Origin of the sequence: Rhodococcus pyridinivorans (assembly GCF_900105195.1) — a bacterium.
GTDB classification, from domain to species: domain Bacteria; phylum Actinomycetota; class Actinomycetes; order Mycobacteriales; family Mycobacteriaceae; genus Rhodococcus; species Rhodococcus pyridinivorans.
This window is the reverse complement of record NZ_FNRX01000002.1, coordinates 4,303,607-4,361,277: the sequence shown is the minus strand read 5'-3', so window position 1 is coordinate 4,361,277 and position 57,671 is coordinate 4,303,607. Positions and strand designations below refer to the sequence as shown.

General features: G+C 68.7%; 54 protein-coding genes, 2 tRNA genes and 1 pseudogene (1 of these 57 cut by a window edge). 33 read left to right on the top strand and 24 right to left on the bottom strand.

Annotation, left to right across the window (positions count from 1 at the left end; translation table 11 throughout):
- Positions 1–33 precede the first annotated feature (33 nt).
- Positions 34–300 carry a hypothetical protein gene (locus BLV31_RS20625; protein WP_006553821.1) on the bottom strand — a complete coding sequence of 89 codons (267 nt, stop codon included), beginning with the start codon at positions 298–300 and terminating at the stop codon, positions 34–36.
- 89 nt (positions 301–389) lie between these two features.
- Here BLV31_RS20625 and BLV31_RS20620 point away from each other — a divergent pair, with 89 nt between their 5' ends.
- From BLV31_RS20620 to BLV31_RS20610, 3 genes are all read left to right on the top strand, one after another.
- The gene (locus tag BLV31_RS20620; protein WP_037216304.1) at positions 390–1,325 is read left to right on the top strand and encodes a 4-(cytidine 5'-diphospho)-2-C-methyl-D-erythritol kinase; all 936 of its coding nucleotides are present in this window, start codon (positions 390–392) and stop codon (positions 1,323–1,325) included.
- A 43-nt stretch (positions 1,326–1,368) separates the two neighbouring features.
- Complete coding sequence (locus BLV31_RS20615) at positions 1,369–3,162, top strand: ABC-F family ATP-binding cassette domain-containing protein (protein ID WP_019288771.1); 1,794 nt, start codon at positions 1,369–1,371, stop codon at positions 3,160–3,162.
- 73 nt (positions 3,163–3,235) lie between these two features.
- A complete protein-coding gene (locus tag BLV31_RS20610; RefSeq protein ID WP_064060579.1) occupies positions 3,236–3,673 on the top strand; it encodes a DUF6069 family protein in 438 nt (145 codons plus the stop codon).
- Between the two features lie 124 nt (positions 3,674–3,797).
- Here BLV31_RS20610 and BLV31_RS20605 read toward each other — a convergent pair whose 3' ends face one another.
- Genes BLV31_RS20605 through BLV31_RS20595 form a run of 3 tightly spaced genes read right to left on the bottom strand, consistent with a single transcriptional unit; the run spans position 3,798 to position 6,441 of the window.
- Positions 3,798–4,133: an acyl-CoA dehydrogenase family protein gene (locus tag BLV31_RS20605; protein WP_064060580.1), complete on the bottom strand. Its 336-nt coding sequence runs from the start codon at positions 4,131–4,133 to the stop codon at positions 3,798–3,800.
- Positions 4,134–4,135: 2 nt separating this feature from the next.
- Positions 4,136–4,930 (bottom strand): enoyl-CoA hydratase/isomerase family protein, encoded by a 795-nt coding sequence (locus BLV31_RS20600; protein ID WP_064060581.1) that lies wholly within the window; start codon positions 4,928–4,930, stop codon positions 4,136–4,138.
- A complete protein-coding gene (locus BLV31_RS20595) occupies positions 4,927–6,441 on the bottom strand; it encodes a hypothetical protein (protein WP_064060582.1) in 1,515 nt (504 codons plus the stop codon). The genes BLV31_RS20600 and BLV31_RS20595 overlap by 4 nt, the downstream gene beginning before the upstream one ends.
- A gap of 101 nt (positions 6,442–6,542) precedes the next feature.
- On the opposite strand from BLV31_RS20595, the gene BLV31_RS20590 reads away from it, so the two are divergent.
- From BLV31_RS20590 to BLV31_RS20570, 5 genes are all read left to right on the top strand, one after another.
- On the top strand, positions 6,543–7,151 hold the full coding sequence (locus BLV31_RS20590) for a TetR/AcrR family transcriptional regulator (RefSeq protein WP_024103219.1): 609 nt from the start codon (positions 6,543–6,545) through the stop codon (positions 7,149–7,151).
- A 134-nt stretch (positions 7,152–7,285) separates the two neighbouring features.
- Positions 7,286–7,768 carry a nuclear transport factor 2 family protein gene (locus BLV31_RS20585; RefSeq protein ID WP_024103220.1) on the top strand — a complete coding sequence of 161 codons (483 nt, stop codon included), beginning with the start codon at positions 7,286–7,288 and terminating at the stop codon, positions 7,766–7,768.
- Between the two features lie 14 nt (positions 7,769–7,782).
- Positions 7,783–8,217, top strand: coding sequence for a VOC family protein (locus tag BLV31_RS20580; protein WP_024103221.1), 435 nt, complete (start codon positions 7,783–7,785; stop codon positions 8,215–8,217).
- A 25-nt stretch (positions 8,218–8,242) separates the two neighbouring features.
- Positions 8,243–8,914, top strand: a complete 672-nt coding sequence (locus BLV31_RS20575; RefSeq protein WP_064060583.1) for a pyridoxine/pyridoxamine 5'-phosphate oxidase — start codon at positions 8,243–8,245, stop codon at positions 8,912–8,914.
- 49 nt (positions 8,915–8,963) lie between these two features.
- Complete coding sequence (locus BLV31_RS20570) at positions 8,964–10,004, top strand: enoyl-CoA hydratase/isomerase family protein (protein WP_019288763.1); 1,041 nt, start codon at positions 8,964–8,966, stop codon at positions 10,002–10,004.
- A gap of 34 nt (positions 10,005–10,038) precedes the next feature.
- Here BLV31_RS20570 and BLV31_RS20565 read toward each other — a convergent pair whose 3' ends face one another.
- A complete protein-coding gene (locus BLV31_RS20565; protein ID WP_064060584.1) occupies positions 10,039–10,716 on the bottom strand; it encodes a hypothetical protein in 678 nt (225 codons plus the stop codon).
- A gap of 95 nt (positions 10,717–10,811) precedes the next feature.
- Entirely contained in the window at positions 10,812–12,521 is a 1,710-nt protein-coding gene (locus BLV31_RS20560) for a peptide chain release factor 3 (RefSeq protein ID WP_064060585.1), read from the bottom strand.
- Between the two features lie 205 nt (positions 12,522–12,726).
- Between BLV31_RS20560 and BLV31_RS20555 the strand changes: the two genes are divergently transcribed.
- On the top strand, positions 12,727–14,364 hold the full coding sequence (locus BLV31_RS20555) for a fatty acyl-AMP ligase (RefSeq protein WP_064060586.1): 1,638 nt from the start codon (positions 12,727–12,729) through the stop codon (positions 14,362–14,364).
- A gap of 55 nt (positions 14,365–14,419) precedes the next feature.
- Here BLV31_RS20555 and pth read toward each other — a convergent pair whose 3' ends face one another.
- From pth to BLV31_RS20540, 3 genes are all read right to left on the bottom strand, one after another.
- Positions 14,420–14,992, bottom strand: a complete 573-nt coding sequence (gene pth, locus BLV31_RS20550) for an aminoacyl-tRNA hydrolase (protein ID WP_006553836.1) — start codon at positions 14,990–14,992, stop codon at positions 14,420–14,422.
- Between the two features lie 95 nt (positions 14,993–15,087).
- Entirely contained in the window at positions 15,088–15,696 is a 609-nt protein-coding gene (locus tag BLV31_RS20545; protein WP_006553837.1) for a 50S ribosomal protein L25/general stress protein Ctc, read from the bottom strand.
- A 218-nt stretch (positions 15,697–15,914) separates the two neighbouring features.
- Entirely contained in the window at positions 15,915–17,093 is a 1,179-nt protein-coding gene (locus tag BLV31_RS20540; RefSeq protein WP_006553838.1) for an aminotransferase class V-fold PLP-dependent enzyme, read from the bottom strand.
- Between the two features lie 154 nt (positions 17,094–17,247).
- On the opposite strand from BLV31_RS20540, the gene egtA reads away from it, so the two are divergent.
- From egtA to BLV31_RS20515, 5 genes are all read left to right on the top strand, one after another.
- Positions 17,248–18,477, top strand: a complete 1,230-nt coding sequence (egtA, locus tag BLV31_RS20535) for an ergothioneine biosynthesis glutamate--cysteine ligase EgtA (protein ID WP_037216302.1) — start codon at positions 17,248–17,250, stop codon at positions 18,475–18,477.
- Positions 18,474–19,766 (top strand): ergothioneine biosynthesis protein EgtB, encoded by a 1,293-nt coding sequence (egtB, locus tag BLV31_RS20530; protein WP_039584572.1) that lies wholly within the window; start codon positions 18,474–18,476, stop codon positions 19,764–19,766. The genes egtA and egtB overlap by 4 nt, the downstream gene beginning before the upstream one ends.
- Entirely contained in the window at positions 19,759–20,508 is a 750-nt protein-coding gene (egtC, locus tag BLV31_RS20525; RefSeq protein WP_064060587.1) for an ergothioneine biosynthesis protein EgtC, read from the top strand. Before egtB ends, egtC begins: the two co-directional genes overlap by 8 nt.
- Positions 20,505–21,461 carry an L-histidine N(alpha)-methyltransferase gene (gene egtD, locus BLV31_RS20520; protein WP_006553842.1) on the top strand — a complete coding sequence of 319 codons (957 nt, stop codon included), beginning with the start codon at positions 20,505–20,507 and terminating at the stop codon, positions 21,459–21,461. The genes egtC and egtD overlap by 4 nt, the downstream gene beginning before the upstream one ends.
- Positions 21,462–21,525: 64 nt before the next feature.
- On the top strand, positions 21,526–22,752 hold the full coding sequence (locus BLV31_RS20515; protein ID WP_019288756.1) for an MFS transporter: 1,227 nt from the start codon (positions 21,526–21,528) through the stop codon (positions 22,750–22,752).
- Here the strand turns inward: BLV31_RS20515 and BLV31_RS20510 are convergent.
- The 6 genes from BLV31_RS20510 to BLV31_RS20485 form a co-directional block, all read right to left on the bottom strand.
- A complete protein-coding gene (locus BLV31_RS20510; protein WP_064060600.1) occupies positions 22,721–25,306 on the bottom strand; it encodes a helix-turn-helix transcriptional regulator in 2,586 nt (861 codons plus the stop codon). The genes BLV31_RS20515 and BLV31_RS20510 overlap by 32 nt on opposite strands.
- Before the next feature lie 220 nt (positions 25,307–25,526).
- Complete coding sequence (locus BLV31_RS20505) at positions 25,527–26,204, bottom strand: hypothetical protein (protein WP_006553845.1); 678 nt, start codon at positions 26,202–26,204, stop codon at positions 25,527–25,529.
- Positions 26,205–26,361: 157 nt separating this feature from the next.
- A complete protein-coding gene (locus BLV31_RS20500) occupies positions 26,362–26,991 on the bottom strand; it encodes a DUF2461 domain-containing protein (RefSeq protein WP_064060589.1) in 630 nt (209 codons plus the stop codon).
- Positions 26,992–27,024: 33 nt separating this feature from the next.
- Positions 27,025–28,002, bottom strand: coding sequence for a ribose-phosphate diphosphokinase (locus BLV31_RS20495; RefSeq protein WP_006553847.1), 978 nt, complete (start codon positions 28,000–28,002; stop codon positions 27,025–27,027).
- Entirely contained in the window at positions 27,999–29,474 is a 1,476-nt protein-coding gene (gene glmU, locus BLV31_RS20490) for a bifunctional UDP-N-acetylglucosamine diphosphorylase/glucosamine-1-phosphate N-acetyltransferase GlmU (RefSeq protein WP_006553848.1), read from the bottom strand. The genes BLV31_RS20495 and glmU overlap by 4 nt, the downstream gene beginning before the upstream one ends.
- Before the next feature lie 79 nt (positions 29,475–29,553).
- Positions 29,554–29,625: transfer RNA gene (locus tag BLV31_RS20485), tRNA-Gln, on the bottom strand.
- A gap of 192 nt (positions 29,626–29,817) precedes the next feature.
- Here BLV31_RS20485 and BLV31_RS20480 point away from each other — a divergent pair.
- The 6 genes from BLV31_RS20480 to BLV31_RS20455 all read left to right on the top strand — a co-directional run bounded on the left by BLV31_RS20480 (position 29,818) and on the right by BLV31_RS20455 (position 36,604).
- Positions 29,818–30,423: a TetR/AcrR family transcriptional regulator gene (locus BLV31_RS20480; protein WP_024103232.1), complete on the top strand. Its 606-nt coding sequence runs from the start codon at positions 29,818–29,820 to the stop codon at positions 30,421–30,423.
- Positions 30,424–30,506: 83 nt separating this feature from the next.
- On the top strand, positions 30,507–31,148 hold the full coding sequence (locus BLV31_RS20475; RefSeq protein WP_033098277.1) for a ScbR family autoregulator-binding transcription factor: 642 nt from the start codon (positions 30,507–30,509) through the stop codon (positions 31,146–31,148).
- Complete coding sequence (locus BLV31_RS20470) at positions 31,145–31,474, top strand: helix-turn-helix domain-containing protein (protein ID WP_024103234.1); 330 nt, start codon at positions 31,145–31,147, stop codon at positions 31,472–31,474. The genes BLV31_RS20475 and BLV31_RS20470 overlap by 4 nt, the downstream gene beginning before the upstream one ends.
- Positions 31,475–31,540: 66 nt before the next feature.
- A complete protein-coding gene (locus BLV31_RS20465; protein ID WP_039958469.1) occupies positions 31,541–32,119 on the top strand; it encodes a PIN domain-containing protein in 579 nt (192 codons plus the stop codon).
- 112 nt (positions 32,120–32,231) lie between these two features.
- Positions 32,232–35,885 carry a transcription-repair coupling factor gene (mfd, locus tag BLV31_RS20460; protein ID WP_064060591.1) on the top strand — a complete coding sequence of 1,218 codons (3,654 nt, stop codon included), beginning with the start codon at positions 32,232–32,234 and terminating at the stop codon, positions 35,883–35,885.
- Positions 35,882–36,604: a nucleoside triphosphate pyrophosphohydrolase gene (locus tag BLV31_RS20455; RefSeq protein WP_064060592.1), complete on the top strand. Its 723-nt coding sequence runs from the start codon at positions 35,882–35,884 to the stop codon at positions 36,602–36,604. Before mfd ends, BLV31_RS20455 begins: the two co-directional genes overlap by 4 nt.
- A gap of 7 nt (positions 36,605–36,611) precedes the next feature.
- Here the strand turns inward: BLV31_RS20455 and BLV31_RS20450 are convergent, their stop codons facing one another.
- Genes BLV31_RS20450 through BLV31_RS20435 form a run of 4 tightly spaced genes read right to left on the bottom strand, consistent with a single transcriptional unit; the run spans position 36,612 to position 40,839 of the window.
- The gene (locus BLV31_RS20450; RefSeq protein WP_064060593.1) at positions 36,612–37,724 is read right to left on the bottom strand and encodes a class I SAM-dependent methyltransferase; all 1,113 of its coding nucleotides are present in this window, start codon (positions 37,722–37,724) and stop codon (positions 36,612–36,614) included.
- Positions 37,721–38,761: an NAD-dependent epimerase/dehydratase family protein gene (locus tag BLV31_RS20445; protein WP_064060594.1), complete on the bottom strand. Its 1,041-nt coding sequence runs from the start codon at positions 38,759–38,761 to the stop codon at positions 37,721–37,723. Before BLV31_RS20445 ends, BLV31_RS20450 begins: the two co-directional genes overlap by 4 nt.
- 36 nt (positions 38,762–38,797) lie before the next feature.
- Positions 38,798–39,586, bottom strand: coding sequence for a glycosyltransferase family protein (locus tag BLV31_RS20440; RefSeq protein ID WP_033098266.1), 789 nt, complete (start codon positions 39,584–39,586; stop codon positions 38,798–38,800).
- Positions 39,583–40,839 (bottom strand): class I SAM-dependent methyltransferase, encoded by a 1,257-nt coding sequence (locus tag BLV31_RS20435; protein ID WP_064060595.1) that lies wholly within the window; start codon positions 40,837–40,839, stop codon positions 39,583–39,585. The genes BLV31_RS20440 and BLV31_RS20435 overlap by 4 nt, the downstream gene beginning before the upstream one ends.
- A gap of 233 nt (positions 40,840–41,072) precedes the next feature.
- On the opposite strand from BLV31_RS20435, the gene BLV31_RS20430 reads away from it, so the two are divergent.
- From BLV31_RS20430 to BLV31_RS20375, 12 genes and pseudogenes are all read left to right on the top strand, one after another.
- Positions 41,073–41,537, top strand: a complete 465-nt coding sequence (locus BLV31_RS20430) for a GyrI-like domain-containing protein (RefSeq protein WP_064060596.1) — start codon at positions 41,073–41,075, stop codon at positions 41,535–41,537.
- The gene (locus BLV31_RS20425) at positions 41,534–41,959 is read left to right on the top strand and encodes a hypothetical protein (RefSeq protein WP_064060597.1); all 426 of its coding nucleotides are present in this window, start codon (positions 41,534–41,536) and stop codon (positions 41,957–41,959) included. Before BLV31_RS20430 ends, BLV31_RS20425 begins: the two co-directional genes overlap by 4 nt.
- A 71-nt stretch (positions 41,960–42,030) precedes the next feature.
- Positions 42,031–42,783 carry a hypothetical protein gene (locus tag BLV31_RS20420; RefSeq protein WP_174556321.1) on the top strand — a complete coding sequence of 251 codons (753 nt, stop codon included), beginning with the start codon at positions 42,031–42,033 and terminating at the stop codon, positions 42,781–42,783.
- Complete coding sequence (locus tag BLV31_RS20415) at positions 42,783–44,990, top strand: Rv1355c family protein (RefSeq protein WP_064060602.1); 2,208 nt, start codon at positions 42,783–42,785, stop codon at positions 44,988–44,990. Before BLV31_RS20420 ends, BLV31_RS20415 begins: the two co-directional genes overlap by 1 nt.
- Before the next feature lie 13 nt (positions 44,991–45,003).
- Complete coding sequence (locus BLV31_RS20410; protein ID WP_064060598.1) at positions 45,004–46,911, top strand: putative bifunctional diguanylate cyclase/phosphodiesterase; 1,908 nt, start codon at positions 45,004–45,006, stop codon at positions 46,909–46,911.
- A 92-nt stretch (positions 46,912–47,003) separates the two neighbouring features.
- Complete coding sequence (locus BLV31_RS20405) at positions 47,004–48,578, top strand: sugar transferase (RefSeq protein ID WP_064060599.1); 1,575 nt, start codon at positions 47,004–47,006, stop codon at positions 48,576–48,578.
- A gap of 177 nt (positions 48,579–48,755) precedes the next feature.
- Complete coding sequence (locus tag BLV31_RS20400; protein WP_037216300.1) at positions 48,756–49,478, top strand: lytic transglycosylase domain-containing protein; 723 nt, start codon at positions 48,756–48,758, stop codon at positions 49,476–49,478.
- A gap of 116 nt (positions 49,479–49,594) precedes the next feature.
- Positions 49,595–50,881 carry a phosphopyruvate hydratase gene (eno, locus tag BLV31_RS20395; RefSeq protein ID WP_024103250.1) on the top strand — a complete coding sequence of 429 codons (1,287 nt, stop codon included), beginning with the start codon at positions 49,595–49,597 and terminating at the stop codon, positions 50,879–50,881.
- Between the two features lie 8 nt (positions 50,882–50,889).
- Positions 50,890–51,597 (top strand): FtsB family cell division protein, encoded by a 708-nt coding sequence (locus tag BLV31_RS20390; RefSeq protein WP_072740582.1) that lies wholly within the window; start codon positions 50,890–50,892, stop codon positions 51,595–51,597.
- The gene (locus BLV31_RS20385) at positions 51,594–52,121 is read left to right on the top strand and encodes a DUF501 domain-containing protein (RefSeq protein ID WP_064062139.1); all 528 of its coding nucleotides are present in this window, start codon (positions 51,594–51,596) and stop codon (positions 52,119–52,121) included. The genes BLV31_RS20390 and BLV31_RS20385 overlap by 4 nt, the downstream gene beginning before the upstream one ends.
- The gene (locus BLV31_RS20380; protein ID WP_064062138.1) at positions 52,118–53,062 is read left to right on the top strand and encodes a Ppx/GppA phosphatase family protein; all 945 of its coding nucleotides are present in this window, start codon (positions 52,118–52,120) and stop codon (positions 53,060–53,062) included. The genes BLV31_RS20385 and BLV31_RS20380 overlap by 4 nt, the downstream gene beginning before the upstream one ends.
- Before the next feature lie 12 nt (positions 53,063–53,074).
- Positions 53,075–53,191, top strand: a pseudogene (locus tag BLV31_RS20375) (cold shock domain-containing protein); the annotation flags it as partial.
- 121 nt (positions 53,192–53,312) lie between these two features.
- Here the strand turns inward: BLV31_RS20375 and BLV31_RS20370 are convergent.
- Both BLV31_RS20370 and BLV31_RS20365 read right to left on the bottom strand, forming a co-directional pair.
- Entirely contained in the window at positions 53,313–53,777 is a 465-nt protein-coding gene (locus tag BLV31_RS20370) for a hypothetical protein (protein WP_139192986.1), read from the bottom strand.
- A gap of 14 nt (positions 53,778–53,791) precedes the next feature.
- The gene (locus BLV31_RS20365) at positions 53,792–55,045 is read right to left on the bottom strand and encodes a lipase family protein (RefSeq protein ID WP_039584581.1); all 1,254 of its coding nucleotides are present in this window, start codon (positions 55,043–55,045) and stop codon (positions 53,792–53,794) included.
- A 347-nt stretch (positions 55,046–55,392) separates the two neighbouring features.
- On the opposite strand from BLV31_RS20365, the gene BLV31_RS20360 reads away from it, so the two are divergent.
- Positions 55,393–55,466 (top strand) — tRNA-Leu (locus tag BLV31_RS20360).
- 24 nt (positions 55,467–55,490) lie between these two features.
- On the opposite strand, the gene BLV31_RS20355 is transcribed toward BLV31_RS20360, so the two are convergent.
- The 3 genes in view from BLV31_RS20355 to BLV31_RS24815 are tightly spaced (at most 58 nt apart) and all read right to left on the bottom strand, a layout consistent with a single transcriptional unit that may run on beyond the window.
- Positions 55,491–56,699: a site-specific integrase gene (locus BLV31_RS20355; RefSeq protein ID WP_064061933.1), complete on the bottom strand. Its 1,209-nt coding sequence runs from the start codon at positions 56,697–56,699 to the stop codon at positions 55,491–55,493.
- A 7-nt stretch (positions 56,700–56,706) separates the two neighbouring features.
- Entirely contained in the window at positions 56,707–57,159 is a 453-nt protein-coding gene (locus tag BLV31_RS20350) for a hypothetical protein (RefSeq protein WP_064061934.1), read from the bottom strand.
- A gap of 58 nt (positions 57,160–57,217) precedes the next feature.
- Positions 57,218–57,671, bottom strand: the 3' portion of a protein-coding gene (locus BLV31_RS24815) for a hypothetical protein (RefSeq protein WP_064061935.1). 212 nt of this gene lie beyond the right edge of the window; only the last 454 of its 666 coding nucleotides appear in the window; its start codon lies beyond the right edge, outside the window; the stop codon is at positions 57,218–57,220.

Genomic DNA, 57,671 nt, shown 5'->3' with positions numbered 1-57,671 from the left:
CCTCAGGGTGCCGGCCCGGATTCGTTCGTCCGGTCAGCCGATCATTGCCCCGTAACCGGTGATGCCCAAGTTCGACGAACCGGTCGACGAGCCCGCCGAGTCGGCGGAGCCGGTCGCCATTCCGGCGGAGCCCGTGGGAGGGGTCACGCAGTCCACGAGATTCAGCGAGCGCAGGACCAGGTCGCCGAGCGAGCAGACGCGCGGCGGAGCCGGTTCGGCCGAGGCGACGCCGGCGGTTCCCATGGTGGCCGCCACGGCGACGGCGCAGACGGCGACCGCATTACGTACGGAACGAGTCACATTTCCTCCAGAGTGTTCAGAGTCGATCGATCGTAGAGCGTGGCCGCGGCGGTCGGGAAGCATCCGTATCCCGAGTAAGCTCTGTACTCGTGCTTTCCGTCGTGCCGACCCCCGTGACAGTGAGGGTCCCGTCCAAGGTCAACCTGCATCTCGCGGTGGGTGACCTCCGTCCTGACGGCTACCACGACCTGCACACCGTCTTCCAGGCTCTGTCCCTGTACGACGAGGTGTCGGTGGTCCCGGCCGACACCCTGAGCGTGACGGTGCGCGGCGCGGGCGCCGAGTCGGTGCCTACCGATTCGACGAACCTGGCGTGGCGCGCCGCCGAGATGATGGCGGAACGGGCCGCACGTACACCCGACGTGGCGATCACGATCGACAAGGGCATCCCCGTGGCCGGCGGAATGGCCGGTGGCAGCGCCGACGCTGCCGCGACGCTGGTCGCGCTCGACACACTGTGGGGCATCGGGGCGCCCCGGGAGGACCTCGCGGATCTCGCCGTCCGCCTCGGCAGCGACGTGCCCTTCTGCCTCCACGGCGGAACGGCGATCGGAACAGGGCGGGGCGAGCGCCTCGTCCCCGTCCTCACCCGCGGCACCTTCCACTGGGTACTGGCCCTCGCGAAGGGGGGCCTGTCCACACCGGTCGTCTTCCGTGAACTCGACCGGCTGCGTGCCGAGGGAGAACCTCAGCGCATCGGCAGCGCGGATGCCGTGCTCTCCGCGCTCGGCTCCGGCGACGCCCACCAGCTCGCGCCGCTGCTCGGCAACGACCTGCAGGCCGCGGCCCTGTCCCTCGACCCGATGCTGCGACGCACGCTCCGGGCGGGTGTCGAGGCCGGGGCCCTGGCGGGCATCGTCTCCGGTTCCGGCCCCACCTGCGCGTTCCTCGTCGAGGACCAGCACGCCGCCGTCACCGTGAGTGCCGAACTCGCCGGTGCCGGTGTGTGCCGTACGGTGCGGGTCGCCTCCGGTCCGGTGCCCGGAGCCCGTGTCGTCGGCGACGCCGATCCCGCACACTCCTGATCCTGTAGTACATCCCCGCAATTCTCGGAAGGCGTTCCTCCACGTGGCGAATCTGATCAACCTCGAACAGGTCTCGAAGTCGTTCGGCATCAAGCCGTTACTCGACTCGGTGTCCCTCGGCGTGAACGAGGGGGAGCGGATCGGTGTCGTCGGCCTCAACGGCGGCGGCAAGACGACGATGCTCGAGGTGCTCGCCGGCATCGAGGAGCCCGATTCGGGCCGGGTGAGCCGCGTGAACGGTCTGCGCATGGCCGTCGTGACGCAGCGCGGCGGTCTGCCGGAGGGCTCGACCGTCGGCGAGGTGGTCCTCGGGCCGCTCGATGTGGCCGAGCACGAGTGGGCCGGTGATGCGCGCATCCGCTCGGTGCTCACCGGTATCGGCATCGACAATCTCGGTCTCGACGCGGTCGTCGACGGTCTGTCCGGTGGTGAGCGTCGCCGGGTCGCCCTCGCCGCAGCCCTCGTGCAGGATCTCGACCTGCTCGTCCTCGACGAGCCCACGAACCATCTCGACGTCGAAGGCGTGCAGTGGCTCGCCGAGCACCTGCTGTCGCGGCGCAGCGCGCTCGTCGTCGTCACCCACGACCGCTGGTTCCTCGATACCGTCGCGACGCGCACCTGGGAGGTCGTGAACGGCCGGGTCGAGAGCTACGAGGGCGGCTACAACGACTGGATCTTCGCGCGCGCCGAGCGTGCCCGCCAGGCCGACGCGATGGAAGAACGCCGCCGCAATCTCGCGCGCAAGGAACTCGCGTGGCTGCGTCGCGGAGCTCCGGCCCGCACGTCCAAGCCGAAGTACCGCATCGAGGCCGCCGAAGCGCTGATCGCGAACGTGCCGCCGCCGCGCGACTCGGTGGCGCTGGCATCGTTCGCGAAGCGCCGCCTGGGCCGCGTCGTCATCGAACTCGAGGACGCCACCCTCACCACCCCGGACGGGCGCGAACTGGTCCGCGACCTCACCTGGCGTCTCGGTCCGGGCGAGCGGATCGGTCTCGTCGGCGTCAACGGTTCGGGCAAGACGACCCTGCTGCGCACGCTCGCGGGCGAACTCGAACCGGCGCAGGGACGTCGCGTCCAGGGGCAGACCGTCGAGATCGGCTGGCTGCGGCAGGAACTCGACGACCTGCCCACCGACATGCGGGTGCTCGACGCCGTCAAGGACGTCGCCGAGCGGATCACACTGGGCGACAAGGAGATCTCCGCCGGTCAGCTCGCCGAACGTCTGGGCTTCACACCGGCGCGGCAGCGCACCCCCGTCGGCGACCTGTCCGGTGGTGAGCGTCGCCGGTTGCAGCTCACGCGCGTGCTCATGGCCGAACCGAACGTGCTGCTCCTCGACGAGCCCACCAACGACCTCGACATCGACACCCTCCAGCAGCTCGAGGACCTGCTCGACGGCTGGGCCGGAACCCTCGTGGTCATCAGCCACGACCGGTATCTCGTCGAACGCATCTGTGATTCGACGTGGGCCCTGTTCGGCGACGGCCGCCTGACGAACCTTCCCGGTGGCATCGAGGAGTACCTGCGCCGGCGCGCGGCCATGGGCGACGGCGACGTGCCGTCGGTGGCGTCGACCGTCTCGAAGACCGGTGACGCCGCCGAGCAGCCGAAGAAGCGCGACGGTGCCGCCGAACGCACCGCGCGCAAGGAACTGTCGCGCCTGGAGCGTCTCGTCGCGAAGCTGACCGAGAAGGAGGAGAAGCTGCACCACGACCTCGCGGAGGCGGCGACCGATCCTGACCGGCTGCAGAAACTCGACGCGCAGTTGCGTGAGGTGGTCGCGGAGAAGGAAGCGGCCGAGGAGCAATGGATGGAGCTCGCCGAAGATCTCGACTGAATCCTCTTGACCTCGAGTCGGCTCGAGGTCGCAGGATGGGCGTCGTCAGAAGGAACGCCCATCAGGAGGATCCATGTCCGTCACCGAAACATCCGGTACCTCTACGCATCTCCAGCAGTCCCGGCTCGCGCGTTCCGCCGTGGTGGTCGCCGCGTCCGTCGTGACCGCACTGGTGATCGACCTCGCGCTGTGGGCCGTCGGGCTCATCGCGGGTGGCTCGTTCGAACACACCGACGCCGGTGAGGTGGTGAGCGCGGCGCCCGGTGGCGTGGTGCTCATGTCCGTCGTCCCGCTCACCGTCGGTCTCGCCGTCGCGGCCCTGCTCACCCTGTGGTGGAACGGTTTCGCGCGGATCGCCCAGGTCGTCGGGGCGTTGCTGCCGCTGGCGACGATCCAGGGCACGATCTCCGCGGACTTCGACACGCCGAGCACCGTCGCCCTGACGCTGATGCACGTCGTGATCGCCGTGGTGGTCGTCGTCGCCCTGGAGATGCTCCGTGCGCGTGACTGACACGAGTAGGGGGAGGAAATATGCGCTTCCGCAAGGAAAGTCGCACATTTCCTCCCCCTGATTCGGGCAGAGGCCTACGGTCAGGTCGAAGCAGCGCTGAGCGCGGGACGCGCGAACCGCTCGATCAGGTCGTGTTGCCCGACGAGACGATGTGCGGGGTGGCGATGCCGTGGCTGAACAGCGCCGAGATCAGGCCCGACGAACCACCGGCGAGGATGATCTCTTCGAGGATCGCGAGCATGTCGAGGGCGGTGCCGCCCGACCCGCCGTGCTCCTCTGCGACGGAGGCGCCGATCAGGCCCGCGTCGGCGGTCTTGCGATGCAGTTCGCGCGGGATCTCGCCGGCGCGCTCCCATTCGTCGAGGTGGGGGACGATCTCCTTGCGGGTGAAGTCGGCGGCGAGTTGACGAAGTGCCTTCTGCTCGTCGGTGTCCCAGCGGATCACTTCGGTGGTGGTCATGCCTATTCGCCCTTCCAGACGGGTTCGCGCTTCTGTATGAAGGCCATGACGCCTTCGAGGGTGTCGGCGCTGGTGGTGAGACGTGCGAGGGCTTTGTCGGTGAGTTCCCAGGGCAGGTCCTCGGCGGGGACGTTGCCGTCGATGATGCCGCGGGCGACGGTCTTGCTGGCCTGCACGGCGAGCGGGGCGCCCTTCGCGATGTCGGCGGCGAGAGCGAGAGCGGTGTCGAGGACCTCGTCCTGTGGGACGACCCGGTTGACGAGGCCCCAGCGCAGCGCGTCGGCGGACGACATCGGCTTGCCCGTCAGGACGAGTTCCATCGCGACGGCGCGGGGGATGGCCTGGCCGATGCGGAACACGCCGCCGGCACCGGCGATCAGGCCGCGGTGCACCTCGGGCAGACCGAATTCGGCGGTTTCGGATGCGACGACGAGATCGCTCGCGAGGGCGAGTTCGGTGCCACCACCGAGCGCGGTGCCGTTGACCGCGGCGATGACGGGCTTGGAGATGTGGTGCTTGACGACACCGGCGAAGCCCCAGTGGGCGGTTTCGGGCGGGGTGACGCCGTCCGGTCCTTTGGTGCCGAGGGCCTCGAGGTCGGCGCCGCCGCAGAAGACGGCGCCGCCTGCGCCGGTGAGCACCACGACGCGCACGTCGCGGTCCTCTTCGGCGCGGTCCCAGGCCTCACCGAGTGCCTGGTGCACGTCGGCGTTGATGCTGTTGGCCGCCTTGGGGCGGTTGATGGTGACGAGCAGGACGTGCTCGCGCTTCTCGACGTGAACGACGGGTTCGCTCACGACCGGTACTCCTCGGGGCACAGGTGTTCGATGCGGGTGACGGTGAGAATGCCGCCGTCGTCGGTGACGTGGACGGTCTCGCCGACGATGTCGGCTCCGGCGGCGAGGACTGCGGCGCCGGTGGCGTCGGTCTGGCCGGAGACACGCCGGCCGTCGGGGGTGAGGCCGACGAGGAAACCGATCGACGGGTTGCCGTCGCGACCGAATTCGGCCGTGGCGGTGACAATCTGGACCTCGCCGCTGTAATCGGTGGCTGTCTCCGGCGCGGACGGCTCGAGCAGCACGTGCTCGGGGTCGCCGACGTAACCGTCGGTGTGCGGCGCGCAGCCGAGGACCACGACGTGCTGGTAGGTCAGGTAGCCACCGTTGCCGTGCACGAGGGCGAGCTCGCCGTCCTGGCGCAGCCGCTTGGCCACCGACACCACCGAGTGCAGCGTGTAGCTGTTGAGCGGGCCGCCGAAGAAGGGGTGGCCGCCGGTCACCGACGGGACGGTGTCGCGGGGGAGGCCGAGCTGCTCGATGAGCAGCTTCGGGACCACGGGGAAGCAGCTGTAGGCGTCGATGATGTCGAAGTCGCCGGGACGCAGGTCGCTCGCCGACAGCGTGCGCCGCAGCGCATCGTCGAGTGCGGCGGAGCGTCCGAAGTCGCCGCGGGCGAGCACGTCCGAGGGCTCGGTCGCGCCGGCGCCGCCCCACACGTAGAGCAGGTGGTCGTCGGGGACACCGAATTCGCGGGCCACGGCGAGCGAGGTGACGACCACGGCAGCGGCCTGGTCGACGAACGGCATCGCGTTGACCATCAGCGGGTACGGGTCGGTGACGAGGCGGTTCTTGCCGGCGATGGTGCGGATGTCGTCGGCGGTGCGGCGCTCGGGGTTCCAGGACGCCGGGTTCTCGGCGGCGAACTCGGAGAAGGCGGCGTACAGCGTCGCCGACCAGTCGAGCGACTTCTCGCGCGAGTGCCCGAGATCGTGGCTGAGCCGGTTCTCGAACAGCGGGTAGACCCGCGTGGGGACGATCATCCCGGCGCGCTGCATCGCGGGGCTGCCGAGGTCCTTGTTGCTGATAGGCGCGGGGCCGCCCGGGGCGGTGGTCCATCCCAGCGTGACCGGATCCGTTCCGGCCTTGTACGAGTTGGTCGCCGAGGCCTGCGCCTCGCCGCCGACGAGCAGCGCGACGGTGCTGGTGCCCGCGGCGATGTCGTGGCCGATGCGATCGAGCAGGGCCGCCGGCCAGTGGCCGCCGATCGGCGTGGTCGACGTGTGCTCGGGCGTCGCGCCGAGACGTTCGGCGAGCAGGCCCGGCAGGTCGTCGTAGTTCCAGCTCGCGGTCTTGATCGCGTGGATGGTGTCGATCCGCGTGGCGAGATCGGCGCCGGAGTCGGCGATCGCGGCGAGGGTGGCCTCGTGGATGAGGTCGAGCGGTTCACGCGGGTCGGCGGGCGCACCGGCACGGCCGGAGCGCAGGTCGCCGACGCCGATCACGACGGGAACCCGAGTGGGGTCGGTCATGGCGTTCCTTCGGTCTGCTCTTGGGGGAGGAGGACGCCGCCAGCTTAATGCGGACGATTTCAGTCTGTAAATCGAGGAGTGGTCTGGCACACTTTCCCGACGTGACCGAAGCACCCGCACCGCGCCGCCGCGGACGCCCCCGCGACGCCGACCTGGAGGACCGCGTGTTCGACGCCGTGCTCGAGGTGTACTCCGAGACGAGCTGGCGTGGTTTCACGCTCGACGCGGTCGGACGACGCGCGCGGGTGGGGCGCGCCGCCCTCTACCGCCGGTGGTCGAGCAAGGACGACCTGCTGGTCCAGGCCCTCGAAGCGCGCAGCCCGCTGCCCGTGCCCATCGACACCGGCGCGCTCCGATCCGATCTCGTCGAACTCGCCCGGCAGCTGTTGCGCGGTTACCGGACCACCCCCGGCCTGGTGAGCCTGCGCGTCGCGCTCGACGCCCGTGCCAACCCCGAACTGCTCGCCCGGCTGATCCACACCCTCAACCGCAGCCGCGTGCTCGCGGCGCGCACGATCGTGCACCGCGCCGTCGAGCGCGGCGAACTTCCCGCCGACACCTCGGCGACGCTGCTGCTCGAAATGGTCACCGGCACCGTGCTCAGTCATGCCCTGTTCGCGTTGGCCACCCCGGACCAGAACGTCGACGACGACTACGCCGAACTCGTCGTCGACGCGACCATCCGCGCGCTGCGTCGTCCCGAGTCGTGACCGGCACGCCCTCCCGTGACCGAATCGCGATCGAATGCTGCCTGGTAACAGTGTGATTCCGGCCGTCTGCGCCGGTCGTCCGGGCTAGCCTGGAATGCGAATACTCGCAGGGGGGCGCCAATGGGAGGCCGACGATGGATGTGCAGGCGGTAGCGGAGATCACGCGGCTCAAATACCGTTATGCGCGAGCGCTCGACACGAAGGACTGGGACGAGTTGGCGAACACCCTCACCCCCGACGCACACGCCGTCTACGGGGAGCATCTCGTTTTCGACTCACGCGACGCCTTCATAGGTTTCCTCGAGAACACGCTGGGAACGCGCTTGATCACGGAGCACACCTGTTCCCATCCCGAGATCGACATCGCCGACGACGGCCGCAGCGCCACCGGGGTGTGGTTGCTGTCCGACACCGTGATCATCCCGGAGGACGGGATGATGTTGCGCGGCTCGGCCTACTATCACGATCGGTACAGCCTCGGCGACGACGGATGCTGGCGGATCAGCCGCACCGGATATCAACGCAACTGGGAGACGGTCACATGCATGGGCGACTCGCCTTCGGTCCGGTTGACGACCAATCGATGGGCGCTGCTGCAGCAACCGAAAGCGTCCTGAGCGGGAACGACGAGATGGTCTCGGAGGGTTCCGGCGATTTTCCCCGTCCGGGGGCGCTGCCCTATCTGACGGTGCCGCGGGCCCACGAGGCGATCGAGTGGTACACCCGGGTCTTCGGAGCCTCGCTGACCGCCGAACCGGTCGTCATGGACGACGGTCGCGTCGGGCACGCCGAACTGCGGTTCCCCAGCGGAATGATCTATCTCGCAGACGAATTCCCCGAACTCGGACTCACGGCGCCGCAGGAAGGGGCGGTCTCGGTGAGCCTGATGCTCGAGGTGGCCGACACCGACACCGTGCTCACCCGCGCCCGTCTGGCCGGCGGTTCGGTCGAGAGGTGGATCAACGAGGCCCACGGTCATCGCAACGCCACCCTGCTCGACCCCTTCGGGCATCGCTGGATGCTCGTCGGCCCGCTGACCGGCAAGCTGCCGCCACCTCGGGAGTGAGCTCCCGAATCGGTACCATGCGGCGATGAGTGAGATCGCGCGTCGCAGTGAGTTTCCCGATACCCGCGGCTGGATCCGGGCGCTGCCCACCGTCACGGCGTCCGCGCCGCCGTTCGCACCGGCCGAGACGCCGCAGGAGACCTTCCTCCGCTGGCTCACCGAGGCGACCGAGGCCGGCGTCGCCGAGCCGCACGCAGCGACCCTGTCGACCGTCGACCCGTCCGGGACGCCCGACGCGCGCATGCTGCTGATCAAGGACGTCACCGACGACGGCTGGTGGTTCTCCGGCGACGACCGTTCCCCGAAGGGCCGCCAGCTCGACGCGACACCGGCCGCCGCGCTCACCGTGTACTGGCGCGAACTCGGCCGGCAGGTACGCGTGCGCGGACCCGTCCTGGCCGGCCCACCCGAGGTGTGTGCCCGCGACTTCCGGGAACGGTCGGTCTTCGCTCGTGCCGTCGCATCCACGGGACACCAGAGCGAGGTCCTCACCGATTCCGCCGAGTACGACGACCTCGTACGGGAACGCCTGACCGCGCTCGAACACGATCCGGACCTCGTCTCGCCGCACTGGACGGCGTGGTGCGTCGCCGCTGAGGCCGTGGAGTTCTGGCAGGCGGATCCCGGCCGGCGGCACCTGCGGTATCGCTACCGGCGTGCGGGGGACCGGTGGGTCACCGAGGAACTTCATCCGTGACGTGTCGCGTGGCCGGGACGAGTCGCCCGCGACCGGTAGGCTCCCGCCCGTGAACGAGTCCTTCATCCGCACACGCGTCGCCAACGGAGTCGGCGAAGTGCAACTCGACCGTCCCGGTGCGCTCAACGCGCTCGACCGGTCGATGATCCGCGACATCCGCTCGTCGCTTCTCGCCTGGCGCGACGACCCGGCCGTCACGGCCGTGCTCGTCACCAGCACGTCCGACCGCGCGTTCTGCGCCGGTGGCGACGTCAAGCCGGTGCGCGAGCTGGCCCTCGAGGGGCGCTTCGACACCGTCCGCGAGTACTTCGCCGACGAGTACCGCCTCGATGAGCTGGTCGCCACCTACCCGAAGCCGTATCTCGCGGTCCTCGACGGCGTCACGATGGGCGGCGGGCTCGGTATCTCGGTGCACGGCGCGGTGCGCGTCACCACCGAGAAGACCACGATGGCCATGCCCGAGACGGCCATCGGGTTCGTTCCCGACATCGGGTCGAGCCACTTCCTCCCGCGCCTGCGCGGCACCACCGCGCGGTGCGATGCGGTGGGGATGTATCTCGGACTCACCGGCGCCCGCATCGATGCCGGCGACGCGCTGGCCGTCGGCCTGGCCACGCATTACGTGCCCAGTGCCCGCATCGACGACTTCGCCGACCGCATCCGAGCCGGGCAGTGGCGCGACGCCCTCGACGAGTTCGTCGAACCGACCCCCGAATCCTCCCTGGCGCAGCGTTTCCCCGACATCGAGACGGTGTTCGGCGACGGTACGGTGCTCGACATGGTGACCCGCCTCGACAGCCTCGCCGACATCGACGCCGAGTGGGCCGAGCAGACTCGCACGGCCCTGCGGTCGTTGTCGCCGACGAGCGTGTGGGCCACGGCCGAACTGATGCGACGCGGTGCCGAGAGCACGCTCGAGGAATGCTTCGCCCGCGAACTCGACGTCGCCGTGCGCGTCGCCGCGACGCCGGACTTCATCGAAGGTGTGCGCGCCGTGCTCGTCGACAAGACCCGCGACCCGCAGTGGTCGCCTGCGACGCTCGAGGACGTCGATCCGGCGGCGATCGCCGCACTGTTCGGCGACGGATAACCCGCGACCTGCCCGTCTCTACCGGGCGTGACCTCTACCGGGCGTGACGCTGCGGTACCTGCAGGTCGACGACGATCGGCTGCCCACCGAGGGTCGCGTGGATCTCGGGCTTCTCGAGTCCACCGGCCAGCAGGTACTCGCCGAGCAGCGTGAGCAGTTCATCGTTGTCCGCTATCGGGTCGCCGTGCGATCCGGTGCTACGCGGGTCGCCGTGCGATCCGGTGCTACGCGGGTCGCCGTGCGCTCCGGTGCTGCGGGAGTCGCGGGAGGTCAGTTCGTTCTGTGCGAGTCGCGCGGCGATACGCACCGACGCCACGCCCATCGAATTGCGCCGTGACGGGACCGGACCCGGTGCGGTGATCGTGCCCAGGCTCTCGGTGGCCGTCGGGGTCGTCGTGGTGGTGGCGGGCCCACTCGCGGAGCCGTTCGTGCCGGTGCTGCTCACCAGGGTCGTTCCTTCCTCGGAATTGCCGGCGCCCACCCCGCCGGCCGGGTCACCTTCGAGCGACGATGCATCCCCCACGCTCATGCGGTGTGTTCCGGGATCCGGCGTGCTCGTCAGCGGGGTACTGCTCGGAAGAGGAGTGCTCGGCAGCGGGTAGACGAAGGTGCCCGAGCGCTTCGCGCGTCCGGATCGCCTGCTCGTATCCGCCGTCCCACCGGACGACAGGTCCTCACCGGCTGCGGCCGGTACGTCGTCGTTCATCGACACAACTCCTGATTCCACCCGAATACGTCGGATCGACGAAAGGGAAAGTATCAGTAAAATCCGCTGGACGCACTACCCGTCCGGCGTCGCCGGGACGCTCAGTCGGTCGCCGCGACCAACGGTTCGAGAGTCAGCTCCGGCAACTCCTTGAGGATGTACTGCAGCCGCCACTTGTCGCTGACGAGAGCGAGGAGCACGCCGTCCGACCGGGTGAACACCTCCACGCCGCGCTGGCGGTTCAGTTCGTCGGCCGAAGCCGCATCGGTGCGACGCGCGAGCGAGTAGCCGAGATGCTCGATCTTCGGGTCGACGTTGTACTCGGCCTTCATCCGCGCCGCGACCACCTCGAACTGCATCGGACCCACGGCCGCCATCACCGGCGACGCGTCGCCGCGGACGTCGTTGCGGAGGATCTGCACGACGCCCTCGGAATCGAGCTGGTCCACGGCCTTGCGGAACTGCTTGTACTTCGAGGCGCTCTCGGCCCGCAGGATCGCGAAGTGCTCGGGCGCGAACGACGGAATGGGCGGGAACTCCACCTTCTTGTCGACGTAGAGGGTATGGCCCGGCGCCAGCGCGGTGGCGTTGACCAGGCCGACGACGTCGCCGGGATAGGCGTTCTCCACCGTGGAACGTTCGCGGCCGAAGACCGTCAGCGCGTACTTGGTGGCGAAGGGCTTACCGGTCTGCGCGTGCGTGACGACCATGCCGCGCTCGAACACACCCGAGACGACACGCATGAACGCGAGCCGGTCGCGGTGGGCGGTGTCCATGCCGGCCTGCACCTTGAACACGACGGCGCTGAACGGATCGTCGACCTCGCGAGCGGTCTCGTCGATGGCGAGACGGGCACGCGGTGGCGGTGCGAGCGTGACCAAGGTGTCGAGGATCTGCCGCACACCGAAGTTGAGCATCGCCGACGCGAAGATCACCGGCGAGGTCTGCCCGGCGAGGAACAATTCCTGATCGTGATCCTGGCCGTTGGACGACAGCAGTTCGGACTCCTCGGCGGCCTCGACCCAGGTGTCGCCCTCGAGGGCGAGCGCCTCGGCGGGGGACAGATGCTCCTCGGGCGCGATCTTGGCGCCACCGGCCGTGCGGGTGAACTTGATGTACTCGGCCGCGTCTCCGTCCTCGCCGCGACGCAGCAGACCGCGGAAGTCGCCGGCGATGCCCACGGGCCAGAACAGGGGAGTCGGCATCAGGCCGATGCGCTCGTCGATCTCGTCGAGCAGTTCCAGCGGCGTCCGGCCCGGTCGGTCCCACTTGTTGATGACGGTGACCACGGGGATGCCTCGGTGGCGGCACACCTGGAACAGCTTCAGGGTCTGCGGCTCGAGACCCTTCGCCGCGTCGATGAGCATGACGGCGGCGTCGACGGCGGTGAGGACGCGGTAGGTGTCCTCCGAGAAGTCGGAGTGACCGGGGGTGTCGACGAGATTGACGACGTTGACGACCTCGTCGTCGGTGCCCGCGACGTCCGAGCGGGTGTAGTTGAACTGCAGGGCCGTGGAGCTGACGGAGATGCCACGGGCCTTCTCCATCTCCATCCAGTCGGAGACCGTCGACTTGCGGCCGGCCTTGCCGTGGACCGCGCCGGCCTCGGAGATGACCTTCGCGTGCAGGGCGAGCGCCTCGGTGAGCGTCGACTTACCGGCGTCGGGGTGGGAGATGACGGCGAAGGTGCGTCTGCGCTCGGCTTCGGCTCTGACCTCCTTCGCGGCCCCGGGCTTCGCTGTGCCGGAGGACTGCGCAGGCTCCGTCGTGCCGGTGGATTGACTGTCGGCCGAAGCGTGCGGGGTGCTCAACGGGAAAAACCTCTCGAAGGGGGCAGGGAGTAGGGGCGCTATCGCCGCCAACTCGTCCATGTTACTCGGCGATTCGGTGTCGATTTCCGCCAGATTCGATCACGTTTCCCCGAGGCCGCCCCATACCGACCACTCGACGGCGCACGCTGATGTGCAACTACCGGATCTTGATCGAGGTCGTGCACCACCGGACGAGGAGCGGGTCGTGAGCAGGTTCACCGAGGAGATGTACGCGACGGCGGAGTCGGACACCGGGGCTCTGGTCACCGGCGAACCGGATACGCCGTTGCGGCAGAACTGGGGAGAGATCCACCGGCAGGCCCGCCGCATGGCCGGCGCACTGGCCGCGGCGGGTATCGGACCCGGCGACGCGGTGGGTGTCCTCGCAGGACAACCGGTGGACATCGCACCGGTCTGCCAGGCCGTGTGGATGCGCGGCGGAAGCGTGACGATGCTGCACCAGCCCACGCCGCGCACCGACCTGCAGATGTGGTCGCGCGACACCGAGGTGGTCCTGCGGATGATCGACGCCCGCGCCGTCGTGCTCGGCGCACCCTTCGAGATCGCGGAGCCGCTGCTGCGCGAGCGGGGCATCTCCGTCGTCACCGTGGAGCGGATGCGGGAGGGGAGGCCCGTCGATCCCGTCGACACGGCGGAGTCCGACATCGTGCTCCAGCAGCTGACGTCCGGGTCCACCGGCTCGCCGAAGGCGGTGCGGATCACGCACGGCAACTTCTACGCCAACGCGACGGCGATGATGGACCGCGTCAAGTTCTCGCTCGACGACGACGTCATGATCAGCTGGCTGCCGCTGTTCCACGACATGGGCATGGTGGCCTTCCTCAGCGTCCCCATGCAGGTGGGCGCCGAGGTCGTGTCGGTCACGCCGCTGGACTTCCTGCGCTCTCCGATCCTGTGGGCGGAACTGATCAGCAAGTATCACGGAACGCTCACCGCAGCACCGAATTTCGCGTACTCGTTGCTGGCCCGGAAGTTGTCGCAGGCGCCGGACGGTGCGCTCGACCTGTCGTCGATGCGCTGGATGTGGAACGGCGCCGAGCCGGTCGATCCCGACACGATGGAGGCCCTCGCGGAGGCCGGGGAGCGCTTCGGTCTCGACCCGTCCGCCCTCGCGCCCTCCTACGGGATGGCCGAGACCACGCTCGCGGTGTCGGTCCCCGATCCGGGACGCGGGGTGGTGCTCGACGTGGTGGACCCCGACCTGCTCGAGGCCGGCGGGATGGCCGTGCCGACCAACCGCACCCACACGCGCCGCATGCCCACCCTCGGCCGTCTCGTGGCCGGTCTCGAGGGCCGGGTCGTCGGCCGTGACGGACAGGTGCTGCCACCCCGCGGCGTGGGCATCATCCAGTTGCGCGGCGAGGCCGTCACGCACGGCTATCTCACCGTGGACGGACCCGTACCCGCGCAGGACGCCGACGGCTGGCTCGACACCGGCGACGTGGGTTACTTCACCGAGGAAGGTCTCGTCGTGGTGTGCGGCCGGGTGAAGGACGTCATCATCATGGGCGGCCGCAACATTTATCCCACCGACATCGAGCGAGCGGCGGGGACCGTCCACGGGGTGCGTCCCGGCAACGCCGTCGCCATCCGGCTCGACGCGGGGGACAAGCGCGAATCGTTCGCGGTGGCCGTGGAGACCAAACTCTTCGACCACCCCGACGAGGTGCGCCGCATCGAACACGACGTCGTGCACGCGGTGGTCGCCGAGGTGGGCGTGCGGCCCCGCACGGTCGCGGTACTCGGTCCCGGCAGCATCCCGAAGACCTCCTCGGGCAAGCTGCGTCGCGGCACCTCGCTGGCACTGCTGACGCGGGCCTGAGCACCGCGCCACGCGACGCCGCTGCGACCGCGCCGGCCTCGGCGGAGGCGGGCGGTCAGTGGATGCGGTTCTGGGCGCCCTCGAGGCCGAGCCTCAGCAGCAGTTCGACGGCGTCGGCGCCTTCCTCGCACCACACGTCGAGCTCCTTGCGTTCGGTCGCCGAGAACGGCTTGAGCACGAAGTCGGCGGGATCCTGGCGGCCGGGAGGGCGGCCGATGCCCATCCGGACCCGCAGGTAGTCCTTGGTGCCGAGCGCCGACGAGGTCGACCGCAGGCCGTTGTGCCCGTTCTCGCCACCGCCGAGCTTGAGCCGAATCGTGCCGAAGTCCAGGTCGAGTTCGTCGTGTAGGACGATTACGTTCGAGGGATCGACCGAGAAGAACTTGGCCAGGGAGGCGACCGGACCGCCGGACAGGTTCATGTAGGTGCGCGGCTTCGCGATGATCACCTGCCGCCCGTCGAGCCGGGCCTGCACGATGTCGGCGTTGCTGCGCTTGTGCGCGGAGAACTTGCCGCCGACGCGTCCGGCCAGCACGTCGGCCACCATGAATCCGATGTTGTGCCGGGTGTTCTCGTACTTCGGGCCGGGGTTGCCGAGACCGACCACGAGCGCGGCGTCGTCGCCCACGAACTGATCCTTCCGTGCATTCGAACGACGTGCGGCGCGCCACCCCGAAGGGATGACGCGCCGCACGAGTGACTTCACAGGGAGCCGGTGAAGGCTCAGGCCTCCTCGGAGGCCTCTTCTGCGGTCTCTTCGCCCTCGGCGCCTTCCAGGGCGTCGGCGGAGGGAGCCTCGACGATGTTCACGAGCAGCAGCTCGGGATCGTCCTGCAGGGTCGCGCCGGCGGGCAGCTCGACGCCACCGGCCAGGATCTGGGTGCCGGCCTCGGCGCCCTCGATCGAGACGGTGATCTCCTCGGGGATGTTCAGGGCGTCGGCCTCGAGCTTGATCGTGTTGACCTCGTTGACCACCAGCGTGCCGGAGCCGGCCTCACCGGAGAGGACGACGGGCACCTCGACGGTGACCTTCTCGCCCTTCTTCACGACGAGCAGGTCGGCGTGCTCGATGTAGCGACGGATGGGGTGGACGACGACCGACTTGGTCAGCGCGAGCTGATCCTCGCCGTCGACGTCGAGGGTGAGGATGGCGTTGGTGCCGTGGTTACGCAGCACGGCTGCGAACTCGAGGTCGGGGAGGGCGAGGTGCCGGGGCTCGGTGCCGTGGCCGTAGAGGACGGCGGGGACCTGGCCGGCGCGACGGGCGCGGCGTGCGGCACCCTTGCCGAACTCGGTGCGGACGCTGGCTACGAGACGATTCTCGTCGGACATGATGTGACGGCTCCTACGCTGGTGGCACTTGGTGGTCGGGTGTTCTCGAACGAACGGATCCGACACGTGCGACCGGGGAGCACATTGCTTCCGTCGCAGCCGCGTCGATCACGGTGATCCAGCGATATTGCGGTTCACCCTCGCCGAGACAACTCGAACCACTTTACCGGACGACGTCGATCAGGGACAAACAGCCCTGTCGTCGACGCGCGTGAGCTTCACGACCGGGCGATGTCGTGCACCGAGGCGAGGAACCTGTCGACGTCGGCGGGGGAGACGAAGTAGTGCGGCGACGCCCGCACCACCGACTGCAGGTCGCGCGAGGTCATGTCCAGCAGCGTCGAACTGCGGCTGCTGACCGTGACCGTCACGGACCGCTCGGCCAGGGCGTCGCGGACCTCCCGCGGGTCGCGGCCGTCCACGGTGAACGAGACGATGCCGCTGCGCTGCTCGCCGAGGTCGGTGACGGTGACGCCGTCGATGCCCGCGAGCCCCTCGCGCACGTGCCCGGCCCGGTAGGCCACCGCCTCGGCCACGGCGTCGACACCCAGATCGAGGAGATAGTCCACGGCCGCGCCGAGCCCGAGCCGGGCCGCCACTCCGGCCTCCCACATCTCGAAGCGGGTGGCGTCCGGAGCGAGTTCGTAGCTGTCGGCCGAGGTCCACGAGGCGCTGTGCAGGTCGAGAACGGCCGGTTCGAGTTCGCTCACCAGGCGCGGCCGCACGTAGAGGAAACCGGTGCCGCGCGGCCCGCGGAGCCACTTGCGCCCGGTGCCCGACAGTGCGTCGACGTCGAGTTCGGGCACGCTCACCGGCAGCTGCCCCACCGACTGGCACGCGTCGAGCAGCACGAGCGCCCCGACCGCGTGCGCGGCGTCGGCGATCTCCCGCACCGGGTTGACGAGCCCGCCGTTGGTGGGGGCGTGCACGACGGACACCAGCCGCACCCGTTCGTCGAGCATCCCCTCGAGCGCCTCGACGTCGACGCGGCCGGACGGATCGGACGGAACGACCTCGACGGTGGCGCCGGTCGCCCGCGCGCGCTGCAGCGCGGCGATCGCGTTTGCGGCGTATTCGGCCTGCGAGATCAGGATGCGGTCGCCGGGTCGCAGCGGCACCGCGTAGAAGAAGGACGTCCACGCCCGCGAGGCGCCGTCGGACAGCGCGAGGGAGGTCTCCGGCACGTCGAACAGGCGGCCGAGCGAGGTCTTCACGGCGGTCAGGTCGTCGAGCCGTTCGTCGGCCGCCACGTACCCGCCGATCTCGGCCTCGCGGCGCAGGTGCGCGAGCATCGTCTCGAGCACCGGTGCCGGGGGCAGCGACGAGCCGGCGCTGTCGAGGAAGACCCGGTCGAAGCATCCCGGTGTGTCGCGTCGGGCCGCCTGGAGGTCCAGCACGGGCCGCTCACCTCCTCCGTCGTCCGTATCGTCGGGGTCGAGCCTGCCCGGTGGAGTGCGCTCGCGCACGCACCGGTGCGTTATCCGCGCGTCGTGTCCCCCGGCGGGTTAGTCTCGACCGCAGACCTGGCGCACCGGCCGAGGGGGTGGACGAATGGCAATGGCAGTCGATGCCGCAGCCTCCCGTGCCCGCAAGGACCTCGGCTCCCGAGCAGCAGCGGAGGACCACGTCCGCAGCAGGGCATTCCGGCTGGGAATCCCCAGGCTGATCGGGGTCGAGCTCGAATGGCTCACCGCGCGGGCCGACGGCACCGAATCGCGTCCCGAACTCACGAGGCTCGTCGAGGCCCTCGGGCCCCACGCGCCGCGCACGGTAGCGCCGTCGTCGTCGGCCCGTCCCCTGCCGTCGGGCAGCGCGGTCAGCGTCGAGCCGGGTGGTCAGATCGAGCTGTCGAGCGTGCCGTGCACTTCGGCACGGCAGGTGTGCGATCGGCTCACGGCCGACCTCCGCATGCTCCGGGCGTTGCTGGCCCGCCGGTCGGTGACCATGCTCGACCGCGCCGCCGACGAGGTGCGGCCTCCCCACCGTCTGCTGCGCACCCCGCGCTACGGAGCGATGGAACTCCGCTACGACCGGATCGGCCCGATGGGCCGGTTGATGATGAACAGCACTGCGTCCATACAGGTTTCCGTCGACGCGGGACGCGACGAGGCAGAGGTGGTGCAGCGCTGGGAGTTGCTCCACGCCATCGGCCCGGCGATGATCGCGGCCTTCGCGTGCTCGCCCCGGCTGCGAGGTGCTCCGGAGGGCGACTGGGCGTCGCAGCGGATGCGCACGTGGCTCGAACTCGATCCCGCCCTCGGTCACGTCGACCATCCCGCCGACTACCCCGCATGGGTGCTCGACGCACCGCTGACCTGCGTGCGTTCGGAAATGCCCGAATGGTACGCACCGCCCGGCGCCACCTTCGCGGCGTGGCTCGCGGGCGAGCTCGACGCCGACATCCACCGTCGACCCACCATCGACGACCTCGACTACCACATGACGACGCTGTTCCCGCCTGTTCGTCCGTGCGGGCATCTCGAGGTGCGTTATCTCGACGCCCAGCCGGCCGAGTCGTGGCAGGTGCCCGTCGCGGCTCTCGAGGCGTTGCTGTCGGCGCCCGAGGTCTCCGCGGAGGCGTGCGCGATCGCCGCGCCGGTGCGCGACCAGTGGTCCGAGGCGGCCCGCGTCGGTCTCGCCTCGCTCGAATTGCGTGCTGCCGCGGCGGGTTTGCTCTCGCTCGCGGCGGAGTCCTCCCGCGACATGCGGTTCACCGCGGCGCTCGACGCGGCCGCGGCACGGTGCCTGCGCGGTCTGGCGCCGGGTGAGGAGGTGCGGTGACACCTGCTCGTGTTGCGCTCAGGCGGCACCTCGAGCGGGCGCGTGCCCGCACCGAGGTACTCGCCTCCGTGCCGGAACAGGATCTCACCGCACAACATTCGCCGTTGATGAGCCCGCTGGTGTGGGATCTCGCGCACATCGCCAACCAGGAGGAGCGCTGGCTCGTGCGGGTCGCGGGCAGGCGCCCTGCGGTTCGCGGCGACATCGACGATCTCTACGACGCGTTCCGGCATCCCCGCGCGACCCGCACGGGGCTGCCGCTGCTCGACCCCGACGCCGCCCGCCGTTACGCGCGTGCCGTCCGCGAGCTCACCTGGGATGTGCTCGAAGACAGTGCATTCGACGACGATCTGACCCGCGAGGGTTTCGTCTTCGCGATGGTCGCGCAGCACGAACAGCAGCACGGCGAGACGATGCTCGCGACGCACCAGTTACGGCAGGGTCCACCCTTGCTCGACGCGCCGGAAGCGCCGCGCACCGGAACCGTCCGCGACACCGAACGTGTCCGGATCCCCGCCGGCGCATTCGAGATGGGCACGTCCACCGATCCGTGGGCCCTCGACAACGAGCGCCCGGCACACGTCGTCGAGGTGCCGGAGTTCGAACTCGACGCGGTGCCCGTCACCAACCGCCGTTACCTCGGGTTCGTCGAGGACGGCGGGTACGAGCGGCCCGAACTGTGGAGCGAGGCAGGTTGGCAGCACCGCCTCGACGCCCGTCTCGAGGCCCCGCAGTTCTGGAGTCGCGACGAAACCGGATGGAGCAGAACGGCCTTCGGCCGCACGATGCCTCTGCACCCGGACGAGCCGGTCGTGCACGTGTGCTTCCACGAGGCGGAGGCGTTCGCCCGCTGGGCCGGTGGACGTCTTCCGACCGAGGCCGAATGGGAGAAGGCGGCACGCTGGGATCCGGCCACCGGGCTCAGCCGCCGATTCCCGTGGGGCGACGAGGATCCCGGTCCCGACCACGCGAATCTCGGTCAGCGTCATCTCGGTCCCGCCGTCGTCGGCGCGTATCCGCAGGGAGCGTCACCGCTCGGGGTGCACCAGCTGATCGGCGACGTCTGGGAGTGGACGTCCACACCGTTCACCGGTTATCCGGGCTTCCGCGCGTTCCCGTACCGCGAGTACTCGGAGGTCTTCTTCGGCGACGGACACCGGGTTCTGCGCGGAGGCTCGTTCGGAACCGACGAGGTCGCGTGCCGCGGAACCTTCCGCAACTGGGATCTGCCGATCCGCCGTCAGATCTTCTCCGGGCTCCGCGTCGCGTACGGGACGGGCGATGTGTAGACATCTGGCGTACATCGGGCCGGAGACGAACGTCGCGGCACTGCTGTCCACCGGAACCAACTCGCTGCTCCGCCAGTCGTGGGCGCCCACCGACATGCGTGGGGGAGGCACGATCAACGCCGACGGATTCGGTGTCGGATGGTGGAGTGCCGAGGGCACCTTCGGGCGCTACCGGTCGGCGTTGCCGATCTGGTCCGATCCCTTCGTCGGTGAAGGCTTGACATCGATACGGTCGCGCACCGTCGTCGCCGCGACCCGCTCGGCCACCGAGGGGATGCCCGTCGAACGGTCGGCGGCCGCGCCCTTCTCCGGCGACCGGTGGGCGTTCAGTCTCAACGGTGTCGTCCGGGGCTGGCCGGGATCGCTCGTCACCCTCGCCGGCGCGCTTCCCGTCGCAGAACTGCTGCAGCTCGAATCACCGACCGATGCTGCCACGCTGTGGCTCCTGCTCCAGTCGCGTCTGCGCTCGGCCGATCCCGAGCCGGCGCTGATCTCACTCGTCCACGACGTGCTGGAACTCGCACCGGAATCACGGTTGAACATGTTGCTGTGCAACGAATCCGGGATCTGGGCCACCGCCTGGTACCACTCGCTGTGGACGTTCGTCGACGAGCAGGTCGCGATCGTGGCGTCCGAACCGTTCGACGACGACAGCCGCTGGAAACCCGTACCCGACCGGCATCTCGTCGCCGCGATGCCGGGCAAACTCATCGTCTCACCACTGGAGGTCGGTTCACCGTGATCGTCGACGTGCATCTGCGCCCCGAGGACCTCGACGCCAAACTGCGCGAGGACGCACGGCGCGGACTCACGTCCGATCCCAAGTACCTGTCGCCGACCTGGCTGTACGACGCGCGGGGCAGCGAACTGTTCGACGAGATCACGCGACTGCCCGAGTACTATCCGACACGCACCGAATTCGCACTGCTGCGACAGCACGCCGCCGACTTCGCCGATGCCGCCCGCCCCGAGATGCTCGTCGAACTCGGCTCCGGGTCGTCCGAGAAGACGCACGTGCTGCTCGACGCCCTCGAACCGTATCTCCACACCTACGTGCCGCAGGACGTCTCCGAACCGGCGTTGCGGTCGGCCGTCACCCGGCTGGCGGCGGAGTATCCGAACCTGACGGTGCACGGGGTTGTCGGCGACTTCACCGATTCGCTCACGCATCTGCCGGCCGGCGGGAAACGCGCGATCGCGTTCCTCGGCGGCACGATCGGCAATCTCGTCCCGAGCGAACGCGCACAGTTCCTCGCCGGGACGGCCGCGATCCTCCATCCCGGCGAGTGGCTGCTCCTCGGCGCCGGTCTCGTCATCGACCGCGACACCCTGATCGCCGCCTACGACGACGCGGCCGGCGTGACGGCGGAGTTCGACCGGAACGTCCTGCGGGTGCTCAACGACCGGCTCGGCGCCGACTTCGATCCCGCCCGGTTCGTGCACCGCGCCGTCTGGGACCCGGAGAACGAGTGGATCGAGATGCGCCTCGAGGCGACCGAGGCGATGGACGTGACGATCCCGGGCCTCGACCTGCAGATCTCCTTCGCCGAGGGTGAGCAGATCCGGACCGAGATCTCCGCGAAGTTCCGCCTCGTCGGAATCTCGCAGGAACTCGCCGACGCGGGATTCGTGGTCCGGCACGAATGGGTGGATCCGGACGGACGGTTCGTCCTGCTCGCCGCATCCCGGGAGTAGTCCTCGAAAGGCGGCCGACGAGCCGATTCGACTTCCGCCGCGCCCACACGGGACGCTGGAGGACATGGCGTCCTCCCGTCCCGTCCTGACGACCCCGGTGCTGTTGCTCATGGCCGTGGCGACGGGTCTGTGCGTGGGTGGCAACTACTTCAACCAACCGCTGCTCGACTCGATCGCCGAAGCACTGGACACCTCCCGATCGGCCGCCGCCTCCACCGTGACGGTCGCGCAGGTCGCCTATGCTCTCGGCCTGCTGTTCCTCGTGCCGCTCGGCGACATGTTCCCGCAGCGGCGGCTGGCGGTGATGCTCATGCTGGCCGCGGCGGCGGGGCAGGGGCTGAGCGGATTCGCGCCGAACATCGGGGTGCTCGTGGTGGGCACCGCTGTCGCCGGTCTGTTCTCGGTGGCCGCGCAGGTGCTGGTGCCGTTCGCGGCGACCCTCGCGACGCCGGAATCGAGGGGTCGCGCGGTCGGCACCGTGATGAGCGGGCTGCTCGTCGGGATCCTCGTGGCCCGGAGCGTCGCGGGCATCCTCGCCGAACTCGGCGACAGTTGGACGACGGTCTACCGGGTGAGCGCGGTCGCGATGGTGATCGTGGCGCTCGCGTTGTGGCGGGTGCTGCCGGCGACGCCACCGGTGGTCCGTCAGGGTTACGGCAGCACGCTGCGATCACTCGGGACGTTGATCGTCACGCATCCTCGCCTGCGCACCCGGACCCTGCTCGGCGGGCTGGGTTTCGCGTCGGTGGGCGCGCTGTTCTCGACGATGGCGTTTCTGCTGTCCGACCCGCCCTTCGGCCTCGACGACCTGCAGATCGGGCTCGTCGGGCTGGCCGGGGTGGCCGGTGCATTCGCCGCGACCGCGGCGGGCCGGCTCGTCGACCGCGGTTACGGACCGCCGACGACGGCGGTGGGAGTGTTCACGCTGATCGCGTCGTGGGCGGCGCTCGCGGCGGGTGCGAGCTCGCTGGTGTGGTTCGTCGTCGGGATGCTCGTCGTCGACCTCGCGCTCAACCTCGTGCACATCACCAACCAGAACATCGTGTACGCCCTCGACCCCGACGCCCGCTCGCGCGTCAATTCCGTCTACATGACGGGCTACTTCATCGGTGCGGCGTCCGGTTCGGCGCTCGGCACGATGGCGTGGAGCGCCGGCGGGTGGACCGCGGTGTGTGTGCTCGGTGTCGGACTGGCGGCGCTCGCGGGTGTCGTGTGGGCGCTCGATCTTCGGCTCACCGCCCGGATGCGTGCGCGTTCGGCTACAGCGACCGGCGGACCGGCAGCAGCCTGAGATCGCGCGCCCGGCCGATGGCTTCCACCCGCGTGTGCACGCCGAGCTTGCGGTAGATGCTGCGCAACTGGGTCTTGATCGTGTTGTGCGAGACGAACAACTTCTTCGCGATGTCGGCGTGCGTCGATCCCAGCGCCAGCAACTCCAGCACGTCTGTCTCCCGCCGGGACAGTTCGACATGGGTGACCGGTTCGGTGAAGACGGACCCGATCGCCTCGTCCGGGACGGTGAGACCGCCGGGCTCCGCAAGACGCCCGGCGACACCCTCGGCCAGAGTGGTGAAGGCGCGGCGGTTGCCGAGGGCCTCGGCGAGCGTGCAGGCCCGCTGCCAGCTGCGGACCGCGGCGTCCTTCTTGTCGAGATCGAGGTGGGCGCTCGCCTCGATGAGCAACGCCTCGACATGTGCGCGCGGGAAGCCGCACTCCGTCCACGGAACACGCTTGAGCTTCTTGAGCGCGATCTCCGGATGACCGGTGAACAGTTCGACACGCGCGTTCGTCACCACGAGCATCGGATGGGTCTGCGGCGACTCCTCGGCGAGGGCGCGCGCGAGGTTGCCGTTGCCGAGCGCCAGCTGCAGGTCGATCTCGGCGGCCCCGAGCAGGATGCGCGAGAACGCGCCGCGGTCGAACAGATCGTGGTGTGAAGCGATGAGCCGGTGCAGTTCGGTGAGTCCGTCGTAGGCGTTGCCCGCCGCCAGGTTGTAGTAGGCCCGGCCGTAGGCGACGAATCCCCAGAGTTCCTCCGAAACCCGCGGGACACCGAGCTCGTCGAGATATCCGACGGCACGGTCGAGCTCGAGCGAGTCGAGGTGGACGAGCGCGGACGCCACGCGACCACCCACCTTGACCATCTCGCCCCAGCGACCCTCGGTGGGCTCGGCGTTGCTCTCGATGCGCAGCCATTCCCGGGCGCGCGGATTGTCGCCCGTCACCGCCCAGTTCAGCGCCGAGCTGCCCGCGGCGTTCTGGATGACGAAGGCGATGTTCACGGCGTACGCACCGCGGTAGGCGCGGCGGAAGACGGTGGTGGACTCGGTCAGATATCCGGCGAGCTGGAGCGTGATCGCCCACTGCACGCGCAGCAGCGGCAGTTGCGGACCGAGATCGTCGGGCCGGTGTTCGAGGATCGAATCGACGAGCGGACGCAACAGCAGCGTCAACCGCGCGGCCTCACCGAATTCGCCCGAGACCCGCAGGGTCAGGGTCTGCACCGTCGCGACGTAGAGGGCCTGCGCGGCGCCGGGTGTCTTCCCGAGCTCGGTGAGTTCGTCGGGATCCGCGGGCAGGGAGGCGTGCAGGATCGAATGTTCGTCGAGCATCTGCGTGAACAGCGCGCGACCTGCCTGGACCGACGGATGGTCGCCGAGCTCCTGGTCGGGGATCTGCCGGAGCACCTTGACGAGAACGTCGAAAGAACTGTCGACCATGCGCGCCCAGGATTCCTCGACGATCGCCACGGCGGTCTCCCAGTCGCCGGCCTCGACGGCATAGATCGACGCCTCGGCGGGCCTGCCGGCGTCGCGATGGGCCCGGGCGAGATCGACGAGCAGGGCGTCGACACGTCCGGGTTGCTCTCGGCGGGAGATGTCGAGCACGCACGAGCGGACGGCGTCGGGCCACCGCCACGTCCGGGGATCGTCGAAGGGCGAATCCATCAGGAGGCCGGCCGCGGCGAGCGTCGCGAGTGCGGCCTCGGGGTCCGCCGCGCCCGTCAGTTCGGCCGCCCGCTCGGCGGTGACGCTGTGGGCAGCGGCGACCGAGAACGCGAACTCGCGGTGCGCGTCGTCGAGTTCGTCGAGCCGGCTCTCCACATACGTCCGCACGAGGCGGGCCAAGGCCGGGGTCGGCAGTCCACGGGAGTCGATCAGGCGCTGGGGCCGGCTCCGGGCGACGGCCGCGGCCGCCGAGACCAGGGTGGGCACACCACCGAGCACGCGACACACGACCTCGCACTCGCTGTCGGAGCGCTCCGGTCCGGCGTCGCGCAACAGCGTCGTCTCCTCGATGGTGAACGCGAGATCGGCCGCCGGGACGTACGTGGAGTCGATCCCGCGGAGGACGACCTCGGTCATGTCGGTGCTGTTTCCCGGCAGGCAGACGATCGCATCGAGCCGGGGGCACCGGTCGAGCAGCCGAAGGGTTGCTTCGAGCACCTCGGCCGAGTTCTGCGGCGACACACAGGCGAGCACGAGCAGGCAGGGCGACCCCAGATCGCGGAAGGTACGGACCACGCGCTCGAACGGGGAATCGTCGGGACCGTCGCCGGCGACCTCGACGGCCGGGTGATCGGCGAGGACCGCGAGCGCATGCTCGGGCAGGTCGCCGTCGCCGGACGCCGTGAGTTCGGGAACCCAGACGATCGTGTGGTCGGGTGCGCCGCCCCGATGGAGCCATCCCGCGACGAGCGTCCGCTTGCCGAAACCCGGGGGAGCGTCGATCACCGTCAGCGTGGAGCACCGGTCGAGACACGCGAACAATCGGGGTCGCGCCAGAGCCGAGGACAAGGAACGCCACGCGGGTGCACCGACACGAGGGGAGTCGGAAACACTCACGCGCACTCCTTCGGAAGGCTTCAGCCCGGATCTGCACAGGCGGGAAGGCCCGAGCAGTGCCCCCGACAGGCTCTTGGTCGATCACAGACTACCTGGTCCGTTGTCGTGAGGTGCGGTAACGACAACCGTCGTGACGTGCGGTAACGACGGCAGCCCCGGCACCGGACCGTCGAGCGGACTCGACGGAGCGGGACGGGGCTGCGGTGGTGTGAGCCGGCGACTAGCTGCCGGATGCGCTCAGACGTGCCTTCTCGAGTGCGGCGAGGGTGCGCAGGATCGTCGCCTTCTGCTTCTCCAGATCGCTGCGGCGGGCGCGGGCGGCGAGGCCGTTCTGCTCGGCGACGAGCGCGAGCTGCGCGTCGATCGCGGAGAGCTGATCGAGCAGCGCGAGGGCCCGGGTCTGGATCTCCTCGACGTCCACGGCGCCCGTCCGGACCGGAGCCGCGGACTTCGCCGGCTTGGCCGAAGCGGACGAGCTGCGGGTCGCGGAGGCCGGACGCGTCGACGTCTGCGCGGAGGAACCGGTGTGGCCCTCCGTGATCGCGGCGGCGCGGGGACGCAAGGCCTTGCGCACGAGCGCCGGGTCGGGCTGCTCGGCGAGACGGATGTCGTTGAGGGCGCGGCGGGCCTCGCGGGCGGCGAGGCGGTGCTCGTATTCCTCCTCGTCGTCGGACTGCAGGGTGCCGCCGATGGGGCGCAGGCCGTACATGCCCATGAACTTGCGGGCCTCGTCGATGACGGCTTCGTGCTTACGGCATGTGGCACAGCGAGGTTCGTTGCGGAAGACCTCGACAGAGTCGGTGTCGCCGCACCAGACGCACGCACCCGGCGACCATCGTCGGACCGTTCGGATTGTCGCGTTTTCCGTAGGGGCTTCGAGAGTTTGCGCGTCGGTCACGAGGTGCCACTTTAGGTGAAAGCCGAGTTACGCAGGGGAGGGGGGTCTCGCACGACCTGCGACGATTTCACGCGGCGTGACGAAGATCATCCCCGTCCCGGCGCGTCCTTCAAACCATTGCGCCACACAGCATTTCCATACCACCCGGTCTGCCGGATCACGTTGTGGTAGCAGCGGTGAGCCAGCGCACCAGCGGCCGGAACTCACGCCACGCCGAACGCACCTCCTCGAGGGTGCGCGGACTGTCGATCCACGGCGGGGAGATCTCGGTGCGACCGGCCCACAGCGACCGGTGACGCATGAGTTCGATGCGGGGATGATCGACGTCCACGCCGCGCGGCCGGGACTTCAACCGGTCGCCGCCGATCTCGTATCCCGCGCGTTCGAGCTTGCGCACGATCCTCCCGAGCTCGGGGCCGCGACGGTCGTGATCGACCCCGGTCCGGTAACCGGCGATCTGATCGGACGAGCCGTGGAACAGGCCGGCGGCGACCCGCAATCCGGCGGCGTTGATCTCGACGTAGTAGCCGACGCTCTGCGCGACGGAGGCGAATCCGCCCTGGTGGGTCTTGTACGGCAGCTTGTCCTTGCTGAACCGCACGTCGCGGTACGGGCGGAAGGCCTTGCCCTCCCCGAACTCCTCCTCGAGTTCCGCAAGTAGGGCAAGCATCGGGCCGCGCACGCAGTCGTCGTAGACGGCCTTGTGCGCGGCCCAGAATGCTTTGCTGTTGTCGGCCTCGAGATCGTCGTAGAAGTCGATGGCCGCGACGGGAAATCCGGTGAACACCCGGACAAGTCTGCCCCGTCGTCGAGCGGAAGGTCAGGCGACCCCGTTGAACAGCGAGGTGACCGAGCCGTTCTCGAAGACCTCGCGGATCGTCTGCGCGAGCAGCGGAGCGATCGACAGCACGGTGAGGCAGTCGAACTGCTTCTCCGGCGGGATCGGCAGCGTGTTGGTGACGATGACCTCCTTGGCGCCGCACGAAGCAAGGCGCTCGGCGGCCGGGTCGGAGAGCACACCGTGGGTGGCGGCGATGATGACGTCGCCCGCGCCGGCCTCCTTGAGGATCTTCACGGCGCCGGCGATGGTGCCACCGGTGTCGATCATGTCGTCGATCAGGATGCAGGTGCGGCCGTCGACCTCACCGACCACGCGGTTCGACTTGACCTGGTTGGGCACCAGCGGGTCGCGGGTCTTGTGGATGAACGCCAGCGGCGCGCCACCGAGGGTGTCGGCCCACTTCTCGGCCACCCGCACGCGACCGGAGTCGGGGGAGACCACGGCGATGTTCTCGACGCCGTACTTGCCGCGGATGTACTCGGCGAGCTGGCCCTGTGCGTGCATGTGGTCGACCGGACCGTCGAAGAAGCCCTGGATCTGATCGGTGTGCAGGTCGACCGTGATGATGCGGTCGGCGCCGGCGGTCTTGAGCAGATCGGCGATCAGGCGGGCGGAGATGGGCTCGCGGCCGCGGTGCTTCTTGTCCTGACGGGCGTAGGGGTAGAACGGCAGGATCGCGGTGATGCGCTTGGCCGAACCACGCTTGAGCGCGTCGATCATGATGAGCTGCTCCATGACCCACTGGTTCAGCGGGAACGGATGGCTCTGCAGCACGAAGGCATCCGAACCGCGCACCGACTCCTCGAAACGCACGAACGTCTCACCGTTCGCGAAGTCCCGTGCCGTCTGCGGGGTGAGGGGGACGCCCAGTTCCTTCGCGACCTGCTCTGCCAGCTCGGGATGGGCCCGGCCGGAGAAGAGCATCAAGTTCTTCTGGTTGTCGATCCAATTGGTCACTGGTTCTGGCCGTCCTTCTGGCGATCGTGGTCGTGCGGCTGCTGTGCTCTCGATGCTGCCTCGGCAGCGGGGGTACCGGCGCGATTTCGCTGGACCCACCCGTCAATATTGCGCTGTGGCGTACCCGACACCGCCAGCGCCCCCGGAGGAACGTCGCGACGGAGTACTGTTCCGGCGCCCGTGTAGGCGCCGTCGCCCACCGTGAGGGGAGCGACGAACATAGTGTCCGACCCGGTCCGGACGTGCGATCCGACGACCGTGCGGTACTTCTTCACCCCGTCGTAGTTGACGAACACGCTCGATGCCCCGATGTTGGAGTGCTCGCCGATCTCCGCGTCGCCGACATAAGTGAGGTGGGGGACCTTCGAATGCGCTCCGATCTGCGCGTTCTTCGTCTCGACGAAGGCGCCGAGCTTGCCGCACGCGCCGAGTTCGGTGCCGGGGCGCAGGTAGGTGAACGGGCCGACGGTGGCCTCCGCGCCGATCACGGCGTCGGAGCCGTGGGTGCGCATCACGGTGGCGCCGGCGCCGACCTGCACGTCGGTCAGCGTCGTGTCGGGGCCGACCTCCGCGTCGTCGGCGATCACCGTGCGGCCGCGCAACTGCACACCCGGGTGGATGGTGACGTCGGCGCCGAGCACGACGTCGACGTCGATCCACGTCGAAGCCGGGTCGATCACCGTGACACCCTCGCGCATCCAGTGCTCGAGCAGGCGCCGGTTGAGTTCGGTGGTCAGTGCGGCGAGCTGGACGCGGTCGTTGACGCCGGAGACCTGCACCGCGTCGTCGGTGTGGAGTCCGCGGACGGTGTGGCCCTCGTTGCGGGCGATCTTCACGACGTCGGTCAGGTACAGCTCGCCCTGCGAGTTGTCGGCGCTCAGCTTGCCGAGCGCGGATCGCAGCGCGGCCGCGTCGAAGGCGTACACGCCCGTGTTGATCTCCTGGATCGCGCGCTGCGTCGGCGAGGCGTCCTTCTCCTCGACGATCCCGGCGACGTCGCCGTCGGTGGTGCGCACGATGCGTCCGTAGCCGGTCGGCTCGGACACCGTCGTGGTGAGGACGGTGACGGCGGCAGGTTCGGTGTCGAGGTGTGCGTCGAGCAGTTCCTGCAGGGTGTCGGAGCGGAGCAGCGGGACGTCGCCGGCGGTGACGACGACCGTGCCGTCGAAGTCGTCGGGGAGGGCGCCGAGGCCGCACTCCACGGCGTGGCCGGTGCCGAGCTGTTCCTCCTGGACGGTCACCCGGATCTCGCGGTCGAGATCCGCGGCGACGGCGCTCACCTCGGCGGAGACCTCCTCGCGGCGGTGCCCGACGACGGTGACGAGATGGGCGGGTCCGAGTGCGGCGGCGGCGTACAGGGAGTGAGCGAGCATCGTGCGTCCACCGAGGGTGTGCAACACCTTCGGTGTCTTCGACCGCATCCTTGTTCCTGCTCCGGCTGCCAGCACGACGATCGCGGTCTGCACCTGCATGTAGCTCCCTCGACACGTTTCTGTACGCCGGTCCGTGCGTACACCGGGGAAGCGCTGAGGCTCCCCGGGACGGTTCCCGCTCCGCCGCCAGGACTCGAACCTGAACTATCTGAACCAAAATCAGAGGTGCTGCCGATTACACCACGGCGGATTGCCACACCCCCGCGGCGGAACCGGCGGGCGTGCGCCCCTGATCCTCGCACGAGACGGCGTCGACGTCGAACCTGGGGTGGCGCGATCGGGAATGGATAGGCTGTCGAACGTTCGAGTACGTCCCGCCGCCGAAGGAGGACCTGTGTCGCAGGCGTCGCAGAAGCGAACCGAGCGCGCTCCGCGGATCCGGATGACGGGCACGCAGCGTCGGGAACAGCTCATCGAAATCGGTCGCGCCCTGTTCGCCGAGCGCGGCTACGAGGGCACCTCCATCGAGGAGATAGCCCAGCGGGCGCAGGTCTCCAAGCCGGTCGTCTACGAGCACTTCGGCGGTAAGGAAGGTCTCTACGCGGTGGTCGTGGACCGCGAGATGACCGTGCTGATGTCGATGGTCACCGAGAGCCTCACCCGCAACCGGTCGAGGATCCGCGTCGAGCGGGCCGCGCTCGCTCTGCTCACCTACATAGAGGAGCGCACCGACGGCTTCCGCATCCTCGTGCGCGACTCGCCGATGTCCGCCGAGGAAGGCACCTATTCGAGTCTGCTCAACGAGGCGATGCGTCAGGTGGGGAAGCTGTTGACCGGCGACTTCTCCCGGCGGGGGCTCAACCCGGAGTTCGCTCCGCTCTACGCCCAGGCTCTCGTCGGCATGGTCGCCACCACTGCGACGTGGTGGCTCGACCGCCGCACTCCGTCGAAGGAGGACGTCGCGGCCCACCTCGTGAACCTGTGCTGGAACGGCCTCATCGGTCTGGAAGCGGACCCGAAGCTCGGGGAACCCCCGGTTTCCGAATAGTCCTCTCGTTTCCGGGACCGTCTGCTCTCTACTTTCAGGTAAGTGGCGTTATCGTTGGGATACCCGTGAGAAGGCAGGCTGTGGTGGGACGACAAGTACGCGCAGAGGTGACACGCGAATCGGTGCTGCAGGGCGCAGCGACGATCTTCGTGCGCGACGGGTACGCGGACGCGAACCTGGGCGACATCATCGAGGAGGCCGGCGTCACCAAGGGTGCGCTGTACTTCCACTTCGGTTCGAAGGAAGAACTGGCGCGCGGGGTGATCGACTCCGGCTATCTCCGCTTCGAGGCCGCCGCCGAGTCCAAGATGGACCGCCGTTCCCCGGCGCTCGAGACACTGATCGACCTGTCGGTCCTGCACGTCGACATGTCCGAGACCGATTCCGTGGTGCGGGCGATGTTCCGGCTGCTGGTCGAGATCGGCGACTACCAGGGCACCGAGCACCGGCCCTACGAGATCTGGCAGAACAACCTGCAGGAGCTCGCGGCCCGGGCCGCCGACGAGGGCGACCTCGTCGAGGACGTCGACGTCCACGCGGTCTCCCTGCTGCTGCTCGAACAGGCGATGGGCGCCCGGATCATGGCGAACGCTCTCAAGGCGACCGAACGGCTCGCAGAGCAGACCGGTGCGATGTGGCAGATGATCCTGCCCGCGCTGGTGCCGGCGAACAAGCTCGAATACTTCCGGCAGTTCGTGGAGCGCCGTCTGCGGCTGCAGTCGTGACCTTCGGGCCGTTCTCCGCCGAGGAGGCCCCCGCGGCGCTGGCGGGTCTGCTCGACCGGTTCGGGTCCGACACCGCCGTGACGATCGGTGTCGTGCCGTCGTTGCTCACCATCGCCCAGGCCGCCGACGTCCTCGGCTGCTCCCGCCGGCACGTCGCGCGCCTGGTCGACACGGGCGCACTCTCCGCCGACTTCCACGGCCTGCACCGGCGGGTGTCGCGCTCCGACGTCCTCGACCTCGCGAAGCAGCAGGCGGAGGTGGTCACGACGGTCCTCGACGGACTCGCCGATCTCACGCGGCGCGAAGGACTGTACGACCCGTTCTGACAGCATGACGCGGCCCGCCGCGGCAGCACGGTACGGTCCGTTCCGACGGTTCGACGAAGGGTGACGATGCCGGTTCGAGTGGTGCTCGATGCGACGGTCCTCGCCCGCCCCCGCCTGCGCGATGTGGCGCTCGCCCTTACCGAAGACGGCCTCTACCAACCCTTCTGGAGCGACGGAATCATCGCGGAAGTGGACCGCCGACTGCCGCAGGAACTGCTGCGTCCCGCCCGCGACTTCCTCTTCGCCGAACTCGACCGCGCCTTCCCCGACGCCCGGGTGGTCTGGCCCACCACCGTGCTCCGCGAGGTGCCGCACGTGACGGGACCGAGGGAGGCACACGTGACCTCGGTGGCGCTGCTGTGCCACGCCGACGCCGTCGTCACCGCCGACCCCGAGCTCACCGGGGCACTGGAACGATCGGGTATCGAAGCGTGGACACCCGACGCTTTCGTCACCTTCGCGCTCGACGCCGATCCCGTCCGCACCCGCGCGGCACTGCTGAGAATGGTGCGCCGTCGCTGGCTCGCCGACGATGACACCCGGCGCGAGGCGGACGACGACGAACTGTTCGCACGGCTGGCCGAGTGGGCCGCGCGCGACCTCGGTGCAAACAGCGCCGACCTCCTCACGCCCCCGGCGCGGTAGCGCGTTTCACGCCCCGGCGCGGTAGCGCGTTTCACGCCCCGGCGCGGTGACGCGCGGGGAACAGCGGAATAGACTCGACAAGGTTCTCGTCCCACACTCAGGAGCGCCTTCCTTGTCTGCTGTGCCCCCGGCCGCTGTCCCACTGTCCGGATTGGCGCGGATCGCGCTGGCCGACGACAGACTGCGCAGGATCGGCGAGCTCGCCGGTTCCGCCGAACAGGAGATCGTCGCCCCACCCGCCGCGCGGCCGTTCGTCGCGGCGGCGCTGGCCGAGAAGACACCTCTGCTCGTGGTCACCGCCACCGGACGCGAGGCCGACGATCTCACCGCCGAACTCACCGAGATGTTCGGCGAGGGCGTCACGCAGTTCCCCTCATGGGAGACCTTGCCGCACGAGCGCCTGTCGCCGAGCGCCGACACGGTCGGCCGTCGCCTGCACGTCCTGCGTCGCCTCGCGCGTCCCGACGATCGCGATCTCGGGCCCGCACTGCGGGTCGTCGTCGCCACCGTGCGGTCGCTGGTGCAGCCGATGGCTCCCGGACTCGGCGAGATCGACCCCGTCACGCTGCGGGTCGGCACCGAACACGACTTCGAGGAACTCGTCGAGCGGCTCGTCGAACTGGCGTACACCCGCGTCGACATGGTCGGCAAGCGCGGTGAGTTCGCGGTGCGCGGCGGCATCCTCGACGTCTTCCCGCCCACCGCCGACCATCCGGTCCGCGTCGAGTTCTGGGGCGACGAGGTCACCGAACTTCGCTGCTTCTCCGTCGCCGACCAGCGTTCGATCTCCGAGGTCGACGTGCCGGTGCTCGTCGCGCCGCCGTGCCGCGAACTGCTGCTCACCGACGAGGTCAAGGCCCGCGCCGCGCAGCTCGCCGAGGACAACCCGGCCGATGCGGCGCTCGTCGAGATGCTCGACAAGATGGCCGGCGGCATCCCCGTCGAGGGCATGGAAGCGTTGCTGCCGGTGCTGCAGCCCGGCGAGTTGCAGTTGCTCACCGACGTTCTGCCCGCCGGGGCGCACGTGCTGATCTGCGACCCGGAGAAGGTCCGCACCCGTGCGAGCGATCTCGCCCGCACCGGGCAGGAGTTCCTCGAGGCGTCGTGGACGGCCGCCTCGATCGGTGGTGCGGCGCCGCTCGACACCTCGAACCTCAACGGGGTGGACGGCCGGAAGCTCGATCTCGGCGCGTCGGCCTACCGGTCGCTGCGTCAGGTGCGCGAGGCCGCGCAGGCCGCGGGCAGACCGTGGTGGACGCTCAGCCCGCTCGCCTCCGGTGCCGACACCGAACTCGTCCTCGACGTGCAGCCGGCCCCCGAGGTCCGCGGCTCCGAGGACCTGCTGTCGATGCTGTTCGTGAACCTGCGCGCCCACGTCACCGCGGGGGGCCGTGCGGTGATCGTCGTCGCCGGTGCGGGCACCGGACAGCGCATCCTCGAGCGGCTGAAGGAGAACGAGGTCCCCGCCGCGAAGCTCGAACCGGGCACCGAACCGGTGCGCGGGCAGGTCGGCGTCATGCGCGGTTGCCTGCACGAGGGCGTCGTCCTCCCCGGCAACGACGACAACGTGGTGCCGGGGCTGGTGGTCGTCACCGAGGCCGACCTCACCGGTAACCGCGTGGTCACCGAGGGCCGCAAGACTCCCGTCAAGCGTCGCAACCAGGTCGACCCGCTCGCCCTGAACGCCGGTGACTTCGTCGTCCACGACCAGCACGGCATCGGCAAGTTCGTCGAGATGGTCGAGCGCACGGTCGGTGGTGCCCGCCGCGAGTATCTCGTCATCGAGTACGCGCCCGGCAAGCGGGGCCAGCCCGGCGACAAGCTGTTCGTGCCGATGGAGCAGCTCGACCAGCTCTCTCGGTACGTCGGCGGTGAGCTGCCGTCCGTCAGCAAGCTCGGCGGATCCGACTGGGCCAACACCAAGCGCAAGGCGCGCAAGGCGGTTCGCGAGATCGCCGGCGAGCTCGTGCGGCTGTACGCGGCGCGGCAGGCCTCGCCCGGCCATGCCTTCGCGCCCGACTCGCCGTGGCAGAAGGAGATGGAGGACGCCTTCCCCTTCACGGAGACACAGGACCAGCTCACGGTGATCTCCGAGGTTAAGGCCGACATGGAGAAGGCGGTGCCGATGGACCGCGTCGTGATCGGCGACGTCGGCTACGGCAAGACCGAGATCGCGGTGCGTGCGGCCTTCAAGGCCGTGCAGGACGGCAAGCAGGTCGCGGTGCTCGTCCCCACGACCCTGCTCGCGCAGCAGCACCTGCAGACCTTCACCGAGCGGATGGCGGCCTTCCCCGTGACGGTGAAGGGGCTGAGCCGGTTCACCGACGCATCCGATTCGCGCGCGATCACCGAGGGCATGGCCGACGGCACCGTCGACATCGTCGTCGGCACCCACCGCCTGCTCCAGACCGGGATCCGCTGGAAGGACCTCGGTCTCGTGATCGTCGACGAGGAGCAGCGTTTCGGCGTCGAGCACAAGGAACACATCAAGGCGCTGCGCACGCACGTCGACGTGCTCACGATGTCGGCCACACCGATTCCGCGAACCCTCGAGATGAGCATGGCCGGGATCCGCGAGATGTCGACCATCCTCACCCCGCCCGAGGAGCGGCACCCGATCCTCACCTATGTGGGTGCGTACAACGACAAACAGGTCGCCGCGGCGATCCGCCGAGAGCTGCTGCGCGACGGTCAGGTCTTCTACGTCCACAACCGGGTGAGCTCGATCGACAAGGCCGCCAAGCGACTCCGCGATCTCGTCCCCGAGGCGCGGGTCGCGGTCGCGCACGGGCAGATGAAGGAGGAGACGCTCGAGAAGACGGTGCAGGGCTTCTGGCAGCGCGAGTTCGACGTGCTGGTGTGCACGACGATCGTCGAGACCGGCCTCGACATCTCGAACGCCAACACGCTCATCGTCGAACGTGCGGATTCGCTCGGTCTGTCGCAGCTGCACCAGTTGCGCGGCCGCGTCGGGCGTTCGCGTGAGCGCGGCTACGCGTACTTCCTGTACCCGGCGGAGAAGCCGCTGACGGAGACCGCCTACGACCGACTCGCCACGATCTCGCAGAACTCCGATCTCGGCGCGGGTATGGCCGTGGCCATGAAGGACCTCGAGATCCGCGGCGCCGGTAACGTTCTCGGTGCCGAACAGTCCGGCCACGTCGCCGGCGTGGGCTTCGACCTGTACGTGCGGCTCGTCGGCGAGGCCGTCGAGGCGTACCGGGCCGCGGCCGACGGCCGCACGGTCACCACCGACGAAGCGCCCAAGGAGGTGCGGATCGACCTTCCCGTCGACGCGCACATCCCGGCCGACTACGTCGCATCCGACCGGCTGCGCCTCGAGGCGTACCGCAAGCTCGCCGCCGCGAACGACGACGCCGCGATCGCCACGGTCGTCGACGAACTCGTCGACCGTTACGGTCCGCTGCCCGATGAGGTGCAGCGGCTCGTGTCCGTCGGCCGGTTGCGGTTCCTGTGCCGCGAGTACGGCCTCGAGGAGGTCGCGGTCACCGGCACCCAGATCCGGATCTCGCCGATGGAGCTGCCCGACTCGAAGCAGATGCGGCTCAAGCGGTTGTACCCGGGAGCGCAGTACCGCGCGACGAGCGGTCTCGTGCAGCTGCCGATCCCGCGGACCGGCGGGGTCGGATCGGATCGGGTGCGCGACGTGGCGCTGCTGCAGTACATCGCCGACTTCCTGCTCGCCCTCGACGGCAAGCCGCAGGGCTCGGTGGACCTGAACAGCGCGGCGACGGTGAATGCATGACCGACTACACCGCTCTCGCCGAGGCGGCGGCCGTGATGGACAGACTGTGGTCGTTCGGGGGATGGGAGGTCACTCAGACCCACGAGAGTCTGCGCCGCTATCTGATCGAGGAGACCTACGAGTTTCTCGACGCCGTCGAGTCGGGTGATCCGGACGAGCTCCGCGAAGAACTCGGCGACCTGCTGCTGCAGGTGCTGTTCCACTCCCGGATCGCCGAGGCGAACGGGCAGTTCACGGTCGACGACGTGGCGGCGACGCTCGTCGCCAAGCTGGCCGCGCGCAGCCCGCACCTGACCAACGGGCACACCGGTCCGCTCGACGTCGCGGAGCAGGAAGCGGCGTGGGAGATCGCGAAGAAGACGGAGAAGGCACGCACGTCGTGCCTCGACGGGATCGCGATGGCGCAGCCCGCACTCTCCCTGGCCGACAAGGTGATCGAACGCGCGATGCGAGCGGGTTTCCCGGAGGACCTGGTGCCCGAGACGTTGCGGGTCGTCCGGATCACAGGCACGGGCGACACGGAGTCGACGCTCCGATCGGCGATCCTCGCGTTCGCCGGATCGATCCGGGCAACGGAGAAGGCCGCGCACACCGACGGAGTTCCGCACGGCGGGCTCGACGAGGATGCGTGGCGTCGCTACTGGGCACCCGCCGGCGAGCACCGCGGGGGACCCGCAGACGAGCACCGCGGGGGACCCGCAGACGAGCACCGCGCCTGAATGTGTCTCACCCGACCCACCGGACCCCGTGCCGGCTGTCGGGTGGAATACACCAGCGGCCCTCGAACTCCGGGAACTGCGCCCGCACTTCGGGGAGCAGATCGGGGACGGTGAGCAGGATGCAATCGGGGGATGCATCGCGCAGAGCGGTGAGGTCGACGATCGGGACGTCCGTTCCCGGCATTCGCCGTCCGGCCTTCGCCGGTGAGCCGTCGGCGACGGCCTCCATGACGGAGCGGTCGACACCCGCACGAGCGAACAGTGCCACGGCCCGGGAAGCCCCGCCGTAGGCGAAGACCCGTCGGTGTTCGGCGGCCGACTTGCGCAGCCAGGAGACCAGTTCGTCCACCTGGCGGTCGGCCTGCCGTTGCAGGGTGCGGAGTGTCGCAGCGCTCGTGATGCCGGTCGCCCGTTCGGCGGCGAGGATCCGGCGTGCACTCAGTCCCGCATTCGTCCACGGATCCCGTTCGGCAGCGACCAGCACGGTGCCGCCGTAGAGGTCGAAGGTCCAGGCCTCGGAGATGTGCAGTCCCACGTCCTCGAGCAGTCGCCGCAGCGCGGTCAGTGAGTAGTACGCGAAATGACCGTGCCGCAGGGCGTTCCACTGGCCCTGCGACACGATGGCGGAGAGGGTGTGGAACTGGAGCAGCAGCACACCGTCGGGGGAGAGCGCCGCCGCGCGTTTGAGGAATGCCGCGCGCTGATCGGCTTCGTGCATGATGCCGAAGCTGTCGAGGACCAGGGACGCGGCGGCCCCGGGGAAGGCGGGCTGGAAACCGCGTTCGATCAGCAGGGGGAGCCAGGTGCCGCCGTGCGGACTGCCGAACTCGATCACCGTGCGGCCCTTCAGCCTGCCCGCCCGCTCGACGACCTCGACGGCCTCGCGGGCCTGCTCGCGCAGCGCCTCCGGCTCGATGCCGCGGGGCTCGTCCGGGACGGTGTCGTCGTCCGCCAGCTGCGCCAGTCCGCAGCCGGTACACAAAACCATCGCCAGTTCGTGGGCTGATTCGGCGGGTAAAGGAGGCGAGTCCCCGGGTGGAAAGAAATCGGCGGGCGGGACCGCTCCGAGATCGAGGACTCGCTCGAGGCGATCGTGGCCGCACGCGCGGCACCTGTTCATTCGCGGAACACGCCCGCCGGCCGTGGCCGCAGCGTCGGGTCGAGGCGTCCCGCATCGGACAGCCGCCGCAGATGTGCCAGGCGCGTGAAGCGCTGGGTGAAGTCCTCCTTCGTGAGGCCGTCGGCGACGAAGTGACGGAACAGTTCGGCAGCGCCTGCGTCGACACTCCACGACGGAACGAAGGCCGGCATGGCGCGGCGAATGGCCGAGAAGTCCACACGATACGAGCGTGGGTCGGGACCGGTCTCGCCGGTGATGGAGACGAACGACCCGGGGACCGCGCGGGTGACGGACTCGGCGATGTCGCGTACGCGGACGTTGTTGGATTCGGTGCCGACATTGAAGGCGGCGCAGTGCACATCGCTCTCCGGTGCGGTGAGGGCACACGCGAACGCGAGGGCGATGTCCTTCGCGTGAACGAGGGGACGCCACGGGGTGCCGTCCGACAGCACGCGCACCTCGCCGGTGAGCACCGCGGTGCCGACGAGATTGTTCACGACGATGTCCGCGCGGAGCCGTGGCGAGTATCCGAAGGCTGTGGCGTTGCGGAGGAAGACGGGACAGAAACCCGAATCGGCCAGGGCCGCCACGTCGTCCTCGACCCGGACCTTGCTCACGGCGTAGGGCGTGAGCGGCCGGAGCGGAGCACTCTCGTCCACGAGATCGTCGCCCGCGCTTCCGTACACCGAACAGGTCGACGCGTAGAGGAACCGGCGCACACCGGCCTCCTTCGCGCACCTGGCGAGGTGGACGGATCCGAGATGGTTGATGTCGTAGGTGATCTCGGGTGCGAACGCACCGAGCGGGTCGTTCGACAACGCCGCCAGGTGGACGACGGCGTCGAACCCGGTGAGGTGCTCGGTTCCCACATCGCGGATGTCGACGGTCATGCCGGGCGGATCCTGCGGTGCCGTGCCGAGAGTGCATTCCGCGAAGAGTCCCGTGTCGAGACCGACGACCTCGTGACCGCGGGCGAGCAGTTCGGGCACCATGACGGATCCGAGATATCCCTTGTGCCCTGTGACGAGTACGCGCATGTCAATCTCTCCCGGGATCGTCGGCGGTCATGAGGTTCACGAGGTCACCGCCGGTGTCTCCCACACCGTCCACGGATGGATACCGCGTGCGAAGTTGTCGTCGAGTTCGGCGCGTTCCTTGAAGGTGTCGGCCGGTTTCCAGAACCCGAAGTGGCGATAGCCGAACAGTTTCCCCTGGCCTGCGAGCGGTCCGCACACGTCGGCGACGAGGTCGCCGCCGGGTGGCAACAGGTCGAAGATCGCCTGGTTCAGGACGAAGTATCCGCCGTTCTCCCAGATGGGGAAGTTGCTGACCGGGGTGATCTCCTTGATCTCGCCGTTCTCCGCGACGTCGACGCAGTGGAAGGACGACTGCGGGGGCACGACGAGCATGGAGGCCGTGGCCCCGGACGTGTGGAACGCCTCGATCATGTCGTCGAGCGGGGCATCGGTCAGCACGTCCGCGTAGTTCGCGAGGAAGTGCTCGTCGCCGTCGAGATATCGGCGGACGCGGCGCAGGCGTTCGCCGATCGCCGATTCGAGTCCGGTGTCGACGAAGGTGATCTTCCAGTCGCTGATGTCGGTGCTGAGGCAGTCGACCCGGTTGCCGTGCAGGACGAAGTCGTTGGACTGTTCCTCGTGGTAGTCGAGGAAGAACTCCTTGATCTTGGATGCGCCGTAGCCGAGGCAGAGGATGAACTCCTTGTGCCCGAAGTGCGCGTAGTAGCGCATGATGTGCCACAGGATGGGGCGCGGACCGACCATCTGCATGGGCTTGGGGATCTGGTCGTTGCGATCGTTGCGCATGCGCATGCCGTAACCGCCGCAGAACAGTACAACCTTCATGATGTGGTCCTCCAGGACAGTTCGGGTTCACCGATGGCCGTGTGGATGGTGGGGAGGGGGAAGACGAGATGTCCGCCCCAGTCCACGATGTAGGCGAGCTGGCGGGTCAGCTCGGGTTCGAGGTTCCAGGGCAGTGCGAGGACGATGTCCGGCCGGTCCTGGGCGATCCGCTCGACGGGCTCGATGGGGATCCGGGTCCCCGGGGTGAAGCGTCCGTGCTTGTACGGATTCCGGTCGACGGTGTAGGACAACAGGTCCGGTCGGATTCCGCAGTAGTTCAGCAGGGTGTTTCCCTTGCCGGGTGCACCGTAGCCGACCACCGACAGACCGTCCTCGCGGCACTGCAGGAGGAAGCGCAACAGCTCCAGGCGGGAGGTACGCGCGAGCGGTTCGAGCCGGAAGTAACCGGTGGGATCGTGCAGTCCTGCGCGCCTTTCGATCTCGATGACCTCTGCGACGCGCGGCGTCCGGTTCTGCGCGACCTGCTCGGGTCGTGCCCATACGCGGATCGAACCACCGTGGGTGTCGAGCAGTTCGACGTCGACGACCCGGAGTCCTCCCGACGCGAGGGCCCGGGCGGCCGACAGCACCGTGTAGTACTGGAAGTGCTCGTGGTAGATCGTGTCGAACTGGCCGAGCGCCACCAGGTTCAGGGCGTGGTGGACCTCGATGCTCAGCCAGCCGTCGTCGGCCATGAGCAGACGCAGTGCCCGCGTGAATCCGACGAGATCGGGTACGTGGGCGTAGACGTTGTTGGCGACGACGAGGTCCGCGGGTCCGTGTTCCGACCGGATGCTTTCTGCGAGTTCGACATCGAGGAATCCGGTGTGGGTCGGCACACCGGCGGCCCGGGCCGCCTCCCCGACGTTGACCGAAGGTTCGATGCCGAGGCACCGGATGCCGGCATCCACCGCGTGACGGAGCAGGTAACCGTCGTTGCTCGCCACCTCGACGAGGGTCGAATCGGGTCGCAACCGCCCGTTTCCGAGCGCGTCGCGCACGAAGCGCCGGGCGTGGTCGACCCACGACTGCGAGTACGAGGAGTAGTACGCGTACTCGGTGAAGGTGTCCTCCGGAGTGATCAGCGCGGGTATCTGCAGCAGCAGGCAGTCCTCGCACAGGCGCAGGTGGAGCGGGTAGGTGCATTCCGGGAGGTCGAGCTGCTCGGCCGTGAGGAATCGTTCGCACGGGGGAGTGGCTCCGAGGTCCAGGATGCTGGTCAGGCGGTCCGAATTGCACAGTCGGCACTTCATGCGGGTGCCCCCTCGCTGGAAGAAGCGTGTCCGGGCCGGCGCCCGAACTCGATGCCCCCAATAAACCATACTCAAAGAAGGGAAACAAGCTGAAAAAAGACTTTAGTTTGGTTTTCGTGTTGGCTGGAAACCTGCCGTCTCACCCCCTAGCCTCATATTCGTAGTCGTTGTGCCGGTGTCGGGCAGTGCACGCGATGCAGGGGGAAGCTGGACGTGTTTGGAGGAACTGCCCGATGTCGTTTCAAATCGTGGATCGCCGCGAAACCCTCGTTGCCGGTATTCCGGTTCGTAGTCCCCGCCGAGCTCTCGGCCAACTCCGAGATCCGCACCTCGAAGAGGCATGGGCTGCCCTGCTGAACGGGGAAACCTACGGTCCGTTCGCGGCCACCTACACCGATCACGCGGAAGACATAGATTCGTACTACACGCAGACCGTGGGGTTCTGCTGCTCGTCGGTCGACGACGTCCCCGAGGGGTATGTCGTATCCCGTGTTCCGGCCGGCACCTACGCGAAGTTCTCCGCGGTGGGAAGTCGATTCACGGACGTCTTCGACGACCTGTGGCGCCAGATCTGGGACGCCGAAGCGGAGGGTGAGATCACCCGCGCCTTCACCGGCGATTTCGAGACCTACCCGCACGCCTTCGGAATCGAACTCTACGTCGCGATCGTCGACCCGAGGCAGGAGGAGGAACGATGACGTTCACGGTCGTGAAGGTGGAACCTTGCCTCGTCGGCGGACTCGTGGTCCCGGGAGCGGAACCGGGAGTTTTCGGAGAATCGGGCGATCTGACCGATTTCACCCTGGAACGGTTGCGGCTGCGGAAGATTCGCGATCTCGTGGCGGTGTTCAACTGCCAACCCCGCGTCGGCTGGTCCGCGGTCTTCGGATACCGCCTCGGCAATCCGGACGATCTGGAGGTCGGCGACTCGATGATCCGGGTCGACGAGCGGTACGCCGCGCGTTTCGTCCCCGACGGCCCGTCGCCCGATCTCTACAAGGATCTCTGGCGGCAGGTGGAGATGGCCGAGAAGGAAGGCGCGATCACGCGCGCCTACACCCAGGAGGTGGCGGTCATCCCGGAACGGGGCGAACCCGAGTTGTACATCTCCGTGATCTGAGCATGCCCCGGTTCGCCGAGCGCGACCTCGTCGGGGGGCGTTCGGCGGATCGCGGGCGGAAAGGGCCGCCCGTGTATCCCCAGCCGCTCTTCATGCGCCGCACGCTCGACTTCTGGGACGAGGACTCGGGATATCACTTCGTCGCCGCCACGCCGCAAGGCGAGCCGGACCTGTGGGTGCAGTTCCTCGACGGCGCCCGCGCCGCCTACCGCCGTTTCGGCGCCGAGGGCGCTCTCGAATACGCATCGATCCGTGACGGGACGTCCACATCCTTGTTCTTCGCCGCCGTGACGACGGACGGTGTCGTCCAAGGAGGCTCCCGCGCCCAGGGGCCGTACGGCAGCGGACGCGAGTCGCACGCCTTCCGGGAATGGACCGATCCCGGCATCCGGGCGAGGATCGCGCGGATACTCGACGCCTACGTCCCCCACGGCCTCATCGAGGTGAAGAGCACGTGGGTGGGCTCCGGTGCGGTGCGCCGGCACGAACTCAGCGCGGGCGTGGCACGCACACTGACCTATTCGATGGAACTGCTCGGCACGCGCTACCTCGTGGCCACCTCGGCGAGCACAGCGGTGGCCCGCTGGCAGGAGGTGGGAGCGGAGATCGTCGACGAGATCCCGCCCTGCCCCTATCCGGACGACCGCTACCGGACGCACCTGATCGTGTGGGACGTCGAGCGGTGCAGGTCGGAGCGGCGGAGCCGCGAACTCGAGAAGCTCCTCGCCTCCGATGCGGCGCCCGGTTTCACGTATATGTCCTCCCTGCTTGCTCTACGCTCGCTGGAAAGGGGCGACCTGAAGGGATCGGGTGGGGAGATGTGATGCCCTCGGAGGACATACCGTGCGCGGCGTTGCTACTCGCCGAGGACCTCGAAGCGGACATGGACGTCCTGGATCGGCTGCGTCGCGACGGCGTGGACCTACGGGATCGACTGGACGACCAACGAGCAGGCCTCGCCGCTCTCGATGACGACCTCCCGGATGAGGCCCCGCGATGGGCCTACTATCCCTGGAGCCGCATCGCGGTCCGGATCCTCGGCCCGGCCGGATTCGACCGACTCCGGCTCGACCGCAATCGCAACAAGATCACCGCCGAAGAACAGGCACGCCTGCGGTCCGCGAAGGTGGGCGTCGTCGGACTGAGCGTCGGCTACGCCGTCGCCTACACCCTCGCCCTCGAGGGGGCCTGCGGCGCACTACGTCTCGCCGATTTCGATGAGCTCGAACTGTCCAACATGAACCGATTGCCCGTATCGGTCACGGACCTCGGCGTGAACAAGGCCGTGATCGCGGCACGGCGGATCGCCGAACTCGACCCCTACCTGCCCGTCGAGGTATGGACCGACGGCGTCACCCCCGACACGGTGGGGGCGTTCTGCCGGGACCTCGACGTGGTGGTCGACGAATGCGATTCGCTCGACGTGAAGCTGCTGATCCGGACGGAAGCGGCGCGGCGACGGCTCCCCGTCGTGATGCACACCAGCGATCGAGGACTGCTCGATGTCGAACGGTTCGATCTCGACGGCGACCTGCTGCCCTTCCACGGTCTGCTCGGCGATATCGACCCCGAAACGCTGCAGACCCTCTCCACCCGCGACAAGGTCCCGTACGTGCTGTGTCTGCTCGACCCGGAGGAGATCTCCGCGCGCATGGCGGCCTCCATGCTCGAGGTCGGTGAATCCCTGGAGACCTGGCCGCAACTCGGAGCCGACGTCGGCCTCGGCGGCGTGACCGTGTCCGCGGCGGTGCGCGGGATCGTCCTCGGTCACCCGATCGCGTCGGGACGGGTCCGGATCGATCTCGACCGGCACCTCGACGCGCTCGACGTGCCTTCTGTGCACTCCGCGGCACCCGACGTGCCTTCTGTGCACTCCGAGGCACCCGACATGCCTTCTGCGGCCCCTGGGGTGCCTGCGGGCGCCTCTCCGGACGGGGAGACGCCGCAGGATCCACTGGAGGCCGTGATCGACGCCGCGATCCGGGCACCCTCCGGCGGTAACGCCCAACCGTGGTCGATCGTCGTCGAACCGGACTGTTTGACGTTCGCGCTGGCACCCGAACCGGAACCCGTCCTGATGGACCTGCACCGGCGCGGGAGTCTCGTCGCGCTCGGCGCGGCCCTGCACAACGCGCGGGTGGCCGCGGCAAACCACAAGATCCTGGGTCCCGCCACGGTGCTCGACCCTCCCGGCGAACCGGAGCCGGGTGTCCCGCTGGCCCACCTGGAGCTGGGGAGCGACACCGATCCGGATCTCGCGGCGTACCACTCGGGCATGCTTGCGCGCGCGACCAACCGCTCACCCGGTGACCCCCACACCGTCACGGACGACGAACTCGAGGCGATGCACGCGGCCGCCCGGCTCCTCGGCGGACGTATCGAGGTCGTCACCGAGAGCGACGACATCGCCCGCCTTGCAGAGATCCTCACGGAATCGGACCGCGTGCGGTATCTCGACGGCCGGCTCCGCAGCGAGATGGTCGCCGAGCTGAGGTGGCCGGACGACCCCGATCCCGACAGCGGGATCGAAGTGGACTCGCTCGGGCTCGACACCGCGGAGGCGGCAATGCTCGACGTCGTCCTGCGCGACGACGCCCTCGACCTGCTCGAGGAATGGGGACTCGGAAGGGGACTCGGCAGGATGACCCGCGACCGCGTGCTCGGCAGTGCCGGGCTCGTCGCGGTGTTCACCGAGGGCCGGTCGCCCGCGGACTACATCCGGGGCGGTGCGGTGGTCGAGAGCGTCTGGATCGCGGCGCAGGAGGTCGGTCTGGCCGTCCAGCCCGTGTCGCCGGTCTTCCTGTACGCCGATACGCGGAGCGATCTCGAGCACCTGAGCCCGGAGCATGTCGACGATCTCGACGTGCTCCGGCAGGAGCTGGCTGCCGTCCTGGAGGTTCCCGCGGGCGGAGGCCTCGCCCTGCTGCTGCGCTTCGGCCGTGCCTCGGCGGCGACGATGCGCAGCCGGCGCCGTAACGACCGCGTGCGCCACGCCGGCGACGTCGACGGACTCATCCCTGCTCGAGGCTGACGACGGAGGCCTCATGCCCGGTACGAGAAGAACGCTGGAAAGCCTGGTCACCAGGATCGCCGCTCGGCTGATGCCCGCGGACGCTGCGTCGCACCTCGAGGTGGTGCGTCTCGTGCTCCGGGATCTCGTCGACGATCTCGGGGTCGACACCTGCTTCCTGAGGTACAACGACCACGAGATCGGGGCGACGATCCTGGTCGCCGAGTGGCCTACCCGGGAGAACGTGCCCGACCCCGATCCGATCGGTGTCGTCTACTTCCGCGATGCGGATCCCGTCTTCGCCGCTGTCGAGCATCTGAAGGAGCCACTCCTGGCGGGTGCCGGTGGGGCGTCGTATCCGGTCGTGGAGTCGCCCGACTACACCGAGCGGGTGTTCGCCGCGTCGGGATGGTCGGAGGTATCCATGGTGGCCGTGCCGCTCGTGTCCGGGCAGATCACGACCGGCGTACTGGGGTTCGTGAACGAGGGTGGCCGGCCGTGGAGCGAGGACGAGGTCAACGCGTTGACATTGATCGCGGTCCTGCTCGCGCAGGTGCAGGCACGTGTCCGCGCGGAAGAGGACCTGCGGCGCGCCGCCTACGAGGACGCCCTCACCGGACTCGCGAGCCGGCGCGCTCTGTTCGAATATCTCGACAAACGGCTCGAACCGGGCGCCGAGGGGCCCGTCGGGTTGCTGTTCCTCGACCTCGACCGCCTCAAGGCGTTGAACGACTTCCTCGGTCACGACGCGGCCGACTCGTATCTCTGCAGGATCGCGGACCGTCTTGCGAAGGGCAGCCGACCCGACGACCTCGTCGCCCGGCTCGGCGGCGACGAATTCGTCGTGGTGCTGGCCGGCCCGTCGTCGATGGAGGAGGCGATGGAACGGGCCGAGGTGTACCAGGACGCGGTGGGAGCGTCCGTCGCGCTCGGCAACCGGACCGTCGGGCGCGGCGTCAGCGTGGGTGTCGCGCTCGGGACGCCGGGGGAGCTGAGTTCGGCGACCCTGCTCAGTCGCGCCGATCAGGCGATGATGGTGGCCAAGCGGCAGGGCGGCAACGGTGTGGGTGTGTTCACCGAGGACATGAACGAGAAGGGCAAGCGCCGCACCATCATCGAGATGAACCTCCGGACGTCGATCGACGACGAACATCTGACACTGGAGTACCAGCCCGAGATCGACCTGCGGACCGGGACGATCCTCGGCGTCGAAGCGCTCGTCCGATGGAACCGGTCGCCGCTGGGGGTGCTCCAGCCGGGAGAATTCGTCGAAGTCGCCGAGGCCACCAATCTCGCCGGGGAACTGGGGGAGTGGGTCGTCACACGGGCCTGTGCGCAGCTCGCGGAGTGGAAACGGAAAATCCCCGACCTGCGGATCACGATGAGTGTCAACGTCTCTCCCGTCCAGCTGGTGTCGATGGATTTCGACGCCACAGTGAGATCGGTCCTCCACCGCCACGGCCTCGTGGGGTCGGAGCTGTGCCTCGAGATCACCGAGAACGTGGTCGTCGGAGACCTTCAGCGCACGAAGGACACCCTCCGCCGGCTCGAGCGCCTGGGGGTCTGGGTCGCGATCGACGATTTCGGGACCGGGTACAGCTCGCTCGGGCATCTCAAGGCCCTTCCCGTCGACACACTCAAGATCGACAAGGGTTTCGTGCAGAATCTCGAGCACAGCGAGGAAGACCGGGTCATCGTCGATTCCATCGTGGGGCTGGCCTCGTCGTTCGGTCTGCAGGTGGTCGCCGAGGGTGTCGAGACCGTCGGTACGGTGAAGCAGTTGCTGGATCTGGGTTGCACACGGGCGCAAGGATTTCTGTTGAGCAGGCCGACCACGCCGGACCGGCTCCGGTGGATGCTTCAGGCCGGGAGTGTGCGGTTGCCGTGGAACATGGACACGTGGGCGGCGACGAAGACCGTGAAGAGCCGACTGACCCACTGAAGATGCTAGAAGTCTGTTATTGCGTGAAAAACAATCTCAAGGTACGGTTTGGGAGTCGGGGTAACCGTGACTCCGGACTGGGGTGACCTTGAATGTACAAGCGTGAGAACGACTTCGCGACGGTTCTCGACACGGATTCCGACCGTGACGCACCGACGACGAAGGCCGGGTCAGGACCGAACGGGGCACGGAAGATCGGATCGACCATCGTGCTCCCCGTGGGCTCGCAGGTCGCGTCCGTTCCTCCACCGGTACGCCGGCCGAGAACCGAGCGCCGCTACAGATCGGTGGTGACCGGCTTCGACCTGTTCGTGCTCGTGATCGCCCACGTGGTCGTCACGGTCGGATACCACTCCTTCGACCAGATCGACTCGTGGCGCACCCCCGTTCTCATCGGCGCCTCGATGACTGCGGCGATCGTCTCCCTCGGAATCCAGAAGGCCTGGGACGAAAGAATTCTCGGAACCGGCACAGAGGAGTACCGGAGGGTCGTCCGCGGATACGTCTTCGCCGTCGCCGCCCTGGCCGTCGCCGGATACGGATGGGGCACCTCGGCCGGTCAGTCCTGGACGTTCGGCTCGCTGCTGATCGCTCTCGTGCTCACCCTGCTGGGGCGGACGCTGCTCCGCCGTCACCTCTCGAAGGCCCGCACCGAGGGTCGATATCTGCACTCGGTGCTCGTGGCCGGAGACGTGGAGGAGGTGCACGAGCTGGTCTCCCGGGCCGACTGCCTCCGACGCGCCGGATGGCGGGTCGACGGCATCTGCCTCGCCGTCGACCGCGGCGCCGACTCCCTGCCGGTGGCCATCGACGACATCCCCGTCCTCGGCACCGACGAGATCGTCCTGGCCGTCGCCGAGCAGCACAACTTCGAGGCCGTCGCACTCCTGCCCTCCGGTCGGTGGCCGCACGCGCGGACACGCAGACTCAGCTGGGACCTCGAGAAGATCGGTGCCGAGCTCCTCATCGCCCCCGTGCTCATGGACGTCGTCGGCCCGCGCCTGCACATCTCCCCGCTCGAGGGGCTGCCCCTGTTGCAGATGAGCGCCCCCAGCTACAGCGGCCCGGCCTGGATCGTGAAGAACGTCTTCGATCGGGTCCTCGCGGTGCTGATCCTGATGGTGATCGCGCCGGCACTGCTCGCCGTCGCGGTCGCGATCAAGGTCGGCAGCAGAGGACCGATCCTCTTCCGTCAGCAACGGGTGGGACGCGGCGGAACCCCGTTCACGATGTACAAGTTTCGCAGCATGGTCGTCGGCGCCGACGAGCACAAGGACGACATCGCCGATCACGACATCGGTGCCGGAGTGCTGTTCAAGGTCCGCGAGGACCCGCGGGTCACCAGGGTCGGCCGCTTCATCCGGCGGTACTCGCTCGACGAACTGCCGCAACTGTTCAACGTGGTCAAGGGCGACATGTCGCTCGTCGGCCCGCGCCCACCGCTCGAATGCGAGGTCGCCCGGTACGGACAGGACGGCGCGGCGCGGCGGTTGTTCGTCAAACCGGGTGTGACGGGACTGTGGCAGGTCAGCGGACGCAGCAATCTGTCCTGGGACGAGTCGGTACGGGCCGATCTGCGGTACGTCGAGAACTGGACCTTCATGCTCGACCTGTCGATCCTGCGTCGCACCATCCGGGCGGTCCTCAGCGGGGACGGCGCGTATTGAGGGACATCGTTGCCGAAACAGCGGTGGAGTCCGACCCCTCGCGGATTCCACCCTCCGAGGCCGGCGCCGACGATCAGGCGGGATCGTCGGCGCCGGTGCGTCTACTTGGGGTTTTCGTCCCGTATGGAATATGGAGGGGTGCCGTCCGATCGAGAACCCCGACGCTGGCTGTGGCCGGTGGTCCTGCTCAGTGCGCTCGTCGCCGTCGTCTTCGTGGCGGTCGAGTCCGCTCTGCACTCACCCCGGCGACCGTCGGTCGAGATCCCCGACGGCGTCCCGCCGGCACCCGGTCTGCCCGTTCCGCCCATCGACGTGAACGGTCCCGGCCGCACAGCAGCACAGCTCGCCGACTGGGCCGAATCACAGTCCCGCGAACTGGGCATCCCCACCACCGCACTCGAGGCGTACGGGCACGCGGCGGCCGTCCTGGCCGTCGGCACCCCCGACTGCGGCCTGTCGTGGACGACCCTCGCCGGCATCGGCAACGTGGAGAGCAGCCACGGACGGTTCGGCGGCGCCTCCCTCGGATCCGACGGCAGCGTCTCACCGCCCATCCGGGGTGTCCCGCTCGACGGCACCCGGGGCAACGCCGAGATCCGCGACACCGACGGTGGCCGCCTCGACGGCGACCCGGTGCTCGACCGGGCGGTCGGGCCGATGCAGTTCATCCCCGAGACCTGGGAACGGTGGGGCGTCGACGCGAACGGCGACGGCATCGCCCACCCCGACAACATCGACGACGCGGCCCTGACCGCAGGCCGCTATCTGTGCGACCGCGGAGGCGACCTGACCACCGCGGAGGGCTGGACGAACGCCCTGATGGCTTACAACCGCTCCACCGAATACCTGATGCTCGTCCGCGACCGCGCCGCTGCCTACGGCGTGGGAGTGCGGCCGTAGACAGTACCGCGCCGGGCCTCGAGCGCGCCTGTACCTCACACGCAGGTCGCGACCGTTAGGCTGTCCCCAGCGTGCAGACACCGCAGCGTGACAGTCCATCGAAGGAGAATCAGCCAGTGGCCATCATTGAGCAGGTAGGAGCCCGCGAAATCCTCGACTCCCGTGGCAACCCCACGGTCGAGGTCGAAGTGCTGCTCGAGGACGGAAGTTTCGCCCGCGCTGCAGTGCCGTCGGGCGCCTCCACCGGCGAGCACGAGGCCGTCGAGCTGCGTGACGGCGGCGACCGTTACCTCGGCAAGGGCGTCGAGAAGGCCGTCGAGGCCGTCCTCGCCGAGATCGGCCCGGCCATCATCGGCCTCGACGCCACCGAGCAGCGCACCGTCGACCAGGCCCTCCTCGACGCCGACGGCACCCCCGACAAGGGCCGCCTCGGCGCGAACGCCCTACTCGGCGCGTCGCTCGCCGTGGCGAAGGCCGGTGCGGAGTCGTCCGGACTCGAGCTGTTCCGTTACGTCGGAGGCCCGAACGCCCACATCCTTCCCGTTCCGATGATGAACATCCTCAACGGTGGCGCCCACGCCGACACGGGCGTCGACGTCCAGGAGTTCATGGTCGCCCCGATCGGCGCCCCGACCTTCAAGGAATCCCTCCGCTGGGGTGCCGAGGTCTACCACTCTCTCAAGTCCGTGCTCAAGAGCAAGGGCTTGGCCACCGGCCTCGGCGACGAGGGCGGCTTCGCCCCCGACGTCGCGGGCACCAAGGCCGCGCTCGACCTGATCAGCGAGGCCATCGGTAAGACCGGTCTGAAGCTGGGCAGCGATGTCGCGCTCGCACTGGACGTCGCGGCCACCGAGTTCTACACCGAGGGCACCGGCTACAAGTTCGAGGGCCAGAACCGGACGGCCGCCGAGATGGGCGCCTTCTACGCCGAGCTGCTCGGCCAGTACCCGCTGGTCTCCATCGAAGATCCGCTCAGCGAGGACGACTGGGAGGGCTGGGTCGCGCTCACCGAGGAGATCGGCGACAGGATCCAGCTCGTCGGCGACGACCTGTTCGTCACCAACCCCGAGCGCCTCGAGGACGGCATCGTCAAGGGCGCCGCGAACGCGCTGCTCGTGAAGGTCAACCAGATCGGCACCCTCACCGAGACCCTCGACGCCGTCGACCTCGCGCACCGCAACGGCTACAAGACGATGATGAGCCACCGCTCCGGCGAGACCGAGGACACCACCATCGCCGATCTCGCCGTCGCCGTCGGCAGCGGACAGATCAAGACCGGCGCGCCCGCCCGCTCCGAGCGTGTCGCCAAGTACAACCAGCTGCTGCGCATCGAGGAGTCCCTCGGCGACGTCGCTCGCTACGCCGGCGAGCTCGCCTTCCCGCGGTTCTCCGTCGAGGGCTGATCGCCGGCATGAGTCAGCGCGGTAGATCCCGTCCCGGAGCGAGGCGCACCCGCACCGAGGGTGTGTCCGGCGTCCGGCGTCCGAGCCGGGTCCGGCCCACGGGATCTACCGCGCCGGCCGAACACTCGGCCGAGAACGCGGGTGCGCGGCCGGCCGGCCGCGAGGACCCCGTTCATTCGTCGCCCGGTCGCGGCCGCCCCGGTGGTTCGGGGCGAGCCCGCCCCACCCGGGTCGGCGCGCCCCGCGACTCCCGCCGCCCCCGCACCGAACGCACCGTCCTGGGCCTGTCCACCGGCCGCGCCGTGGTGCTCGCCCTCGTCGTGTGTGGTCTCGCGCTCACCCTCGCGGTGCCGCTGCGCACCTACGTGAGCCAGCGTTCCGAAGCCGAGCAGCTCGCCGCCGAACGCGTGCAGCTCGAACAGGAGATCGCGGCCCTCGAGGAACAGAAGGCCCGCATGGAGGACCCGGCCTGGGTCCGCGCCCAGGCCCGCGAGCGACTGCGGTTCGTCGTCCCCGGCGACATTCCCTACCAGGTGCAACTGCCGGGCGACGCCCCGCCCGAACGTGAGGAACGCGAACCCGAGCGGCCGACGACCGGCGCCTGGTACAGCGACCTGTGGTTGTCGGTGTCCGAACCGGCACCCGAACCCGAGCCCGAACCCGTGCCCCAGCAGATGCCTGTGGCACCCCCAGAACCAGGAGATGTCCCCGGGTGACCGATCACGTCACGCAAGAAGACCTCGACGCCGTCGCCGCCCAGCTCGGGCGCGAACCCCGCGGCGTCCTGGCCATCGCCTACCGTTGCCCCGACGGTGCGCCCGGAGTGGTGAAGACCGCGCCCAAGCTGCCCGACGGCACGCCCTTCCCGACGCTGTACTACCTCACCGACCCGCGCCTCACAGCCGAAGCGAGCCGGCAGGAATCCGCCGGGGTCATGAAGGAGATGACCGAGCGCCTCGGCACCGACGAGGAACTTGCTGCGGGCTACCTGCGCGCCCACGAGTCGTACCTGGCCGAACGCGACGCGATCGAGTCGCTCGGCACCGACTTCACCGGCGGCGGCATGCCCGAACGCGTCAAGTGTCTGCACGTGCTGATCGCCCATTCGCTCGCGAAGGGACCGGGCGTCAACCCGCTCGGCGACGAATCCGTAGCCCTCGCCGCCGACGCCGGTCTGCGTGGCACGGCGATCCCCGCCGACTGGCCCACCTACGCCGAGCTTCGTGGAGAAAAACAGTGAGGGTCGCGGGAATCGACTGCGGCACCAACTCCATCCGCCTTCTGATCGCCGACATCGCGAAGGACGGTACCCTCACCGACGTCACCCGCCTCATGAAGGTCGTGCGGCTCGGGCAGGGCGTCGACGCCACCGGTCGTCTCGCCCCCGAGGCGATCGAACGCACGCGGGTCGCGCTGGTGGAGTACGCCGACCTGATCCGCGAGACCGGCGCCACCGCCGTTCGCATGGTTGCCACCTCGGCCACGCGCGACGCGAGCAACCGTGAGGACTTCTTCGCGATGACCCGCGAGGTGCTCGGTGCCGTGATCCCCGGAGCCGAGGCAGAGGTCATCACCGGCGACGAGGAGGCGCGTCTGTCCTTCGCTGGTGCGGTCGGCGAACTCGACTCCGCGCGTGGGCCTTTCGTCGTCGTCGATCTCGGTGGCGGATCCACCGAGGTCGTGCTCGGCGACGCCGACGGTGTGCACGCCGCCTACTCCACCGACATCGGCTGCGTCCGGCTGACCGAACGGTGCCTGCACGACGACCCGCCGACCGCCGCGCAGGTCGCTGCGGCACGGGAGGTCGCGGCGGACAAGATCCGCGAAGCGCTCGAGCGGGTGCCGGTCGAGCAGGCCCACACCTGGGTGGGTGTCGCGGGCACCATGACCACCCTCGCCGCGCTCGCCCTCGAACTCGACGAGTACGACTCCGAGAAGATCCACTTGTCGTCGGTGCCGTTCGACCGCCTGCGCGAGGTGTGCGACGGTCTCGTCGCCGCGACCCGCGAGAAGCGCGCGGCGCTCGGCCCGATGCATCCCGGCCGCGTCGACGTCATCGGCGGCGGCTCGATCATCACCACGGTCCTCGCCGAGGAACTCGGCCGCCGAGCCGGCATCACCGAGCTGGTCGTGAGCGAGCACGACATCCTCGACGGCATCGCCCTGTCCGTCGCCCGCTAGTTCTTTGATCCGCACTACTCGGAGATCCAGTCGGGCGGCTACCGCAGCCTCGACGAGAACCAGCGCGTGCGCTTCGAGATCGGCCAGGGTGCCGAGGGTCCCCAGGCCACCGGTATCACCGTGATCTGATTCGATCTCCCGTCCCCCAGGGGATCCGAGACACCATCAGGCCCGCCTCGTCATTCGAGGCGGGCCTGATGCATGTCCTGGCCGGATCGAGCGGAAACGATTGTGACGACCGGAAATCCCGTCAGGGCACCGTGAGACGAGTGGTGAACCGGGCGGGGTCGAGATAGGTCGTGCTGAGGCCGTCCGTGGTCACTGTCATTCCCGCATCGCCGGAACCGATGTCGATACTGATCTGTCCGCTGGGAGCGTGTCCGGGTTCGCCGGGAGCAGACGTCAGCTCGAGGGCGCGTACGCCGTTCCTCTTGCTTCCCCAGTGGTTGACGAATGCGGTGATGGTGCACGAACCGCCCAAGAACGTCGACCAGGACAGATCGATGAGGATCGTTCCCGGTCGATGGTGCGGGGCGAACACGTGGCCGGTCAGCTGCCCGCTGCACGGTACCGAGTGGTCCCGCCCCAACGAGTATGTGGTCGGCAGGGGAACGAACTCCTGGTGGTGCGCGGACGCCGTGCCCGGAAGAACCGCGAGCAGGGCAAGCGACATGCCGCCGACCGCGAACGTCCGACGGAATTGTCGTCCAGTCACGCTCCGAGCGGTGTTCATACCGTCCCGCAGTCCGACGACGGCGCAACGCCGGCGAATCGGCCGTCGAGGAAGTCCAGCGCACCCGGCAAGCCGATCACGGCGGCAGTGATGTGATCCGGGCTCGGCACGAGTTCGGTCCGCACCGCCACCCCGGCGTCGCAGTACCTGCGCAGCGTCGTGGAGATCGCATCGAGAGGAATCAGCACGTCGGTCGGTGAATGCCACTCGTACACCGGGGCATTCGGCACCGTCGCGACCTTCTCGACGCTGTTCTCCATCAGCACCTCCTGCACGGTCGGGCTGTCGAGCAGGGCAAGGCCCGCCGCCGCGTCGGCGACGTCGGCCATGCTGCGACCGGCACCGGCGAGCAGGATTTCGTTGGTGCACGCGTTGGCGATGCGGTCGCGCAGTTCCCGCCCCGCACCGTTGAGCTGCTCGCTGACCGGCATGCGGTCCGGGTACTCACGTTCGAGGCCGAGGGCGGCCGCCATCGCCAATCCGAAGGCGGGATGCGCGGATTCGCCGAGTTCCCGGGCCATCTCGCCGATGTCCATCGGGACGCCACCGTAGGCGGAGCCGACGATCGGGATCTCGGGCGCGTAGGTCGGGGCGAGTGCTGCGGCCATCGCTGTCGCCATCCCGCCGCCGGAGTAGCCGGCGATGCCGACCGGACTGTCGGCGAGTTCGAGCGGTGCGTAGCGTTGCGCGGCCCGGATGCCGTCGAGGGTGATCTGCCCGCCGACCTTCGCGGCGCCGTAGGCGCTGTTCGGTCCGAGATGATCGGGAACGGCCAGCGACCAGCCGCGCTGGATCGCGATGAGCAGGCCGGGAGACTCCCGGATCCCTCGCAGCGGGTTCGGTGCGTACAGCGCCGTCGACGGCGCGCATTCGAGCCCGAGTGCGTTGATGATGGCTTGGTACGAGACGAGCGGACGACCCGGCGCCCCACCCTGAGGGGACAGCACGGTGGTCACTGCGGAGATCGGTTCGCCGGCGGAGTTCGTCGACCGGAACTTCAACTGGACGGCGTCGGTGCCGGGAAATCCGAGCGGCGGCGGAAGGACGCGCGCGGCGAGGACGTCACCGGGCTGCCGATCGGCGATGTCGTCGGGGGTGCTGTAGAAGGAGTCGTTCACGGACGCGGGGTAGACGATGCCTTCGGCCTGTGCGGAGGGTGCGGCCACCAGGCTCGGCGTCGCTGCCAGGGCCATGACGGCTACTGCGGTGGCGAGTCGCCCGGTCAGTGGGCGTGCGGTCGTGAAGCGCATCCATGGTCCTTCTCTTCGTGCCCGGTTCACCACCCGGCTGTCCGCTGTGTACTTGTCTCCCCGCAGGATGTCGGCCGGAAATCGAGGTGCGTTACAGCCCGGGCGAGGAGCACATTCGAAGTCGGATCCGAGGAGGTCGAGGAGCAATGAGGATCGAACCTTGCACGGCCGAACGACGAAGTGACGTACTCGATCTCTCCCTCCGGGCGTGGCGTCCCGTCCTCGGGCTGTACCGGCCTCCGTCTACGAGGGGAGAGGATACGAACGCCGTCCCGTCGCACGGTACTTCAAGAACCTCGCGCCCCGGCGCGGTGGTGGACAGTCGTGAACGCTAATGTGATCCCCACGCCCCTATAGCCCAATTGGCAGAGGCAGCGGACTTAAAATCCGCCGAGTGTCGGTTCGAGTCCGACTAGGGGCACAGGTCAGAGCCGGTTTTCGAGTCTCACCGGCCTTCACCGGAGGCAGAATTGTCACGAAGTGTCACAATCGGAGACAACTCGGCGGCCGCGGCCATCGCCGAATCCTGCGAATGCGCATACCGCGACAGAGTGAATGCGGCCGACGCGTGCCCCAGCCACGCCGCGATCACGGCGATCGGCACATTCCGCAGGTGCATCAACGTCGCGCAGGTATGGCGGGCATCGTGCAACCGAATCTGTGGCACCTTCGCCCGCTCCACCGCATGCACCCAGCGTGACGACAACGCGCCAGGGGACAGGGGTTGGCCGGCCTGGTCGACGATCACGTACCCAGAATCGGTCCATGCCTCACCGAGCAGTAGCCGATCGGCGGCCTGACGTTTGCGAGCAGCTTTCAGTTGCCGCACGAGATCGTCAGGTAGCGGCAGGGTTCGGCGGGATCGCTTCGACTTCGGGGTGCCCTCCGACGTCACCTTGCCGTGAGTGACCCGGGCCCGGACGATCGTGAGGGTCTTCGCCTCGAGGTTGATGTCGTCCCATTTGAGTCCGCAGATCTCCCCGCGCCGCAGTCCGCTGAGGGCGAGGTACCAGGCGTGCGCGTACGGATCATCACGGCACTCGAGGAGGAACCGCTCCACCTCATCCTCCGACCATGTTTCGGATTCTTCGCGTTCGTCGGGCAGCTTGTCGATCAACGCTGCGACGTTGCGGACGAGGGTGCCTTCCTTCACGAGGTTATCCAATGCTGCGGAGAACACGGTCAGCATCTGATTCACTGTCCGGGCCTTCCACGGGCTTCGGGCCGTGCCCGCTTCGGTGGGAAGTTCCCCGGCACGCAACACCGCAATCAACTCATCCAAGTGCCGGCGGGTCAGCTTCTGCACCGGCACGTCTCCGAGCTGCTGCCGGATCGGCGCCAACGACACCTTGTACCCCGAGGCAGTGGACGGCTTCAACGCGTGCTTCGAGGTGAGGTAGCTGTCGATCACCTCCGCCACCGTCACGCCGTGGTCGTGAACGTAGGTGCCGGCCTTTACCTTCGACTGCACTTCGGCGAGTGCCTTGCGTGCTTTCTCCTCGGTGTCGAACCGTTTGCGGAGTTGCTTGCGCTTCCCGGTCTCCGGGTCTACGCCGATATCGACGGTGAGTTGGTATCGGATGACGGGTTTGCTGCGTTCCTTGCGTTCGAGTTCGATCTTCTTGATTTGCGGTGGTAGCTGTTGGCGGGCCATGTGACCTCTAGTTGTTCCAGGGCTGCTTTTCGGCGAGCTCGCGGATGATGTGTGCGCGTTCCTCGCGGGTGAGGTGTTGCACGCGGGTGGTGAGGGTGTCGACGTCGACCCACAGTTCGTCGGCGAGCTCGTATGGGTGTTGAGTCCACAGCAGTCCGTCGATGAGTCGGGGGATAGCGATGAGTCTACGGGCGGCCAGGACTTCGACGATGTGTTCCTCGTACGCGGTGAAGTGTGGGTGGTCGGGCAGGATGCCGCGTTCGAGGTGGATGATCTCGTGGGTGAGGGTGCATCGTCGGCCGGCTTGGGTGAGTCGCCGGTCGAGGTAGATGCCTTCGGTGGTCGCGAGTCCTCTGCGTGATTCTGGCAGGACGTAGTCGCAGGTGACGCGCAGGTGGGGGTGGCGGTGCGCGAGGTATCGCCACGGGTGCCACCGGTGCCGATGTGTGTTCCTCCCCATGATCAGGATTAGAACACGTGTTCGACCGTTAGGCGGGGAAATCTACGACCCGGCGTAGTTACTCGTCGTCATCCTCGGGGTACATGCTGCTGGTGTCGTCGGTGGTGCGGGCCGCGAGGATCTGCTCTTCGCGCAGCTGATCCGGCGGCGGCATCCTTCCCGAATCGCCTGAGAATGTTGCATGTTCAGCCGCGTCAAGTTCGGAGGCTTGTTTACGGCGAGTCAAGCGTGTGACCTTGGTGCGCGTCATGGAGGCTCCTGTCCGGCGGCGATCGCCGCGAGCCTCGCCGCCGTGCTCCGGGCCGCCCGCTTGCGACCGCGGTTCCTGCTCTTCTTCGGTGCCTGCTCCATGCGGATCTCCTAGGTATCGGTCGCGCTCGTTGCGAATGATCGTGATCAACGTGCGTCGGACATGGTCCGGAAGCGATGGGTCCAACCGGACGGCTTGCTCGGCGTCGGTGGCTGACGCGATATAGCCCGGAATGCCCATGCTCTCGAGGCCGGCGGCAGCG

Coding starts and splice junctions, on each gene's coding strand:
- BLV31_RS20610 (WP_064060579.1), top strand. CDS start 3,236: ATGTCCGTCACCGAAACATCCGGTACCTCTACGCATCTCCAGCAGTCC.
- BLV31_RS20605 (WP_064060580.1), bottom strand. CDS start 4,133: ATGACCACCACCGAAGTGATCCGCTGGGACACCGACGAGCAGAAGGCA.
- BLV31_RS20595 (WP_064060582.1), bottom strand. CDS start 6,441: ATGACCGACCCCACTCGGGTTCCCGTCGTGATCGGCGTCGGCGACCTG.
- BLV31_RS20585 (WP_024103220.1), top strand. CDS start 7,286: ATGGATGTGCAGGCGGTAGCGGAGATCACGCGGCTCAAATACCGTTAT.
- BLV31_RS20580 (WP_024103221.1), top strand. CDS start 7,783: ATGGTCTCGGAGGGTTCCGGCGATTTTCCCCGTCCGGGGGCGCTGCCC.
- BLV31_RS20575 (WP_064060583.1), top strand. CDS start 8,243: ATGAGTGAGATCGCGCGTCGCAGTGAGTTTCCCGATACCCGCGGCTGG.
- BLV31_RS20545 (WP_006553837.1), bottom strand. CDS start 15,696: ATGTCCGACGAGAATCGTCTCGTAGCCAGCGTCCGCACCGAGTTCGGC.
- egtA (WP_037216302.1), top strand. CDS start 17,248: ATGGCAATGGCAGTCGATGCCGCAGCCTCCCGTGCCCGCAAGGACCTC.
- egtC (WP_064060587.1), top strand. CDS start 19,759: ATGTGTAGACATCTGGCGTACATCGGGCCGGAGACGAACGTCGCGGCA.
- BLV31_RS20515 (WP_019288756.1), top strand. CDS start 21,526: ATGGCGTCCTCCCGTCCCGTCCTGACGACCCCGGTGCTGTTGCTCATG.
- glmU (WP_006553848.1), bottom strand. CDS start 29,474: ATGCAGGTGCAGACCGCGATCGTCGTGCTGGCAGCCGGAGCAGGAACA.
- BLV31_RS20480 (WP_024103232.1), top strand. CDS start 29,818: ATGACGGGCACGCAGCGTCGGGAACAGCTCATCGAAATCGGTCGCGCC.
- BLV31_RS20465 (WP_039958469.1), top strand. CDS start 31,541: ATGCCGGTTCGAGTGGTGCTCGATGCGACGGTCCTCGCCCGCCCCCGC.
- BLV31_RS20455 (WP_064060592.1), top strand. CDS start 35,882: ATGACCGACTACACCGCTCTCGCCGAGGCGGCGGCCGTGATGGACAGA.
- BLV31_RS20450 (WP_064060593.1), bottom strand. CDS start 37,724: ATGAACAGGTGCCGCGCGTGCGGCCACGATCGCCTCGAGCGAGTCCTC.
- BLV31_RS20445 (WP_064060594.1), bottom strand. CDS start 38,761: ATGCGCGTACTCGTCACAGGGCACAAGGGATATCTCGGATCCGTCATG.
- BLV31_RS20440 (WP_033098266.1), bottom strand. CDS start 39,586: ATGAAGGTTGTACTGTTCTGCGGCGGTTACGGCATGCGCATGCGCAAC.
- BLV31_RS20435 (WP_064060595.1), bottom strand. CDS start 40,839: ATGAAGTGCCGACTGTGCAATTCGGACCGCCTGACCAGCATCCTGGAC.
- BLV31_RS20430 (WP_064060596.1), top strand. CDS start 41,073: ATGTCGTTTCAAATCGTGGATCGCCGCGAAACCCTCGTTGCCGGTATT.
- BLV31_RS20425 (WP_064060597.1), top strand. CDS start 41,534: ATGACGTTCACGGTCGTGAAGGTGGAACCTTGCCTCGTCGGCGGACTC.
- BLV31_RS20415 (WP_064060602.1), top strand. CDS start 42,783: ATGCCCTCGGAGGACATACCGTGCGCGGCGTTGCTACTCGCCGAGGAC.
- BLV31_RS20410 (WP_064060598.1), top strand. CDS start 45,004: ATGCCCGGTACGAGAAGAACGCTGGAAAGCCTGGTCACCAGGATCGCC.
- BLV31_RS20405 (WP_064060599.1), top strand. CDS start 47,004: ATGTACAAGCGTGAGAACGACTTCGCGACGGTTCTCGACACGGATTCC.
- BLV31_RS20390 (WP_072740582.1), top strand. CDS start 50,890: ATGAGTCAGCGCGGTAGATCCCGTCCCGGAGCGAGGCGCACCCGCACC.
- BLV31_RS20365 (WP_039584581.1), bottom strand. CDS start 55,045: ATGCGCTTCACGACCGCACGCCCACTGACCGGGCGACTCGCCACCGCA.
- BLV31_RS20355 (WP_064061933.1), bottom strand. CDS start 56,699: ATGGCCCGCCAACAGCTACCACCGCAAATCAAGAAGATCGAACTCGAA.
- BLV31_RS20350 (WP_064061934.1), bottom strand. CDS start 57,159: ATGGGGAGGAACACACATCGGCACCGGTGGCACCCGTGGCGATACCTC.